The following is a 57,671-nucleotide window of genomic DNA, read 5'->3' on the forward strand; positions in this document are numbered from 1 at the left end:
GCGTTTCATATTTGATGACGTCATCCTGAAGGGGTAAATGTCAATTTTAATTTCTCGTTGCCCACGATGAAGCGCACTTTCTGCATATCGGTATATTTCATCCATATAAAGATTGGTCATGGCATAGCAGCCAATAGATTTACATGCACCATGAATCATTAAATTCTTGCCGGAATACCCCCGGTATTTATCGAATTGATTGGGAAAGCCTATATTAATGGCTCGGTAGTAGCTGCTGTTGGGTTTTAACTGTTTAAGGCTGACGTGGTAAAAACCTTCCGGGCTTTTTAAGTCCCCTTTCAGGGTCTTAGGGCCAAGCCCTCCGGAGTAATTACAGATAGGATATTGCCGGATTAATTGATAATGGCCTGTGCTGTTTTTGGTGTAGAGTTCAAGTATTTTTTCTTCTTTGAATATTTGAATGAAGACATCAGAGCCGAGCTGTTTTAATGGTGATTTTTCACTTAATTGTTTACTGCCTGATAATAAGCCCTGAGCCTGAGTAAATGCTGGTACACTAACGAGAAACCAGCTCAGCGAAAAATAAAGAATACTTTTTTTCATAATATAACCACCTAAGAAGGTAATAACTTAATGACATCCTGCGATTGAGGTTATCATGTCGTGGCAATATGCTGAGTAAATATAACAACGATATTTTGTACCCATAAAAAGACAGTCTGGTTAAAAAGCCCTCCGTAGTAGGGAAAAGTGATGATTGTGCTCGGCTTTATCGAGTAGTTAACGGTTCAGCAGAGAAATTATTCTTATTTGCTTGAGCTAAATCACTCGATTAGTCAGACAGCGTTTGGGGGAAATGTTAGAATCGTTGCCGGCGAAACTTAAGAGAATATTGTAACGATTATCGGCATGAATAACTTGAGATATATGCCGCTCAAGCTGTTTTTTATTACTGAAGTCGCTGCCTCACCCCGCGGAAATACCACTGGGTGAGCTGTAGCATATGATTTAACTGATAAACTTGTGCAAATCTTATGATTAAAATTAAAAAAGGACTCGACCTCCCGATAGCAGGAGCGCCTGCCCAAGTTATAGAAGATGGTCCGACAATTCGCCATGTCGCCTTATTAGGCGAAGAATATGTTGGAATGCGTCCTTCTATGCTGGTTAAGGAAGGTGAGCATGTTAAAAAAGGGCAAATTCTTTTTGAAGATAAAAAGAATCCAGGGGTAGTATTTACCAGTCCCGCAAGTGGGAAAGTTGTAACCATTGGACGTGGAGAGCGCCGTGTACTGCAATCTGTTGTGATTGAGGTTAATGGTGACGAACAAATAACGTTTGATCGTTATGAGCGTACAGAACTTGCAGGGCTGACCCGTGAACAGGTAGAAAAAAACCTGCTTTCATCAGGAATGTGGACGGCATTACGTACACGTCCTTTCAGTCGTTCTCCTGCTCCAGGCTCCACACCAAAGGCAATCTTTGTTACGGCAATTGATACTCAGCCACTGGCGGCTGATCCGTCCGTTGTTATTGCAACACAAGAAGAGGCTTTTGTTGATGGTCTGAATGTTCTGTCAAAACTGACAGAAGGAAAAATCCACGTTTGCCACGGCGCGGGGAAAATTCCGGCATCGGGGAACAATCCTCAAATTACTTACAGCCAGTTTGCCGGGCCGCATCCCGCTGGATTGGTTGGAACACATATTCATTTCATTGAACCGGTCAGTGCTCAGAAAGCAGTATGGCATCTTGGATATCAGGATGTTATTGCTATCGGTAAGCTATTCACAACCGGTGAATTGTATACTGATCGCGTCATTTCTCTGGCGGGGCCGCAGGTTAAAACACCGCGTCTGGTTCGTTCCCGTCTGGGTGCTGACTTGCTGGAAGTGACTCACGGGCAGCTGAAAGAGGGTGAAAACCGTATTATTTCCGGTTCAGTACTGTGTGGCGCTAAATCAGATGAAGCTCATCATTATCTGGGCCGTTTCCATACTCTGGTATCTGTTCTGTCTGAAGGCCGTGAGAAAGAATTATTTGGCTGGATAGCCCCCGGTACGAATAAATTCTCCATTACCCGCACCACCATCGGTCATTTCCTGAAAAAGAAGCGGTTTGCTTTCTCAACTTCCACAAATGGCGGAGATCGCTCCATGGTGCCAATCGGCAACTACGAGCGAGTAATGCCACTGGATATCATGGCTACTCACTTGCTTCGTGATCTGCTGGCTGGGGACACTGATGGTTCTCAGGCTCTGGGTTGTCTGGAGTTAGATGAAGAAGATTTGGCACTGTGTACTTATGTTTGCCCGGGTAAATATGAGTATGGTCCGGTACTGCGTGAAGTGCTGACTAAGATTGAGCAGGAAGGGTAATTCATGGGCCTGAAAAATTATTTTGAAAAAGTAGAACATCACTTTGAGGCCGGTGGCAAGCTGGAAAAATATTATCCTCTCTATGAGGCAGTGAGCACCGTCTTTTACACGCCGGGCACGGTGACAAAAGGGAAAACTCACGTCCGTGATGCCATCGATCTCAAGCGTATGATGATTCTGGTATGGATGTCTGTTTTTCCGGCGATGTTCTGGGGAATGTATAACGTCGGGAATCAGGCGATACCAGCCCTGACCCATCTATACAGCGGAGAGGCATTACAGCAGGTTCTGTCTTCAGACTGGCATTATATGCTGGCTCAGTATCTTGGTGCATCACTGACACCGGATGCAGGGTGGGGCAGCAAAATGCTGTTGGGCGCAACCTATTTCCTGCCAATTTATGCGGTTGTTTTTGTTGTTGGGGGTTTTTGGGAAGTTTTATTTTCCATTATCCGTAAACATGAAATCAACGAAGGCTTTTTTGTCAGCTCGATTCTGTTCGCACTGATTGTTCCGCCAACGCTGCCATTATGGCAGGCGGCACTGGGTATTACGTTTGGTATTGTTGTCGCAAAAGAAATCTTTGGTGGAACCGGGCGTAACTTCCTTAACCCAGCGCTGGCAGGCCGTGCTTTCCTGTTCTTTGCTTATCCTGCGCAAATCTCAGGTGATCTGGTCTGGACTGCGGCTGACGGCTTTTCTGGTGCGACTCCGCTGTCTCAGTGGGCGAATGCAGGCCAGCACGCTCTGATGAACACCATTTCAGGACAGCCTGTAACATGGATGGATGCTTTCCTTGGTAACATCCCGGGTTCAGTGGGTGAAGTTTCCACTCTGATGATTTTCATCGGTGGTGCCATTATTCTGTTTTCCCGTATCGCTTCATGGCGCATCGTTGCTGGTGTCATGGCCGGTATGATTGCCATGTCCTATCTGTTCAATGCAATTGGTTCAGATACTAACCCGATGTTTGCTATGCCTTGGTACTGGCACATGGTTCTGGGCGGTTTCGCATTTGGCATGATCTTTATGGCTACAGACCCGGTATCTGCTGCATTTACGGATAAAGGTAAGTGGGCATACGGTATTCTGATCGGGGTCATGTGTATTCTGATCCGGGTTGTGAACCCAGCTTACCCAGAAGGGATGATGTTGGCGATTCTGTTCGCTAACCTGTTCGCGCCACTGTTCGATTATCTGGTCGTGCAGGCCAATATTAAGCGGAGAAAAGCCCGTGGCTAATGATAAACCAAAAAATAATGACAGCATCGGCAGAACGTTTCTCGTTGTTTTTGTGCTGTGCCTTGTATGTTCGATTGTCGTTGCTGGTTCAGCCGTAGGTTTGAAAGCGCAGCAGCAGGAACAGAAACTGCTGGATAAGCAGCGCAATATTCTGGATGTTGCCGGTTTGCTCAAGCCAGACATGACAACAGCAGAAATTAAAGAAGTGTATGACAGTCGTATTCAACCTGAATTGCTTAATTTGAAAACGGCAGCACTTGAAAAAAGTGATGGTAAGTTTGACCTGAATAATGCTCTGCGCAGTGATGAAACCAGTATCGCTTTATCATCGAAACAGGATTTGGCAAAAATCCGTCGTCGCGCTGATATGGCAGAAATCTATCTGGTAAAAGATGATCACGGAAAAACAACTGAGCTGGTATTGCCAATCTACGGTTCAGGTTTGTGGTCAATGATGTATGCGTTTATTTCTATTGATGTGGATGGCGTAACATCTCGCGGCATTACTTACTATTCTCACGGCGAAACGCCGGGTCTGGGTGGTGAAGTTGATAACCCACAATGGCGTAAGCAATGGGTTGGTAAAAAACTGTATAACCCGGAAGGTGCTCCGGCGATTAAGATCGTTCGTGGTGGAGCCGGTGATAATCCTTACGGTGTTGATGGTTTATCCGGAGCGACTCTGACTTCCAACGGTGTTCAGCATATGTTTGATTTCTGGTTGGGTGATAACGGTTTTGGTCCGTTCCTGAAAAAAGTACGCGAGGGAGCCCTGAAAGATGGCTGATAGCAAAGAGATAAAACGCGTCCTGCTTGGGCCGTTGTTTGATAATAACCCGATAGCATTGCAGGTTCTGGGGGTATGTTCAGCATTGGCTGTAACAACCAAACTGGAAACTGCTCTGGTAATGACGATTGCTGTAACACTGGTCACAGCATTCTCTAACTTCTTTATTTCATTGATTCGTAACTACATTCCTGGCAGCGTGCGAATAATCGTACAGATGGCGATTATCGCATCGCTGGTTATTGTGGTAGACCAGATTTTACAGGCGTATGCCTATGAAATCTCAAAACAGTTATCCGTGTTTGTTGGCCTTATCATCACTAACTGTATCGTAATGGGCCGCGCAGAAGCCTATGCTATGAAAGCACCACCGGTGGAAAGCTTTATGGATGGTATCGGTAACGGCTTGGGCTACGGTGTTATTCTGTTGCTGGTGGGTTTTTTGCGCGAGCTGTTTGGCTCAGGAAAACTGTTGGGCATTACAGTGATGGAATCCATCAAGAATGGCGGTTGGTATCAGCCTAATGGCTTGTTCCTGCTGGCACCAAGTGCATTCTTCATCATTGGTATGCTGATTTGGGGTCTGCGGACTCTGAAGCCTGAGCAGGTTGATAAGGAGTAACAGGCAACATGGAACATTATATTAGTTTGTTTGTCCGTGCCGTCTTTATCGAGAATATGGCGTTATCCTTCTTTCTCGGTATGTGTACTTTTCTGGCGGTATCCAAAAACGTAAAAACCGCTTTTGGTTTGGGCGTTGCCGTAACGGTTGTTCTGGGAATTTCGGTTCCTGCCAACAACCTTGTTTACAATCTGGTACTCCGTGATGGTGCCCTGATTGATGGCGTTGATCTGAGCTTCCTGAACTTCATTACCTTTATCGGTGTGATTGCCGCACTGGTACAGATACTGGAAATGATCCTTGACCGCTACGTTCCCGCCCTGTACAACGCATTGGGGATTTTCCTGCCGTTGATTACGGTAAACTGTGCGATTTTTGGTGGTGTTTCTTTCATGGCCCAGCGCGACTATAACTTCAGCGAATCCATCGTATATGGTTTCGGTTCAGGTATGGGCTGGATGCTGGCAATTGTTCTGATGGCCGCAATCCGTGAAAAAATGAAATATGCGGATGTTCCGGCAGGTTTGAAAGGACTGGGGATCACCTTTATTACCACCGGGCTGATGGCATTGGGCTTTATGTCCTTCTCCGGCGTGCAGCTCTAAAGGCGGGAAGAATTCATGGATATAATCATTCTAGGCGTAGTAATGTTTACCCTGATTGTGTTGGCACTGACAGCAATGATTTTGTTCGCAAAATCGAAGCTGGTGAACACCGGGGATATTAAAGTTGAAGTCAACGGCGATGAGGATAAAAGTTTTACTGCTCCTGCCGGTGACAAGTTATTGGGTATGCTGGCTAATCAGGGGATTTTTGTTTCCTCTGCTTGTGGTGGCGGCGGTTCTTGTGGTCAGTGCCGTGTAAAAATCAAGGACGGTGGCGGTGACATCCTGCCTACCGAACTGTCTCACATTAACAAGCGCGAAGCGAAAGAAGGCTGCCGTCTGGCATGTCAGGTTAATGTTAAGCAGGACCTGAAAATTGAATTGCCGGAAGAAATATTCGGCGTTAAAAAGTGGGAATGTGAAGTTATCTCTAACGATAATAAAGCAACTTTCATTAAGGAATTAAAACTGAAAATTCCTGATGGGGAAGTTGTACCATTCCGCGCGGGTGGTTACATTCAGATTGAATGTCCGCCACATGTTGCCCGTTATTCTGATTTTGATGTACCGGATGAATACCGTGAGGACTGGGATAAATTTAACCTGTTCCGCTATGTTTCTGAAGTGACTGAACCAACTGTTCGTGCCTATTCTATGGCGAACTATCCGGAAGAACACGGCGTAATTATGCTGAACGTGCGTATTGCAACACCGCCGCCAAGAAATCCTGACGTGACACCGGGTATCATGTCTTCCTATATCTGGTCACTGAAAGCGGGTGATAAAGTTACTATTTCCGGCCCATTCGGTGAATTCTTTGCGAAAGATACTGATGCAGAGATGGTCTTTATCGGTGGTGGTGCAGGTATGGCACCAATGCGTTCGCATATCTTTGATCAGCTGAGAAGACTGAGCTCCAAGCGTAAGATTACTTTCTGGTACGGTGCTCGTTCTAAGCGCGAAATGTTCTATACCGAAGATTTTGATCAGCTGGCGGCAGAGAATGAAAACTTCACATGGCATGTGGCATTGTCTGATGCGCTGCCGGAAGATAACTGGGATGGTTACACAGGCTTTATTCACAATGTCCTGTATGAAAACTATCTGAAAGACCATCCGGCACCGGAAGATTGTGAGTTCTATATGTGTGGGCCTCCGGTGATGAACGCAGCAGTCATTAAGATGCTGAAAGATCTTGGTGTAGAAGATGAAAACATCCTGTTGGATGATTTCGGTGGCTGATGATTTGAATCAGGCCATGATATATATCCCCACAACGGTAGTAAATTGTGCGGGTATATAACACTTTGATTTAACGATAAGCGCCCACATTTTGTGGGCGCTGACGATTCAGAAAGAGTAAGTTATGTTGAATAAAAAAATTATCAACTGGGGTGTAATGCTACTGGCGGCTATGCTGTTGTCAGCATGTGGTGGCCCTGAACAGCAGAATCTGAGTGGGCAAACGATGGGGACTTATTACTCCGTCAAATATGTTGCTGATTCATCAGTTCCCACTCCGGAAAATATGCAAAAAGAGATTGATCGTTTACTGGAGGAAGTAAACGACCAGATGTCCACTTACCGACCAAATTCTGAATTGAGTCGTTTTAATCAAAGCCGTGAAGTGAATACGCCTTTTCCGGTATCCGCAGCTACTGCTAAGGTTGTTAAAGAAGCCATCCGTATTAATAAGCTGACGGATGGTGCGCTGGATGTCACTGTCGGGCCATTAGTGAATTTGTGGGGTTTCGGGCCGGAAGGGCGCGTAACGAAGACACCAACAGAGGACGAGCTGGCAACACGCCGCGCATGGATTGGCATCGATAATCTATCTGTTGAAGGTAATAGCCTGATTAAATCCATTCCTGAGTTGTATGTTGATCTTTCTTCCATTGCCAAAGGCTATGGCGTTGATGTCGTCGCAGAATATCTGGCTTCTCAGAATATCGGTAATTACATGGTTGATATTGGTGGTGAAGTCCGCACTGCAGGCAATAATGGAAAAGGGACACCTTGGCGAATTGCGATTGAAAAACCCTCCGATAGCGGAATGACGCAAAGTGCTCAGGAAATTATTGCGCCGGGTAATATGGCTGTAGCAACATCGGGTGATTATCGTAACTACTTTGAACAGAATGGTGTGCGTTATTCTCACACGATTAACCCTAAAACAGGCCGACCCATCGCACACAATCTGGTTTCAATCACGGTTATTGCTCCGAGCTGTATGAGTGCCGATGGTTTTTCTACCGGGATAGATGTTCTGGGGCCGGAAAAGGGTATGGAAATGGCTGAGAAGCTGAACATTCCGGTCTTTATGATTGTCAAAACTAAAGATGGTTTTGAAGAACGTTATAGCCCGGCCTTTAAGCACTATTTACAACAGAAAGACGATTTACAACAGAAGAAATAAGAGGGAAGGTTATGGAAGTCTTTATCGCAGCCTTTATCTTTTTCCTGCTGGCCTTTGCGGGAATGGCGTTAGGTTATATTGTTAAACGCAAAAGCATTCAGGGAAGTTGCGGCGGTTTGGGAAGCATTGGTGTTGAGAAAGTTTGTGATTGCCCTGAACCCTGTGATGCCCGTAAAAAGCGCGAAGCAAGAGAAGCTGCTCGCCTTGCTCAGTTAGAGAAAAACCGCATTCTTTGATGTATTTTCGTTTTTCAAATCAATTGAGAAATGGGATCTGAAGTCGTTAAAAATAGCCCGCTGCCAGAAAAAGCAGCGGGCTTTATATTTATGGTGTATTAAGAGAGTGACACCTTTTATGCGCCTGTTGTAAGTAACTTTTTACCGAACTCATGGAGATCCCAAGATCTTCTGCTACTTCTTTATAGCGCATCCCTTGCAGCTGAGTCAGCAGAAATGCCTGCCTGACTTTTATCGGTAGCTTATCAAGAGTGCTATCTATCTTTTCTAACTGCTCCAGCAGCACAAGCTGATGTTCTGTTGGATAGGACGTGTTTTTCGGCACTGTACTGATATAGTCCAAATAATTCTCTTCGAGCTTTTTCCGGCGGTAATAATTAGCGATGGTTCTGCGAGCGATGATAATTAAAAAAGCTTTGGGATAACGGATCTCAGCGATATCCGGATATTGCATCAATTTGATAAAAACATCATGGGTGAGATCTTCCGCATGGTTGAGACTGGCACAGTTCTGTTTGATCCAGCTCAGCAGCCATTCGTGATATTCGTTATAAAGCTGATGGGCTATTTCATTGTGTCCGAATGTGCTTTTTTGCACAGCCATGTGATATTGCCTGAATGAATAAATTTGATAATGATTATTATTTTTATTTATTAATAGAAGTCAATAGCAGATTGTATTAATAACCCTCTTAAAAATTAAGAGGGTATATTGCATGAGGGTTTAATACTAGTTAGAACTGCTGTGAAATGCTGAGTTTATAGTTGCGGCCAATACCTGCCCCCGCTTCCCCTAAGTACGAGCGGTAATCACGATTGAACAGGTTATCGACAGTAATGCGAGCTTCAAAACCTTGTATGAAATGTGGCTGCCAGCTGGCAAATAAGCCGTGTAGGGCATAACCTGCGGTTTTTTCCAGTGACCACTCTTTCGCTTTTGGATCGCCATCTGCAGGTGAACGGTCTTGTTTGCGGATGAAGTCGCCTTTCCAGCCCATCTTCATTTGTAAGAGTGGTATTTTAAACCCGAGCGTAGAGCGTAATGAAGTTGGAGGTATTTGATCCCACCAGGTTTTATGTCCTATCCATGGGTCGCGGGGTGAAGTATCGCGCTGTCCACGCATAGTGGAGTAAGATAGTTTACCAAACAGGAATTTGCTGTTGTAGAACGTTTCTATTTCCAATCCTTCAATGGTATAACCGGGTAGATTGCGATGATTAGCTAATGGCTTTCCACATGTATCACGTAAACCATTTTTGCCGTGTTCTTCACAATAAATTCCACGTCTTTTGAAAATTTCATCTTTTCCCCGATTACGGAATAGCGTAGTACGGATTTGTAAGCTGTCATTCTCAAACATCAGATTATCGTAATCAAATATGGCCCCAAGTCTTATTCCGGTCATTTTTTCAGTATCTAGGTTGCGGCTGGAGCCAGGGACGCTGGAATCATTTGATTGAACTTCATATTGTTCATCTACCAGTGGCGCTCTCCATGTGTGGCTGATATCTGCAAACAGTGAGAGATTCTGACTGGTTTTCCACATTAAGCCCAGATGAGGTGTCCAGCCAGTATAAGTGACACTGCTGTAGTCATGGTTGGCTTCGGGAGATTTATTATTAAAACGGGGAGCCTTATTTTCTTCTCCGGTATTTTTCACATGGTCATAACGCACTCCTGGTGTAACTGTAACACTACCCAGTTTCAGAGAGTCCTGCATATACAGGCTGTAGGTATGCTGAGTACCTGCTGGCATATAGTACGGCTGATAATAGCCGTAATTATATTCAGCATTTTCTTGTATATTTTTACTTTTGCTTTTATTGAACATTAGCACGTTGCGTTGATTTTTATGCCATTTGGCTCCAATCATGAGTTCATGTTCAATATTTCCGGTTGAGAATATGCTTTTATTGTTGATATCAGAGAGAATATCTGTGTAATCAACCCAGCTTTTCTGTCCCATAGAAGAGGCATAATTACCGGAGACATCTGCCGGACGGCGATCATTTTGTTTAGTCTTCGAATAGGTGTTAGTTAGCGTCAGATTCAGCCAAAGGTTTTCTTCCGGTGCAATATTCCATTTGACGCTATAATTTTGATCTGTCTGATCACGAAAGACCAGTTTTCTTTGCCATGCACCATCCCAGCCATATTTTTCTACTTCCCATTCTGACGGAACATTCATTTTATCCCGCTTCGCAGCCCACGGTTTCCAGCCATCCGACTCAGTGCGCATAGCTGATAAACTAATAGTATTTGAATCATTAGGGTAGAAATTGGTTTTCAATAAATAGGAAGTTTGATTGTTTTGAGAAAACTCAAAACGTGTCCCATCGGGGCGTTTAATATTATGACCATCACGTTTGCTGAAATACAGCAAGCCATCTGCGTAGCCATTGGGATCTCTGCCATATAAAGCAGCACTATTGATCCATTGTCTGTCATTGGTATGGAAGCTTTGCTTAATAAAACCACCCCAATCTTCATCAGGGCGCAATAAGTCATTGGCATCTTTAGTCACAACTTTAATTGAGCCACCAAATCCACCATTGCCGTTCAATATATTGTGCGGCCCTTTATCAACATCAATGCGTTTGATTAATTCCGGCTCAATGAAGATAGATCCCTGACGATATTTCTCAAACCCTTTTGGGGCATCATCCAGTGTCACTTTGACATCTTCTTGCTCCCCCATTCCCCAAATATTTAATGTTTGTCCTCCGGGGCGTACTGAACCGGACATCGAAACGCCGGGCAGCTGTCCGAGCAGCTCAGCAATATTATCCGCCTGAGTACGGTCAATATCTTCCTTTTTGAGTGCTGAGCTACCCGCACTGGTACTGTTGCGGGTACTTCCCACAACAGAAAGCGTGGATAGCTGCATCACCTCATTTTTCTTTTCTGGCTTTTGGTCAGAAGGATTTTCAGCAGCTGAAACTGAGCTGGAAAATGCTGTTCCCAGCACCAGAGTGCCAGAAAATGTTCCGTTTAAAATTTTTCGGATAAAAGTTGCGATTGGGCGTTTTCCTAAATTTTGACTATTATTTGCCATAAATTTCCCGAAATATGTCTGTATGAAATATTGCATTGCTATAAGTCACCTAAGAGAGCAAATCGGGCAGATAAAAATGAGAATTATTTTTATCAGCAAGGTTTACGACAAAGAGCTTATGGATGTTATGGCATAGAAAGCCAGGACACCCATTTGCAAGGTTATTTCCGTAAGTGCAAGGGGTTAGTCAATGAAGAAGATTCTTAGTGCTCTGTTTCTGGTTGGAATTGTGGCATTCATTGCGGGCTGTGATGATGCAGCCAAAAAAGCGGAAGATTCAACCAAACCAGTTGAAGATAGTGCAACGCAAATGAAGACGGATTCAGAGCAGAACAGCTTGGATACAAAGGAAAAGCCACAGGGAATGCAAGACAATGCTAATCATGAAGACCAGAAAGCGGTAGATAATTCGAAGGAAGTCCAGAGTAGTACGGGGAGTTCGACTGAGAAAACCATAAGCCAACTGCCATCCAAAACGGAAGATTTAAAGAATGACATCACTAAATCTGTCAATGACGCAGCGGATCAGCTGAAAAATAAAACAGGGGAAATACAGCAGCAGGCTACGGATAAAATTAATCAGCTTACAGATGATGCAAAATCGAAATCGAAAGAAATAAAATCCGAGGCCGATAAAAAAACGGATGATTTAATTAATAAACTTAAAGGTGATGATGGTAAGAAAGAAGAAGGCTAATACCTTTCCTCTTTTGAGGTTCTTCTAGAAATCAGTTGAATATACGTTGAATATAGTTTGTTAGTTGAGATCAGAAGGGCGCTCTGGTAAAGAGTGCCCTTGTTTTTTTACATTCTTGTCACTATTTTTACTATTCCATTCTTCTGTACGTCATTATTTTTAGGATATAACAATGAAAATAAAACACAGTTTAGGAAGACAAGACCCTGAATTAATTCAGCATGCTTTCAATGTCCGCAAGTATGTTTTTACGGATGAGCAAGGATTTGCTGATGAAATTGATATTGATGAATATGATGATATTGCCCTGCATGTCGTGGTATTTGATGCTGAAAACCCTATTGCCGTCTTAAGAGCTGTTCCACAGCACAACGATATGCTCAAAGTGGGGCGTGTTGCTGTTTTGAAAGCCTATCGGGGTCAAGGAATCGGTCGTCTGGTGATGGAATTTGTTGAGAATTATGCCCGCCAAAATGGGGTGGCGACGATTGGTTTATCCTCACAATGTCATGCTCAGCCATTTTATGAAAGCCTGGGTTATCAAACCAAAGGTGAAATTTATATGGAAGACGGAGCAGAGCATATTTTTATGGAATTAGATTTGTTGTAACCAGCATATGTAATACGGGAAAAGTAGCTAATAAATAACTACGTTATTTCCCGTATTAATAATCGACTTTTCAATATACCCGTCGTCTTTCAAGCTGCCTCTTTGTTGGCTACGCTCACACCCCCCAGTCACATAGTTTTCTATGCTCCCGGGGATGTGTTCCCTCGCCGCCGCGATGCAACTCGAAATCCATAGAGTATAAGTATTAATTTGTAGACGAACTGCTTAGCCCTGATTTTCGGACGGGAGCGCCATTGGCGACATAGTATTTTGCCTGACTGCGGGGCAGAGGTGCATTTCCCCGAATGTTATCCGCAATTTTCTCTGCCATCATAATCGTTGTAGCGTTCAGATTACCGGTAATGATTTCCGGCATAATAGAAGCGTCAATGACCCGTAAATTCTCAACGCCATGTACACGACCCTGACCATCAACCACCGCCATCTCATCAAGCCCCATTTTGCAGCTACAGGATGGGTGAAAAGCGGTTTCAGCACGTTCACGAATAAAAGCATCCAGTTGATCATCTGTCTGGATATCCGCTCCGGGGCTTATCTCCCGGCCACAATAGGGCGCGAGAGCAGGTTGTGCCATAATTTCTCTCGTGATACGGATAGCATCGCGGAATTCTTGCCAGTCCTGTTCGGTAGACATGTAGTTAAACAGAATACTCGGGTGCTGGCGTGGGTCACGTGATTTTATTTTCACGTGACCGCGGCTCGGGGAACGCATCGAACCAACATGAGCCTGAAAACCATGCTCGTTGACTGCGTTGCTGCCATTGTAATTGATGGCGACCGGCAGGAAATGAAACTGAATATTGGGCCAGTCAAATTTTTCACTGGTACGGATAAAACCACCGGCTTCAAACTGATTGCTGGCACCCACTCCCGTCCCCTTAAATAACCACTCTGCACCAATCATGGGCTGGTTGTACCATTTGAGGGAAGGATAGAGCGAAACAGGTTTGAGGCATTCGTATTGCAGATACATCTCAAGGTGATCCTGAAGATTTTGCCCGACTCCCGGCAGGATATGCACCGCAGGAATCGACAATTCTTGCAGAACTTCCTCAGGGCCAACCCCTGAACGCTGTAAAATCTGGGGGGAAGCTATTGCTCCGGCACAAAGTAACACTTCTTTTTGTGCTGTGGCCTGCGTTAGTGTGGAATTATTACCCTGATAAAAAGTAACGCCAACCGCGGTTTTACCTTCAAATGTGATTGTATCCGTTAAGGCATGGGTAATGATGGTCAGGTTAGCCCTCTGTCTGGCCTGATCCAGATAACCACGGGCAGTGCTGGAACGACGGCCTTTGGGCGTAACAGTCCGATCCATTGGACCGAAGCCTTCCTGCTGGTAACCATTCAGATCATCCGTAGCCGGATAACCCGCCTGAATACCCGCTTCCACCATTGCATGGAAAAGTTCATTATTACCGGCTTTTGGCGTTGTCACGCTGACGGGGCCATCTCCGCCATGATAATCGTTCTGACCGATATCCCGTGATTCAGCCTTGCGGAAATAAGGCAGGCAATCAAGGTATGACCAGTCTTCCAGACCCGGCTGTTTTGCCCAGTGATCAAAATCCAGCGCATTACCACGGATATAACACATGCCGTTGATCAGTGATGAGCCTCCTAACCCTTTGCCTCGTCCACATTCCATACGACGGTTATTCATATAGGGTTCAGGATCGGTTTCATACGCCCAGTTATAACGGGTTCCCTGCAAGGGATATGCCAGCGCCGCTGGCATTTGAGTGCGAAAATCAAATCGATAATCAGGCCCGCCAGCTTCCAGCAGCAGGACAGTGATATTCGGATCTTCCGTTAAACGAGTTGCAAGCACATTACCCGCTGAACCAGCACCGATAATAATGTAGTCAAATACCATTGTTATCTCCTCTGTTTCAGTCATTGTTTAAAATAGTGATTCAAAATTACCCAGCTCAACCTGTACAGATTTAGTCTGTGTGTAATGTTGCAGTGTGACCAATCCGTTTTCACGACCGACACCGGAATGTTTATAGCCGCCGACAGGCATCAAAGCCGGTGATTCCCCCCAAGTGTTGATCCAGCAGATCCCTGCTTCGAGCTGGTGGATTACGCGATGGGCGCGGGAGAGATCGTTTGTCACCACTCCGGCGGCAAGGCCGTAATCCGTATTGTTCGCACGGGCAATGACTTCATCTTCCGTTTTATAGGTCAGAATAGACATCACCGGGCCGAAAATTTCTTCCTGTGCAATAAGCATGTCATCTGTGCAGTCTGTGAAGACGGTTGGTGCAACAAATGCCCCTTTCGCCAGCTCACCGTCCATAAGGCGTTTACCGCCATACAGCAATCGTGCACCCGCATTTTTACCGCTTTCTATATAGCGCAGAACTGATTCCATATGGGGGAAACTCACCAGAGGGCCGAAATTGGTATTCAGATCGAGAGGTGAACCAATGCGGATCCGTTTAACGCGCTCCATTATTTTATTTTCAAAATCAGGAAGCAGTGTTTTCGGGACAAAAACGCGTGTGCCGTTGGTACAGACCTGACCAGAGCTGAAATAGTTTGCCATCATGGCAATATCGGCAGCCCGATCCAGATTAGCATCATCAAAAATAATCAGCGGAGATTTTCCACCCAGTTCCATCGTGACTTCTTTCAGTGTTGAACCGGATGCATTAGCCATCACTTTTTTACCGGTGGTGATTCCGCCGGTAAAAGACATTTTGGCAATTTTCGGATGGACAGCCAGATAATGGCCTGCTTCATGTCCCATGCCTGTCAGTACGTTAAATACACCATCAGGCAGACCCGCTTCGGTATAAATTTCAGCAAGTTTCAGGGCGGTGAGGGATGTCACTTCACTGGGTTTGAAAATCATGGCATTACCCGCTGCCAGTGCGGGAGCTGATTTCCACAGAGCAATCTGGATTGGGTAGTTCCACGCCCCAATGCCTGCGACGATACCCAGCGGTTCTCGCCGTGTATAGACAAAAGAGGATTCACGCAATGGCATTTGCTGGCCTTCGAGTGCCGGGATCAGACCTGCATAATATTCCAGAACATCGGCACCGGTAACGATGTCAACCTGCTGGGTTTCGGAGAGGGGTTTACCGGTATCCAGAGTTTCCAGTTCAGCCAGTTCATTATTGCGTTCACGCAGAATATCAACGGCTTTAAGCAGGATGCGGGAACGTTCTGTCGCCGTCATAGCTGCCCAGATTTTCTGCCCTTTTTGTGCACTTTCCACTGCCAGTTGAACATCTTGTTCAGTTGCAGATTGTAACTGTGCAATGATTTCACCATTAGCCGGATTGACAGCATCAAAAATATTTTTATCAGGATGGGTACTGTCAACATAAGCACCGTGAATATAAAGTTTCTGTAAACCAAAACGGGTCATGGGTTCTCCTTAGGTCAGAATTCAGGAAGAGTGGTCATCTGAGTTTCTGTTCGATGTAATCGAAAGTAATAGTGAATGCACTTTCTACGTCAAAAGGTTTGCTACTTAAGGCACTTCTCAGCCAGATGCCGTCAATCAGAGCTGCCAGCCCCTGTGCTGCAAGCTGTGCTTCTCTTCTGGGCAAAGCCCTGCTGAATTCGACACAGATATTGGAATATAGCCGACGTTCGTTGACTTGCTGTAAGCGGTATAAGCTGGGTTGATGCATACTGCTTGCCCAAAAAGCCAGCCAGGTTTTCATGGCTGCACTATTAATCTGACTGGTGTCAAAATTTCCTTCAATGATGGCTTTTAGCCTGTGAAGAGGGGTTGCGTTGTCGAGCAGCCTTAATCGTCGAGCCACCGCCATCTGGAGTTGATGCAATAAGTGCCGCATGGCCGCTTCAAGCAACTTATTCTTATCTTTGAAGTAATGGCTGATGATACCGTTAGAAACGCCCGCTTTTTTGGCTATTTGCGCAATACTTGCTTCCTGCATTCCAACTTCATTGATGACAGCTAATGTAGCATCAATAAGTTGCTGTTTTCTTATTGACTGTATTCCAACTTTGGGCATGACTTTACGCTCAGCAATCAATGATTCGATGGCTATTAAACTTTTTTTTGATTGAATGTTCAATCAAAATTAAATATGTTTTATTACAATATTTTTACAAAAATTAGTTGAGGTTATAGAAGATGTTTTAATTTTTATTATTTTATTCAACATGTTATGGATATTACTCTTTTTTGTTTTTTCTTTTTCACTTACTTCAGGAACTGCCTATGAATACCGGAGACAGTCCAAAAAATACTCAGAAGGATTCACTAAACTCTGTCGTTTTTTTTACCTCAGCCGCATTAATTATTCTCTTTTCGCTTTTCACGCTCTTCTTTACGGATGCAACAAGCATCTGGATAAAAAACACCCTTAACTGGGTTTCGAAAACATTTGGTTGGTACTACTTGCTGGCAGCCACGCTTTACATTGTCTTTGTCATTTTTGTGGCAGCTTCCCGCTTTGGCGCTATTAAGCTGGGTCCGGAACAATCCAAACCTGAGTTCAGTTTGCTCAGTTGGGCGGCAATGTTGTTTGCGGCTGGCATAGGCATTGATTTGATGTTTTTCTCCGTGGCTGAGCCGATTACTCAATATATGCGTCCGCCAACGGGTGAAGGGGAAACAATTGAAGCAGCTCGTCAGGCGATGGTGTGGACACTGTTTCACTATGGCCTGACGGGCTGGTCTATGTATGCTTTGATGGGGATTGCACTGGGCTATTTCAGCTATCGTTACAATCTGCCATTAACTATCCGCTCGGCGCTTTACCCTATTTTCGGGAACCGTATTAAAGGGCCGATTGGTCATACTGTGGATATTGCCGCAGTGATAGGGACGATTTTCGGCATCGCGACAACACTTGGGATCGGGGTTGTACAGTTAAACTACGGACTAAAAGTGTTGTTTGGACTGCCGCAGGGGTTGGGTGTTCAGGGCGGGCTGATATTGCTGTCGGTTATCGTGGCAACAGTGTCTGTAACCTCTGGTGTCAACAAAGGTATTCGGTTTCTGTCTGAGCTGAATGTACTGCTGGCGTTAGGATTAGTGCTGTTTATTCTGTTTGTAGGAGATACAGAGTTTTTGCTTAATGGGCTGGTACAGAATGTGGGTGATTACATCAGCCGGTTTATGGGCATGACTCTCAATAGCTTCGCGTTTGAGCGCCCGACGGAGTGGATGAATAGCTGGACGTTGTTCTTCTGGGCGTGGTGGGTTGCCTGGTCACCGTTTGTCGGATTATTTCTTGCCCGTATTTCCCGAGGCCGAACGATCCGCCAGTTTGTGATGGGCACACTGATCATTCCATTTGTGTTTACCCTGATTTGGCTGTCTGTTTTTGGCAATAGCGCGTTATACGAAATTCTTCACGGCAACCACGAATTAGCGGAAACGGTGTTAGTCCATCCTGAGCGGGGGTTTTATAACCTGCTGGCACTTTATCCGGCTTTCACGTTCAGTGCTTCAGTTGCCACAATTACAGGGCTGTTGTTTTATGTTACTTCGGCAGATTCTGGCTCACTGGTTCTAGGCAATTTCACTTCTAATCTCAGTGACATTAATAACGATGCACCGAACTGGCTGAGGATATTCTGGTCTGTGGCGATTGGTGTACTGACGCTGGGTATTTTGATGACTGACGGCATCTCAGCGTTACAGAATATGACGGTAATTATGGGACTGCCTTTTAGTTTTGTGATCTTTTTTATCATGGCGGGGGTGTATAAGTCGTTACGGGTTGAGGATTTTCGCAAAGCCAGCGCATTGCAGAATACATCTCCGACATTGGTGCATGATAATGGATCGCTGAACTGGAAACAGCGCCTGAGCCGTATGATGCATTTTCCGGGTACGAAAAGTACTCAGCGTATGCTGGATATGGTGTGTCGTCCTGCGATGCAGGAAGTTGCAAAAGAGCTGGAGTTACGTGGTGCAAGTGTGCAGTTTAATATGCTGCCGTCAGAAGAAGATAAACGCCTTACTCCAATTGAGTTGATTGTCGATCTGGGAGATGAACAGAATTTTATCTATCAGATTTGGCCTCAGCGTTATTCTGTTCCAGGGTTTACTTACCGTGCAAGATTAGGCAAATCTTATTATTTCCGGCTGGAAACTTTCTTAATAGAAGGAACGCAGGGTAATGATTTGATGGGGTATACAAAAGAACAGATTATTAGTGATATTCTCGACCATTATGAGAAGCATCTGAATTTTATTCATCTAAATCGTGAATCTCCGGGGCAGACGTTAATTTTTCCTAACGGGGTGTAAATCAGAGGTGGCCTGCAATAATATTGCAGGCCAATTTAATAATTTATTTTTTAGTATAAAATGCCTCAGGATAGATTTTTTCATAGTATCCATTTAATTGGCTTTCTGACATTTTTGATATCTCAATATATTTCGGTGAAGAGAGAATCAATAATGAGATTAATGCCATGAAGAAAGAAAATCCGAGTAATAATATTTTAATATCATAACTCTCAATAATATAAGTGGCTGTCAGCATACCCAGAGGAATGGATGCCATACAAATAGCAGTAAATTTAGACTCCATTGAATTACGATAGTTTTCTGGTGTTGCAAGGCAACGAATGGAGGTGGTATTTATATTGTAAATTACTAATCCTATTCCACAGATCAACATGTAACAACATAATTCAGTAAAAGAGTCGGCATGAGATATACCAGCAATACAGAGCGCCATAGTCAATGCAGCAATAAAAGCAGTATGAGCCTTACAGAAAATCTTATTTATCTGATTGATAATAACAAGGCTGCCTAGCATCATGCCAATCCCAAAGGTTGCCTCAGCAATACCAACATGCAAGGCACTTAGTTTAAACTGATTCAAAATGATAATAGGCAGGATGTACATGATTAATGGTGTAATCGCAAAATTAAAAAAAGCCGCAACAAATGAGAGCCTTATCTCTGTTGAATTTTTGGTAATGATTCTAATACTTTTTTGCCCGCGATGCCCGGCTTTCTCTGGCGTTTTTTCTGAATTTGTTTTGATAAAATAAAACCCAATCAGTGGCAGTAATGACATTACGGCGATAAAAATCAATGAACCATCAATATTAAAGTAATGAATAATTAATCCGGAAATTGCCGGGCCAAGCATGGTATTAATGGAGTTTACCAGACCTCGATATTTAAATGCCTTGTCTAGTTTTTTGTTATCCATTATTTCAGGGATAATACTTATTCCTATAGGCTGAATGATAGCCGTGGCAACTGATGTTGCAATATATATCAGGCCTAATGATAAATAAAAATTGTTGTCTAATAGGTTAGAGATGACAAAAAGAATAAAAGAAGGGATAGTACAGTACAGCACAACACTTCTCTTATTTATTTTGTCACCTATTTCTCCAAATTTAATTAAGAATAAAATCTGAAATAGCCAACAAAAAAAGATAAACCAGCCGAGTTTTAATTCTAGCTTTAGTATTTCAATCATCCACCAGGAAAATAGCATACCAAATGCTCTTGTTGACGAAGTAAACAGAATATCAGATATCTGATATAAATAAAAAGAACGATTATTGCTCATCAGAGTCCTTACTTTGGAGTCAAATTTAACAGGGTTTGAGAATGTTAGGGTGATATTTGTGCAAGAGGTTTCTCATTTTGTGTGATTTGTAATAGTTTATTGTTTGCTGTTAGTTTTAGTTAAATCTGTCTGCCATGAATTGCACAAAACTGCAGTTTATTTTTTATGTTAATAAAAATAAATAATAAATTTTGATAGTTTTATTATTTTAAATGTTACTAGACTAGTTAATAAATTATCGTGAGGTGATAATTTTTATCTTAACAAAGGTTAAATATTGTTCAGATAGTGAGAGACGATAGTAAAATGAAAGTTGTGCAGTAACAGATTAAAAAAAGTAGCATATCATGAATTTATTCTGTATATTTATACAGTATTTTTGTCGTGGAGAGTTCAGATGCGCAAAATTATTCATATCGATATGGACTGCTTTTTTGCTGCCATTGAAATGCGGGATAATCCGTCACTCCGCGATATCCCGATAGCTGTTGGTGGTAGCGCTGACAGGCGGGGAGTCATCAGTACTGCAAATTATTCTGCCCGCCGTTACGGTGTACACAGTGCTATGTCTACTTCAATGGCAATGAAGTTATGCCCCCAACTGAAAGTCCTTTCAGGGCGTATGGCCTACTATAAAGAAGTGTCTCAACATATCCGCCAGATTTTTGCCCGCTATACCGATCTGATCGAACCCTTGTCGCTGGATGAAGCCTATCTGGATGTTACCGATTGCCAGTATTGCCAAGGATCAGCAACATTAATTGCCAAAGAAATTCGACAGGTGATTTTTGATGAATTGCAGCTAACGGCTTCAGCAGGAATTGCCCCTGTTAAATTTCTGGCAAAAATAGCTTCTGATATCAATAAACCCAACGGTCAGTATTTGATTTCACCCACACAGGTTGACGATTTTGTGCAATCTCTGCCATTACGTAAAATTCCCGGAGTGGGGAAAGTCACCGCCGGGCGCTTGTCTGATATGGGGTTAGTACTTTGTTCCGATGTACAAAACTATGACAAGTTAGAATTAATAAAAAAACTGGGTAAATTTGGACTTGTGCTCTGGCAGCGTTGTCATGGTATTGATGAGCGCCTGATAAAACCTGATCGTTTACGTAAGTCTGTTGGGGTAGAAAAAACGCTGGCGAAGGATATTCATGACTGGCGTGATTGTGTTGAGTTGATTGAACAGCTTTATCCCGAGCTGGAAAAAAGGCTGGGAAAGGTCAAACCAAATCTTCGCATTGCTCGTCAGGGTATTAAATTAAAATTTGATGATTTTCAGCTAACCACACAGGAGCATACGCATCCGTTACTGGATAAACAGGATCTGCTGAAGGTTGCCCAACAGGCTTGGGAGACACGTCGGGAAGGTAGAGGAGTCCGGCTAGTTGGCCTGCATGTGACATTACAAAGCCCACAACTGGAACGACAACTATTGCTTGAGTTGTAATGCGGTTTGTTAGTGATCTTTTGTTTTACGAAAAAGATACTGTTAAGTAGTGTGTGGAATATGAAGAAGGAATATTCCCCTGTCCGTAGACAGGGGAGACTGTATTATTCTTTCACTGGGATAGCTTTCAGGATAGCTGTCAATAATTGCCAGTACTGGCCAACACTCTTAATGTGAACCCTTTCATCAGGTGAGTGGGCACCACGGATAGTTGGGCCAATGGAAACCATATCCATATCAGGGTAGGGTTTTTTAAATAATCCACATTCCAGACCTGCATGGATTACCATAATGTTTGGTGTGCTGTCGAACAGCTGGTGATAAGTTTCACGTACTAAGTGCATTACCGGGGAATCGGCATCCGGTTGCCAGCCAGGGTAGTCACCACTTGCTGTTGCTTCTGCGCTGGAAAGTTTGGCCAGAGAGTTGAGCATCCCGACAACATAAGCCTTACCACTTTCAATCAGTGAACGGATAAGGCAGATAACCTCGACGTGGTCTTCTTCCATATTGACAACACCCACATTCAGGGATGTTTCTACAACACCTTTTGCAACATCACTCATGCGAATAACACCATTAGGCATTGTATTCAGCATAGCGATAAAGCGGGACTGACAATCTGCCGTTAATGCCTGTGATGAGGTTTTGACGTCATCCAACAAAAGAGTCAGGTTAGTTTCAGCGACCGCATATTCGTTCTTCAGTATTTCCAGATAATTATCTTTTACCTGATGTAGTTTTGGCAGCTGAGCTGTTGGGACGGCAATGATAGTAGAACCTTCACGAGGGATTGCATTACGCAGAGTACCTCCCTGTAAATGGATCAGTTTCAGCTCCAGCTCATCACTGTATTCAGCAAGGAAACGGGCCAGTAATTTATTGGCATTACCTAATCCCAGATGGATATCACCACCGGAATGACCACCTTTTAATCCTTTAATGGTCAGTTGTAGTGTTTGATAGTTTGCAGGCAGAGGTTCGCGGGAAAGTGGCAGTGTTGAAACATAATCTACCCCACCGGCACAACCCATATAGATTTCGCCTTCTTCTTCTGAATCGGTGTTGATCAGAATATCAGCCTGTAACCAGCCCGGTTGAAGACCAAATGCGCCATCCATACCCGCTTCTTCAGTCATTGTCAGTAATACTTCCAGAGGGCCGTGCTTGACAGATTCATCGGCCAGTACTGCTAGCGCGGAAGCCATACCAATACCATTATCTGCGCCCAGTGTTGTACCTTCAGCGGTTATCCAGTCACCATCAATGTAAGGACGAATAGGATCTTTCGCGAAATCGTGCTGTGTATCATTGTTCTTTTGCGGAACCATATCAAGATGAGCCTGAAGTACGACCGTTTTACGGTCTTCCATGCCCTTTGTGGCCGGTTTTCTTATCAGGATATTACCGACTTCATCACGTTCAACATGGAGGTTTTTATCCTCAGCCCATTCAATGATGTGAGAAGCAAGTTCTTCCTCATGATAGGATGGATGTGGAATGGAGCAAATTTTAGCAAAAATATCCCATAATGGTTGGGGGGATAATGTTGATAATTCGGACACGGCGAATCTCCTGTAACTTCATCTTGATGAAATATAAGTGTAATGTTTGACATCTCGGGGGGCTTTATCATCTTGAGCTGCCCAGTGTCTATGTTATGCCTGAGAATACCATTTTCTGATTAGTAATGCGCTTTCAGGATCAGGATGTTCCTTGTTTTTGCTGGTTTTTGCGGGCTCAAATCACTATAATCCCGCGCAACCTTTATTCCGCAACAAACTCTTTTCTGAGAATATTCTTAGTTTCCAGGATCAAATTTTATGAGCGAAAAATATGTCGTAACGTGGGATATGTTGCAAATACATGCCCGTAAACTGGCGCAGCGTTTACTTCCTGTAGAGCAGTGGAAAGGCATTATTGCTGTAAGTCGTGGAGGCCTTGTGCCGGGTGCCTTGCTGGCCCGTGAGCTGGGTATCCGCCATGTTGATACAGTCTGTATTTCCAGCTATGACCACAATAATCAGCGTGAATTAACGGTACTCAAGAAAGCCGAAGGAGATGGAGAAGGCTTTATCGTTGTTGATGATTTGGTTGATACCGGCGGAACTGCTCAGGCAATTCGTGATATGTATCCAAAAGCGCATTTTGTGACGATCTTTGCCAAGCCAGCAGGTCGTCCGTTAGTAGATGATTATGTGATTGATATCCCCCAGAATACATGGATTGAACAGCCGTGGGATATGGGCGTAGTGTTCGTGCCACCTATTTGCGATCAGTAATTATTCCCTTCATTTTTCCAGTTATTTCTTTGCTGATTGCTTTGCTTTACATAATTACGCCCCAGTCACATAGTTATCTATGCCACTGGGGATTTTAATGAGAGAGGCCCTTGTTTCTCACCGGAGGCCAGTCTTTGGCTGAGTAAATACGTTCCGACGAATCTGGTATTCTTTTGTTATCGCAATGCAGCTCAGAACTTATTGGATATCTTGTAATAAGCAGTAATAAATTTCTTTGTCATGACTAAACAGAACCTTTCAGAATCACTGTTTAAACCGCAGGTTAAACAGCAGGAAACGTCTACATTGGTAAAATACGTTTTGCCATCATCAGCTCATGCTGATAATAAAATGCTCGGTGGCGAACATCAGGAACGCTGGTATCGCATGATTAACTGGCTCGCCTGGATCTGGAGGGGCATCGATCCGCTGGAGATTCAGGAGATCCTCAGCAGGATTGCTGTAACAGATGCTGAACGCAGTTATGATCATCTATTGGATACTGTAATTGGTTACCGCAAAGGGAACTGGGTATATGAATGGTCACAGCAGGCGATGCTCTGGCAACAGAAAGCACAACATGTTGAGCAGTCGTCTGAAGCCAGTCAGTGTTGGTTAAGAGCTTCAATGTTATACAGCATTGCTGCTTACCCTCATCTGCACGGTGATGAGCTGGCTGATCAGGCGGTTGTTCTGGCTAATAAAGCCTATGAAAATGCAGCACATTTCTCTGACTATCAACTGAAAAAACTGAAATTTCAGCTGGAAGATGGCAAAACTGTTACCGGTTTACTGCATATTCCTCCCGGAGTTCAGGAACCATGCCCAACAATACTGGTTTGCTCTGGTATTGATAGCCTGCAAAGTGATTGCTGGCGACTGTTTCGGGATCATTTCTCACCACAGGGCTTTGCGATGCTAACGGTGGATATGCCTTCCGTAGGTTATTCAGCGAGATTTACGCTGACACAGGATACCTGCGCTCTTCATCAGCAGGTATTGCAGCAATTGGATAGCATCCCGTGGATCGATCACACAAGAATAGGTATTTTTGGTTTCCGTTTCGGCGCCAATATTGCCGTTCGTCTTGCCTATCTGGAATCCAGTCTTATTAAGGGTGTGGCAGTGGTCAGCCCGGTTGTTCATGAATTGCTGCATAATGAGAGATTGCAGCAGAAAATTCCGTCAATGTATATCGATATACTCGCCAGTCGTTTGGGTATCTATCATGTGGATGAAGCAGTTTTGCGTTCAGAACTGAATTGTTATTCATTAAAAAATCAGGGATTACTGGGTCGTCGTTGTTCTGTGCCAATGTTCTCAGTGTATTGGAAAGATGACATTTTTAGCCCGGCGGAAGATTCAAAACTGATTGCCAGATCTTCGCTGGATGGCTCTTTATTAGCTATTCCTGCTATGCCTGCTTATAGTGGTTTCAGTAAGGCATTACACGCAGCAAGTGTATGGTTGAAAGATAAAGTTAACTAAACTGAAATTTAATCATTGATATTTTTTAATCATTTGATACAACTGTTCTTCTGTTTATAAAGGAGACCTTTGTATGACTGTACCCGTAAATTATTCCAGAAATAAGTTGTTGAAGAGTTTTTCTGCATTAGGGCCTTATTTACGCGAGTTAAAATGCCAAAATGACTATTTCTTCTTTGATTGTCTGGCGGTCTGCGTTAGTGCGAAAGCAGCGCCAGAAAAACGGGAGTTCTGGGGCTGGTGGTTAGAATTGGAACGACAGGAAAAAGGGTTCATTTATAATTATCAGATAGGTCTGTTTGATAAACATGGCGAGTGGCTGCCTATGAATATCAAAAAAGAAGCAGATCTCAGGCAGCTTGAATTGACATTACAGGCATTTCATCAACGCCTGTCTGATTCTTTGGGTAACCTTAAACTCACGCTTAGCCCATCTGAAAATACCTTCACCCCACAAAATTAAGTCTATTAACCGGGTTTATTTTATCCCTGCCAGATTTTAAGTTGCAGCCTTACTGGCTGCGCTGTTTTTTTGGATAGCTACACCCCCGGCTAGAGAGTTGTCTGTGTTGCCGGGGTGTGCTGATACTTTCCTGCCTATCACCAGAGGCCGGATTTTGGCTGTATCTTGAAACTGGCAGGGTATAAATCAACTTTTTTTGAATTTTGTGTTATGCCAGTTGGCATAATGCTTCTCTCCTGCTAAAACTGAGCACTGTTTTTTGAATGTGTTTTGAATTTATTGTTTTTTCAAATTAGCTTTTTCAAATTAATAATGGCAGAAATATGATGAATGGCCGACAAACATTGGTTGTGAAACTGGGAACGAGTGTACTGACAGGGGGTTCCCGCCGTTTGAATCGTGCTCACATAGTAGAGTTGGTTCGGCAATGTGCGCAGTTACATGAGAAAGGTCACCGTATTATTATTGTGACTTCCGGTGCAATTGCAGCAGGTCGGGAACACTTGGGTTATCCGGATCTTCCGGCAACCATTGCTTCAAAGCAATTGCTTGCAGCCGTAGGGCAAAGCCGCCTGATTCAGTTATGGGAGCAACTTTTCTCCATCTATGGCATCCATGTCGGGCAGATGTTACTGACTCGTGCCGATCTGGAAGATCGCGAACGTTTTCTGAATGCAAGGGATACGTTGCATGCACTGCTTGATAATCACATTATCCCGATTATCAATGAAAATGATGCGGTAGCAACGGCGGAAATTAAAGTCGGTGATAACGATAATCTTTCTGCACTGGCGGCAATTCTGGGCACTGCTGATAAGTTATTGCTCCTGACCGATATTGAAGGTCTGTATACTGCTGATCCCCGTAATAATCCTGATGCTAAACTTATCCGTGAAGTACACGATATTAGTGATGAACTCAAAATGATGGCCGGAGACAGCGTATCAGGTCTCGGAACCGGGGGAATGGCAACAAAACTTCAGGCGGCAGGAATTGCTGGTCGTGCCGGCATTGATGTCATCATCGCTGCTGGTAACAGAGAGAATGTGATTGCTGATGTGATTGAAGAAAAATCAGTGGGAACACGTTTTCATGGTTTGACCAGCCCGATGGAAAATCGCAAACGCTGGATTTTCGGGGCTCCTTCTGCGGGCGAAATTATTGTCGATGATGGCGCAGAAGCGGCTATTCTCGCAAAAGGCAGCTCTTTACTGCCGAAAGGCATTAAAAGTATTACAGGCGACTTTTCCCGTGGTGAAGTGGTTCGTATCTGTAGTTTATCCGGTAAGAAACTGGCTCACGGTGTATGCCGTTACAATAGTGATGCTTTACGCCTGATTGCAGGCCGTCACTCACAGGAAATCAGTCAGATATTAGGTTATGAATATGGTGCAGTTGCTGTGCATCGTGATGATATGATCGTAAGTTAAGGATTCCACCATGCTAGAGCAGATGGGAAAAGCAGCCAAGGCAGCATCATGGCAACTGGCTCAATTAAGTACTAGTCAGAAAAATCAGGCCCTAAGTCACATTGCTGATTTACTTGAAAAAGAAGCAGAAGTGATCCTCACCGCCAATCAGCAGGATATGGAACAAGCCCGTAAACAGGGTATAAATGAAGCATTACTTGATCGCTTATTACTGACTCCTGAGCGTTTGAGTGCGATTGCTAATGACGTCCGTCAGGTTTGTCGTCTGGCTGATCCTGTCGGTCAAGTGATGGACGGACAATTGTTGGATAGCGGACTGCAACTGAGTCGCCGCCGTGTTCCCCTTGGGGTAATTGGGGTAATTTATGAAGCCCGCCCTAACGTTACGATTGATGTCGCATCACTGTGCCTGAAAACAGGGAATGCAGTGATATTACGTGGTGGTAAGGAAACTCATCATACCAATCAGGCAATGGTTAAAGTCATTCAGCAGGCGCTGGAACAAAGTGGCTTGCCAGCCTCAGCAGTACAGGCAATTAATAAACCAGATCGTGAGCTGGTTGCTAAAATGCTGAAAATGGATCGCTATATCGATATGTTGATCCCGCGTGGTGGTGCCGGTTTGCATAAACTTTGCCGTGAGCAGTCCACTATCCCGGTAATCACCGGAGGAATTGGCGTTTGTCACACATTTGTGGATGAGCATGTGAATTTTGAAAAAGCACTGGAAGTTATCACTAATGCTAAAATACAGCGCCCAAGCGCATGTAATGCATTGGAAACTTTGCTAGTACATGAAAAAATAGCCGCTGATTTCCTGCCGGAACTGAGTGCCAGAATGAAAGAGCAGGGCGTAACACTGCATGCGGGTGCGTCAGCAATGGCATTGCTACAGAATGGCCCGGCAAAAGTGGTTGCCGTGACAGAAGAAGACTATTGTGATGAATGGCTTTCTTTGGATATGAATGTGGAAATTGTCAGCAATATTGATAAAGCGATTGAGCATATACGTCATTATGGCACAGCCCATTCGGATGCTATTCTGACGGAGTGTTTACAACATGCTGATTACTTTGTGCATCGTGTTGACTCTTCGGCGGTATATGTAAATGCAAGCACACGCTTTACTGATGGTGGTCAGTTTGGTTTAGGAGCTGAAGTTGCTGTCAGTACTCAGAAACTACACTCCAGAGGCCCAATGGGTCTGGATGCTCTGACGACTTACAAATGGATTGGTTACGGAGATTACCTTTCCCGTCGATAATGACAATATTCATTTTAAATAATATTTAATCAGAGTAAGTCACACTTAATGTAAAGTGTGGCTTTTTATATACAAGAACATATATTTTTTACATAGGTGTAAATGTTTAGTTACTATACTTTGTATTTAGGTTTAACAACACAAAACTTCAGGAAAGCAACGAAATGAAACAGACTCTATTTATCGTGGGTGCACGAGGTGCAGGGAAGACGACAATAGGTAATGTGTTGGCTGAAGTATTATCGTATCAATTTGTTGACACTGATGAAGATGTCCAGATTGCTTGTGGAATGACAATTGCGGAGCTTGTTGAGCAGCGTGGCTGGGATTATTTCAGAAAGCTGGAAAGCGACACACTGAAAGCGGTTAGTCAGCGAAACAGAGTTGTGTCTACCGGTGGTGGAATGGTGCTGGCAGCAGAAAATCGGCAGTATATGCGGCAAAACGGTATTGTAGTTTATTTGCAGGCACCCGCTTCTGTTTTGGTTGAGCGGCTCTCTCTTAATCCGGAGAATTCACAGCGTCCCAGCCTGACCGGAAAATCCATAACAGAAGAAATAACCGGAGTGTTGGCAGAGAGGGAACCACTCTATTGTGAATGTGCGCACCTCATTGTGGATGCTACCTTATCGATAGAAAATATCGTTCTTGAAATTCAAAGCTATATATTAAGTCAATATAAACAGATAATTTGATATATTTTTTTATTTTTACGCTTATTTATTATAAGACTAATAAATCCTGTATCTCAGATCATTTATACCTCTTATAGTATCATTCTACTCACTCACTTTAATTTTATTTAATTATTTATATTGAGATATATGGATTGAGATATGGATATACTCTTAAAGGTTCTGAGGTTACTTGTACGTGTACTCTTCAGAGTGACAGTCGAAGGTGACGATAAGCATTTAAAACACCCTAAATGTATTATTACACCCAATCATATTTCCTTTCTTGATGGGCTCCTGATAGGGCTTTTCCTGCCGGGAAAACCAGTATTTGCCATTTATTCCAATATTGCGACAAAGGGCTTTCTCAAATTTATTAAACCTTTTGCTGATGTTGTGCCGTTGGATCCAAACAATCCGATGGCAATCAGGACGCTGGTTAAGGAAATTGACAAAGGTCGCCCGATAGTGATTTTTCCTGAAGGTCGGATCACGGTAACGGGCTCCCTGATGAAAATCTACGATGGCGCAGCATTTATTGCGGCGAAGTCAGAGGCAAAAATTGTGCCTATCCGTATTGATGGAGCGGAACAAAGCGTGTTCGGGCGGTTAAGAGGCGTCATGAAGCAGCATTGGTTCCCTAAAGTCACCATCCGGATTTTACCTGCAATGGATTTCCCAATGCCAGATGCGCCGGATTCTAACAGTCGCCGCCGTCTGGCAGGAGAGAAACTGCATGCTGTTATGATGGATGTGAGGATGCAGACTCGTCCGAAAGAAACGTTATTCAGTGCGTATCTCGCAGCCCAAAAGCGTTTCGGGCGTTTTAAACCCTGTATTGAAGATATTGCACTGAAAGAAGATAGCTACCATACATTTCTGAAAAAGATATTGGGCTTTAGCCGGATTTTAGAGCGCTTTACTCAAGAAGGTGAAAGAGTCGGGCTTTTATTACCTAATGCCACAGCTATGGCGACCACAATATACGGTACGTCACTGAGAGGGCGAGTACCTGCTTTGCTGAACTACACGGCAGGCAGCAATGGCATTAAAAATGCGATACAAGCAGCAACTATCAAAACAATCATCACTTCCCGCCAGTTTCTTGAGAAAAGTCAGCTGACGCATCTACCAGATCAGGTAACAGAAGCAAATTGGGTATATCTTGAAGATTTGAAAGAAACTATTACGTGGGAAGATAAATTGTGGGTGCTTTGGCATTTGATTTTTCCCGCAAAAGCGGCTTTACCTTCACAGAAACCAGAGGATGATGCACTCATCCTGTTCACTTCTGGGTCTGAAGGGGCACCGAAAGGCGTTGTTCACAGCCATGCCAGCTTACTGGCAAATGTTGAGCAAATTAAAACGATAGCTGATTTTACTCCACAGGATCGTTTTATGTCGTCTTTACCTTTGTTCCATGCATTTGGGCTGACCGTTGGGTTATTCACTCCCCTGATGTCAGGAAGCCGTGTATTCCTGTACCCGAACCCGCTGCATTACCGTGTTGTTCCTGAAGTTGTTTATGATCAGAACTGTACTGTTCTGTTCGGAACCTCAACTTTTCTGGGTAATTATGCCCGCTACGCTCATCCTTATGACTTCTCCCGCTTGCGCTATGTCGTTGCTGGTGCAGAAAAACTGTCGGAAGAAACTAAGCGTGTCTGGCAGGATAAATTTGGTATCAGGATCCTGGAAGGCTATGGCGTAACTGAATGCGCTCCTGTTGTCGCCATCAATGTCCCAATGGCAGCCAAAGTAGGCACAGTCGGAAGAATTTTGCCGGGTATGGAAACACGTTTATTACCTGTGCCGGGTATTGAAGTGGGCGGACGTCTGCAAGTACGTGGGCCAAATCTGATGAAAGGCTATTTGCGGGTTGAAGCTCCGGAGCGTCTAGAACCGCCGACGGCAGAAGATGCGGAAGGCAATATCCAGACAGGCTGGTATGACACAGGTGATATTGTATCCATTGATGAAGAAGGTTTCTGTACGATCAAAGGACGGGTAAAGCGTTTTGCCAAACTGGCAGGTGAAATGGTTTCTCTTGAGGCCGTAGAGCAAATCGCTTCACGTGTTTCGCCTGAAGCTCTGCATGCAGTAACAGCAAAAGGTGACCGTAGCAAGGGAGAGGCACTGGTGTTGTTTACAACAGATACCGTTTTGAACAGAAGTGTGATGTTGCTTACCGCCCGTCAAATTGGGTTACCTGAACTGGCAGTTCCACGTGATATTCGTTATGTGAAGCAATTACCTTTACTGGGCAGTGGCAAACCTGATTTTGTCACATTAAGAAAAATGGCAGAACAGGAGTAAAAAATGAATGGTACTGTGGAAACACAACCATTGCTCAACCGGGGAATGAAGGCTGTTTTACTATCCCAGTTTCTCTCCGCTTTTGCCGACAACGCCTTATTCTTTGCGATATTGGCTCAATTGAAAGCTGAATCTTATCCGGGATGGAGCCTGCCGGCTCTGCAAATGGTTTTTGTGCTGACCTATATCGTATGTGCCCCTTTTGTGGGGCAAATTGCTGATCGGTTCCCGAAAGGCAGGGTTATGCTCTTTTCCAATGGCATCAAATTGCTGGGAGCCATCAGCATCTGCATTGATATGAATCCTTTCCTGGGATATACCCTTGTAGGGATCGGGGCGGCAGCTTATTCTCCGGCCAAGTATGGTATTTTAGGGGAATTGACAGACGGCAGCCACTTGGTCAAAGCCAATGGATTGATGGAAGCTTCGACGATTGCAGCCATTCTGATTGGTTCTGTGGTGGGTGGTTTTCTTTCTGATATAAACCTATTTCTTGCATTAGGAATATGTGCCCTGATGTATAGCGCGGCAGTAATAGCCAATTTGTATATACCCCGTTTAGCGGCAGCCCGGCTGGGAAAAGGCTGGGATCTTAAAGCAATGCTACAGGATTTTATTTCGGTAATTTCTTCCCTTTGGAATAACTCAGAAACCCGCTTTTCTTTGGTCGGAACCAGCCTGTTTTGGGGAGCGGGTGTTACTCTGCGCTTTTTGCTGGTTGCGTGGGTTCCTGTTGTTCTGGGCGTTGAGGGTAATACAACGCCAACCTTGATGAACGCCGTAGTCGCTATCGGCATTATTGCGGGGGCGGGATTAGCAGCACGGTTTATTACACTGAGTACGGTGCGCCGCTGTATGCCAGCCGGAATACTTATTGGTGTGATTGTTATCATGTTTGTCTTGCAACACTCAATATGGCATTCGTACCTATTCCTGATTACGATTGGTTTGTGTGGTGGTCTTTTTGTTGTGCCATTAAATGCGCTGTTACAGGAACATGGGAAGCATGAAATGGGCGCTGGTAAAGCTGTAGCAGTACAGAATTTTGGTGAAAACAGCGCAATGTTGATCATGCTGGGGTTATACTTAATTTCCACCATGCTACAAATATCCGTTATTACTATAGGTATTGGCTTTGGGATACTATTCTCTTTAGCAATCGGTGGATTATGGATTTGGGATCTGCTTCGGAAAAATTAATTTCTTATAGAGTTAAAGGCGTACTATGGATGAAAAAATCCTGAATCAGCTTAGTATTGAACTAGGGAAAAGGTTACGCCAGAAAAATCTGTCTATTACCTGTGCAGAATCCTGCACAGGAGGATGGATTGCCAAGGTAATCACAGATGTTGCGGGAAGCTCTGCCTATTTTGATCGTGGCTTCGTGACTTACAGTAATGATTCAAAATGTGAAATGCTGGGTGTTTCACCGATATCATTAGTCGAGTCAGGAGCCGTCAGCGAGCAGGTTGTGAAAGAAATGGCTTTGGGAGCATTAGATGCCGCTAAGGCTGATTTTGCGGTTTCAGTCAGTGGTATCGCCGGGCCGGATGGTGGCAGCAAAGAGAAACCCGTTGGCACTGTTTGCTTTGGATTTGCTGTCCGTGATGGCACAAAGAGATATACAAAATCATATCGCCGACTTTTCACTGGTGACCGTAATGCTGTTCGTCTCCAGTCTGTTATTTTTTCTTTAAAAACATTGCTGGAAGAAATCATAAAAAATTAACTTGATGCTGTATGATTATACAGTATAATTAGTTCCAGTATTTTGGTCGTATAAACCATATTGATCTTATAAAGCACATCGGCTTTATAAAGTGATTTACGAAACGTGGACTTATAAACATTGTTTTTTAAATAAATTTTTATTAAACAACGAGTCTTATTAGGCATAGCATCAGAAACGGTTTATCAGCAGTGGGGCAGCCCCCTTCACTTCATTGCTTACGAGGGAGTAAACATGGCTAACGATGAAAACAAACAAAAGGCACTAGCAGCGGCACTGGGCCAGATTGAAAAACAATTTGGTAAAGGTTCAATTATGCGTTTGGGCGAAAACCGCTCAATGGATGTTGAAACCATTTCCACTGGCTCACTGTCTCTCGATATTGCTTTGGGGGCAGGTGGTTTGCCAATGGGGCGTATTGTTGAGATATACGGACCTGAGTCTTCCGGTAAGACAACGCTGACTCTTCAGGTTATTGCTGCTGCTCAGCGCGAAGGCAGAACATGTGCTTTTATCGATGCTGAACACGCCCTCGATCCGGTTTATGCTAAAAAACTGGGTGTAGATATTGATAACTTACTGTGTTCTCAGCCTGATACCGGTGAACAGGCACTGGAAATCTGTGATGCCTTGTCACGTTCTGGTGCGGTTGATGTTATTGTTGTTGACTCCGTTGCTGCATTGACACCAAAAGCAGAAATCGAAGGTGAAATCGGTGATTCACATATGGGGCTGGCGGCTCGTATGATGAGTCAGGCAATGCGTAAACTGGCAGGAAACCTGAAAAACTCGAATACTCTGCTTATCTTTATCAACCAGATCCGTATGAAAATTGGGGTTATGTTTGGTAACCCAGAAACGACGACTGGTGGTAATGCACTGAAATTCTATGCATCTGTTCGTTTGGACATCCGCCGTACCGGTTCAGTGAAAAACAGTGATGAAGTTGTTGGCAGCGAAACCCGCGTGAAGGTAGTCAAAAACAAAGTTGCAGCACCATTTAAACAAGCTGAATTCCAGATTTTGTATGGAGAAGGCATCAATACTTATGGTGAGCTTATCGACCTGGGTGTTAAACACAAAATGGTGGAAAAAGCAGGTGCATGGTACAGCTATAACGGCGATAAAATCGGTCAGGGTAAAGCCAATGCGACAAATTATCTGAAAGAGCACCCGGAAATCGCATCTGAGCTGGATAAAAAACTGCGCGAGTTATTGCTGAATAATGCTGGTGGGTTCAGTAGCGCGGCTGAAGATTATGTCACTGATTATGAAGACAATGCAGAAGAAGTAAATAACGAAGAGTTTTGATTGTTATTTCTTCTGTGCCGCAGTCTTGTGGTCAGAAAGAGTTCTGAAAAAACCACATCCTTTAAGGGTGTGGTTTTTTCTTTTATGGAGAGAATAAATACCTGTGTAATAGGTGCGTCGGAACTGGTCTGACAAACAGACTTTCAGAAAATGCTCAGACGAATTACAATGCTGAAAAGCGAATAGATTTATATGGAATTTTACTTCTTATGGAAGAGACTCTATCTTAACCCTGTTCGTGAGTTGAAATAGTGATAAAACTTGTCACTTCAACCATCCATGATTCTGTTTTTCAGCTTGATTTCGGGACAATTATGAGCAAAAGCACCGCTGAGATCCGTCAAGCGTTTCTTGACTTTTTTCAAACTAAAGGGCACCAGATAGTACCAAGCAGTTCATTGGTGCCGACTAATGATCCAACATTGTTGTTCACCAACGCAGGAATGAACCAGTTCAAAGATGTTTTCCTTGGATTGGATAAAAGGCCTTATACCCGAGCAACAACGGCTCAGCGCTGTGTTCGTGCTGGTGGTAAGCATAACGATTTAGAAAATGTTGGTTACACAGCCCGCCATCATACTTTCTTTGAAATGTTGGGTAATTTCAGTTTTGGCGATTACTTTAAACAGGATGCAATTAATTATGCATGGGAATTGCTGACTGGGGCTGAGTGGTTCAACCTGCCAAAAGAAAAACTGTGGGTAACTGTCTATGAGACAGATGATGAAGCCTACGAGCTCTGGAGCAAAGAGGTCGGCGTTCCTACAGAAAGAATTATTCGCATTGGTGATAATAAAGGTGCCCCTTACGCGTCAGATAATTTCTGGCAAATGGGAGACACAGGTCCTTGCGGTCCTTGTACCGAAATCTTCTATGACCACGGTGAACATATTTGGGGTGGTCCTCCGGGTAGCCCGGAAGAAGACGGTGACAGGTATATTGAAATCTGGAATATCGTTTTCATGCAGTTTAACCGCCATGCTGATGGCACAATGGAGCCACTGCCAAAACCTTCCGTTGATACAGGAATGGGATTGGAACGTCTCGCTGCGGTACTGCAACATGTAAATTCCAACTATGAAATTGATGCATTCCGTGATCTGATTGCCTCAGTAGCAGAAGTCACAGGTGCTACTGACCTCACTAACAAATCTCTGCGTGTTATTGCCGACCATATTCGTTCATGCTCATTTTTGATTTGCGATGGTGTTATTCCGTCGAATGAGAACCGGGGTTATGTGCTCCGTCGTATTATTCGTCGTGCTATCCGTCATGGGAATATGCTGGGCGCTAAAGAAACATTCTTCTATAAGCTGGTTGCTCCGTTGATCAAAATTATGGGAGCCGCAGGCGAGGAACTTCAGCGCCAGCAAGCATTGGTTGAGCAGGTACTGAAAACAGAGGAAGAGCAGTTTGCTCGTACTTTGGAGCGAGGTCTGCAATTACTGGATGAAGAGCTGGCCAAACTGTCCGGTAATACTTTAGATGGCGAAACCGCTTTCCGTCTTTATGATACCTATGGATTCCCTCTTGATCTGACTGCTGACGTCTGTCGTGAGCGTGATATCAAAGTTGATGAAAAAGGTTTTGAATCTGCGATGGAGAATCAACGCCGTCGTGCTCGCGAATCCAGTGGATTTTGTACTGACTATAATGACGTCATTAAAGTTGATGGGCAAAGCGAATTTTCTGGTTATGACCATGATTCTCAGCAAGCCTCTGTAACTGCCATTTTCCGCAATGGAGAGGAAGTCGATCATCTGAATGCAGGTGATGAAGCGATCATTATTCTTGATAAAACTGCTTTTTACGCTGAATCCGGTGGACAAGTCGGTGATACAGGCAAATTGTCAGGTACTGAAGGTGTATTTGAAGTTACTGATACACAAAAATACGGTCAGGCAATTGGTCATGTTGGTAAATTGATAAGTGGCAGCCTGACTGTAAATACAGCAGTTAACGCTGAAGTTGATGTGGCACGCAGAAATAACATTCGTCTGAATCACTCAGCAACTCACCTGCTACATTCAGCACTGCGCCAAATTCTTGGAGAACATGTCTCTCAGAAAGGCTCTCTGGTCAATGACAAATATTTGCGCTTTGACTTCTCCCATTTTGAAGCAATGAAGCCAGAGCAAATTCGTCTGGTAGAAAATTTGGTGAATGAAGAAGTCCGTAAAAACTCATCAATTATTACAGATGTAATGGATTTGGAAGAGGCGAAGACCAAGGGTGCTATGGCACTATTTGGCGAAAAGTACGATGAGAAAGTGCGTGTATTGAGCATGGGAGAGTTCTCCACTGAGTTATGTGGTGGTACTCATGCGAGCCATACCGGCGATATCGGATTATTCCGTATAACCAGTGAATCAGGTACAGCTGCAGGTATCCGCCGTATTGAAGCTGTAACAGGGCAAACCGCACTTAATTCTATTTATCAGCAGACTGATTTATTGCAAGATATAGCTTATTTGGTGAAGGGCGATATCAATAGCCTGAACGAGAAAGTTAAAGCCACGCTGGATAGAACGAAGCAGCTGGAAAAAGAATTGCAACAGCTGAAATCTCAGCAGGCAGCTCAGGAAAGCTCTTCTTTGGCTAATAAGGCAAAAGATATTCAGGGTGTGCGCCTGCTGGTAACTCAGTTGGGTGATGTGGAACCAAAAATGCTCAGAACAATGGTTGATGATCTGAAAAATCAACTAGGATCAGCAATTATTGTGCTTTCTACTGTGACTGGTGATAAAGTCACCCTAATTGTTGGTATAACGAAGGATTTGACTGCTAGAATAAAAGCGGGCGATTTAATCTCTTTCGTTGCCCAACAAGTTGGAGGTAAAGGAGGAGGTCGTCCTGATCTTGCTCAGGCTGGCGGGACAGATGTAGCAGCTCTTCCTTCCGCATTGGACAGTGTAGAAGAGTGGGTCACATTGCGGTTGTAGTTGGTATTGCAGTGATAGTAGTGGCACCATGGAAGCAATCTTTTTATGGTGCCAAATGTTTTTCGTTGTGAAATTGTTGAAATGTTGTGCACATACTTATATTTTAGCTATCCTATAGATATAGGAAATGTGTTCAAAACTGCTTATACTTTAAGTAGATATCATAGCTTTACGTTTTCACGGTGTTTGATGGATAATAGCGGGGAAACCTAGAGACCCGACTCTTTTAAATTTTCAAGGAGCAAAGAATGCTTATTCTGACTCGTCGAGTTGGTGAAACGCTCATGATAGGCGATGAGGTAACAGTTACAGTACTGGGAGTTAAAGGCAACCAAGTTCGTATTGGTGTAAATGCGCCCAAGGAAGTTTCTGTTCACCGTGAAGAAATTTATCAACGGATTCAGGCAGAGAAGTCTCAGCCTACAACTTTTTAATTCAAGAATGGCGTCCATGCTTTTTTAAAACTTGGGCGCTACTCTACTTCCCTTCTTTATAAACCACGTCGATTTATCTCTCTTTGTTACCTTAATTCTATTCTCTCACGTCTTTTCATTTTCTATCTGTCGAAAAGGCCTCATTCATGATGTCATAGCGATGAATAATTTTTTCGATAAATCTTCACAGGGATTCGGTGATTTTGCTGTTGATAAAACAGCCTTTTAGACGTTAAATCAAACGTTTTGTGCGCAAAGTATTCAAACGGAAAAAAGTTGTGAGAAATTGTTTGACTTATCAGGCTGGGAAAGTAATATGTGCGCCATCGCAACGACGAACGGCTTTAAGAAAAGCTTCTGAGTGAGTCTCAGGGGTGAAGCTTAAAAGAGTTATTAAGTGAAAGCTTAAAAACGAAAACCTGAGTCAAGAGTTTTAAAGCGTATGGTGAGGTGGCCGAGAGGCTGAAGGCGCTCCCCTGCTAAGGGAGTATGTGGTTAAGAGCTGCATCGAGGGTTCGAATCCCTCCCTCACCGCCATTTTAAAAGCCGCGATTTACTAGGTATCTCAATTCTGAACAGTTAGGCAATCAACAGCGCCTGAACAGAACACTGAAAACCGACAATGCATCCGTAGCTCAGCTGGATAGAGTACTCGGCTACGAACCGAGCGGTCGGAGGTTCGAATCCTCCCGGATGCACCATATTAAATATATCTGATTTATCGGGTATTCAATTCTGGAAAATCGGGTAAGCGACAGCACCTGAACAGAACATAGAAAATTGAAGATGCATCCGTAGCTCAGCTGGATAGAGTACTCGGCTACGAACCGAGCGGTCGGAGGTTCGAATCCTCCCGGATGCACCATATTAAAAATATCTGATTTATCGGGTATTTAATTCTGAAAAATCGGGTAAGCGACAGCACCTGAACAGAACATAAAAAATTGACGATGCATCCGTAGCTCAGCTGGATAGAGTACTCGGCTACGAACCGAGCGGTCGGAGGTTCGAATCCTCCCGGATGCACCATATTAAATATATCTGATTTATCGGGTATTTAATTCTGAAAAATCGGGTAAGCGACAGCACCTGAACAGAACATAAAAAATTGAAGATGCATCCGTAGCTCAGCTGGATAGAGTACTCGGCTACGAACCGAGCGGTCGGAGGTTCGAATCCTCCCGGATGCACCATATTAGATAAACCCCTGCCTTAATAGGCGGGGGTTTTTCGTTTTGTTTTTTATACATTATATTTATTTTACCATTTAGTATTTGTGTTTTGTTCAATAACATATTTTCATCGCTATGTAGTCAGCGACAATTTGGCTTGTTTGATATAAAGTAAGTGCTCAATAATCATCTTATTAAAACTCCACGGGAGGTCAAATTGATCCCGGATGTATCAAAAGCATTGTCATGGTTAGAGGCAAATCCGGCCGTGTTAGATGGCATTTGTCGCGGTATTGAACGTGAAACATTGCGTGTTACTCCAGACGGTCATTTAGCTATGACAAAGCATCCAGAATCGCTAGGTGCTTCTTTAACACATAAATGGATTACAACTGATTTTGCTGAATCTTTGTTGGAGTTTATCACCCCTGTTGATAGTGATATAAAAAGAACTATAGATTTTCTTAAAGACTTACACCGATACACTGCTAAGAATCTGGTTAATGAAAAAAACTGGCCTTTAAGTATGCCATGCTTCATTGGTAAGGAAGATGACATTACGCTGGCACAGTATGGTCAATCCAATATCGGACGTTTTAAGACCCTGTATAGGGAGGGGTTGAAAAATCGTTATGGCGCATTGATGCAGACTATCTCTGGCGTGCACTATAATTTTTCACTACCAATCAGCTTCTGGCAGGCATGGTTAGGTGTAAAAGATGCAGAAAGTGGTAAAGAGCAAATTTCAGCAGGATATTTTAAACTGATCCGCAATTACTATCGGTTCGGTTGGGTAATCCCATACCTGTTTGGTGCATCACCGGCAATTTGTTCCTCGTTTTTACGCGGGAGAGATACTGCGTTATCCTTTGAGCAGACTGAAAAAGGAACTTGTTATTTACCTTATGCGACTTCTTTGAGAATGAGTGACTTAGGGTATACCAACAAATCGCAGAGTGACTTGAATATTACTTTTAATAGCCTTCATACATATGTAGAAGGTCTTAAAAAAGCAATTCACAAGCCGTCGGATGAGTTCGCAGCACTGGGAATTAAAAAAGACGGTAAGTATCTACAGCTGAATACGAATGTTCTTCAGATAGAGAATGAACTATATGCACCTATACGTCCTAAACGAGTTGTTGAAGAAGGAGAAACGCCTTCTGATGCTTTACTTCGTGGAGGGGTGGAATATATTGAAGTTCGTTCTCTAGATATCAATCCATTCACATCGATCGGCGTCGATGAAACTCAGATCCGTTTTCTGGATTTATTTCTGATATGGTGTGCAGTGGCTGATTCGCCTGAAATGAGCAGTGAAGAATTGGATTGTTGCCGTAAAAACTGGAATAAAGTGATCCTTGAAGGGCGTAGACCGGATCTTCATGTTGGTATCGGTCATGGAATTGAACTGCAACCGCTCAAGGTAGTCGGTCTGGAATTATTTGCAGATCTGGAACGTGTTGCTGAGGTCTTGGATAGTTGCTCCGGGTCACAATATCAGTCGGTCTGTAAGGAACTGGTTGGTATGTTTGAAGATCCATCGCTGACATTTTCTGCACGTGTATTAGAACGGATGAAAACTCAGGGGATTGATGGTTTTGGGCTGGAACTGGCTAATAAATATTATCTGGAACTAGTCAATGAGCCGTATAGTATACTCAATGATGACCATTTTTCTACGGAACGTGAAGCTTCAGTAGAACGACAACGTAATTTGGAACAGCAAGACAACATGAGTTTTGATGATTATCTAAAATTACATGCAGGGTCTTAAAAAATAAAAATGGCCACCGAGTGGTGGCCGAATTAAAAAAAGTCTCTTAGAAAAATAAGGATGATAACAATTTTGCGCGTCTTCATTAATTAAGACCTGCTGTAATTAAAAAGGTTTCATTTATCTGAAAAAATTTTTTTCGTAAAAAAATCTGATGTCTGAGGAGATTAAGATCATGCCTTTATTGGACAGTTTTACCGTTGACCATACGCGTATGTCTGCACCAGCCGTTAGAGTTGCCAAGATGATGAAAACACCTCACGGTGATACTATCACAGTATTTGACCTACGTTTTTGTATTCCTAACAAAGAAGTCATGCCAGAAAAAGGCATTCACACACTTGAACACTTGTTTGCCGGTTTTATGCGCAACCACCTGAATGGCGCTGGAGTTGAAATTATCGATATTTCTCCAATGGGGTGTCGTACCGGTTTTTACATGAGCTTAATTGGTGCTCCAGATGAATCGAGAGTCGCTGAAGCATGGAAAGGTGCGATGGCCGATGTACTGAAAGTCCAGGATCAGAAACAAATTCCTGAATTGAATGTTTACCAGTGTGGTACTTATGAAATGCATTCTTTGCAGGAAGCACAGGATATTGCCCGCCACATTCTGAATGCAGATGTTCGTGTTAATAAAAATGATGAACTGGCTTTACCGGAAGAAAAACTGGTTGAACTGCAAGTGTAGTATGAGTTGAATTAAGCTGAATATAGTAAGATTTGTTATTCTGGCCGTAAAGACACTGTTCTACGGCCAGATTTGATATGTTATCAATCAGCTACTGGCTTTAGTATTTTTAGCAGCTCCCTGCTTCATCGGTGTTACACGTACTTTTTTGATAACATTGTCATTGACAGAAAGAATTTCAAAATTGTAATCGTTGATCTGCACTTGAACATTCAACTCCGGAATTTCGCCTAACTCTTCCAGAATCATACCGTTCATTGTGCGTGGTCCGTCAGCCGGCAGTGTCCAGTCAAATGCTTTATTTAATTCACGGATATTGGCTGTACCGTCAACCAGAACCGTGCCATCACTTTGAGGTAAGACTTCTTCTGCCAGAGAAGGAGACATCGAAGTGGTAAAATCGCCAACGATTTCTTCCAGAATGTCTTCTACAGTCACTAGCCCTTGAATGTCCCCATACTCATCAACAGCCAGACTCGCTTTTTGCTTATTACGCTGGAAGTTAACCAACTGAGCATTTAATGGTGTACTGACAGGAATGAAATAAATTTTATCCGCAGCTCTGATCAGATTTTTTTTCGTAAATTCTTTTTTCTCCATCATGAGACGGTAGGCTTCACGTACACGCAGCATGCCAATGGCATCATCCAGCGAATTCCGGTACAACACAATTCTGCCATGTGGCGAATGCGTCAACTGACGTATAACGGATTTCCAGTCATCATTAATATCAATACCGACAATTTCATTACGGGGAACCATTATGTCACCAACAGTGACTTTCTCAAGATCCAGTATCGAGATCAGCATATCCTGATTACGGCGTGAGAGGTTGGTGTTTGATTCATTAACAATCGTTCTCAGTTCATCTTTACTGACTGAATCATTGCGGATGCCAGAAACTTTGATCCCCAGACAGCGCATAAACAGTAAAGTAATCTTATTAAATGCCCACACAATCGGCAGCATGATTTTCTGTAGTGGGCGCAGTAATAAACTGCTTGGAAAGGCAACTTTTTCCGGGTATAGCGCTGCGATAGTTTTAGGCATAACTTCCGCGAAAACCAGAATCACAAAAGTCAGTATCCCGGTTGCGATCGCAACTCCGGCATCACCATAAAGACGCATACCCACAATGGTAGCCAGTGAGGATGCCAGAATATTGACAAGGTTATTACCGATCAGGATCAGGCTGATGAGCCTGTCAGGGTGGCGGAGCAGCGATTCCACTCTCCGTGCAGGATTGCTACCTTGTTTAGCTAAATGACGTAAGCGATAACGGTTTATTGTCATCATGCCGGTTTCTGAGGCAGAAAAGTAGGCAGAAATGATAACCATGATGACAAGAACAATAATTAATGTGCCTGTTGAGACATGCTCCAAAGCAGAGTTCCTTCCTAATGTTTATATAAGCTGGCAGCGGGTTTAATAAGTCATGAATTGTTGCAATAACCTGCTACCAAAAAAAGCAAGTGTCAGGATAAATGCACCAATCAAATTAAACCAAATAACACGTTTACCGCGCCATCCTTCACGATAATGTCCCCAAAGCAACATGATATAGATAAACCATGCGAGGAGGGACAAAACCGATTTATGGATATTTTCTTTATTGAAAACATTATCCATATACATGATGCCTGTACATAACGTCAATGTTAGTAAAACTACGCCAACCTGGATAATGTGAAACATTTTGCGTTCAATAGTCATTAATGGGGGCATTCCCGGCGAGAAAGTGAGCTTTTTCTTTTTCAGACGATTATCCAGCCAGCTAATCTGTAGCGCATAAAGTGCTGCAATCAGTAACGTGGCATACCCCAGTAATGCCAGTCCAATATGTATAAATAGGCCAATGCTTCCTTCAAGATGAGTAATGAATTCACCGGGTACCATGCTTGCCAGTATCAAATTTATCACGGCAAAGCTGTAAACAATCGGCAGTAAAAACCAGGCACGACCACGAAAGGCAACAATCGTCATGATGATACAGACCAGTAAGCTGACCATAGAACCTAAATTCAGCAAGGTCAGATTTTGGCCACTACTGACATGGAACACCTGATATTTTAGGGATATCCCATGATTGAAGAGAGCGACAATTGCGAAAAGCAGAGCCAGTTTTTGATAACTGTTTTGTTGCCGCAATAAGCCCGGCACAACGAGTGTCAGGCTAATGAGATAAGCAAGTGAGGCAATGATTGAAAATACTGGCATAAAGTTTTTCGTTTTCGCAATAGTATTAGAGTTAACTTAAAATTTAAGTATACCGTCAGCGAGGATAGCCTCCAACCGTTGTTAATCATACTTGGGAATCTCTTTGCAGAGATTACATAATCATCGTGTTATAATTCACTAAATTTGCCTTACAGGTAGACCCACTTGTAGATATCTGAGCTGAGACAATGTTTGATAATTTAACTGACAGACTATCGCGCACATTGCGCAATATCAGCGGTCGTGGACGGCTGACTGAAGACAATATTAAAGATACGCTGCGCGAAGTTCGCATGGCTTTACTTGAAGCAGATGTTGCGTTACCTGTAGTGCGTGATTTCATTTCAAGAGTCAAAGAAAGCGCGGTAGGGCATGAAGTTAACAAAAGTCTAACCCCCGGGCAGGAATTCGTCAAAATTGTTCAAAATGAACTGGTAAAGGCGATGGGAGAGGTGAACAGCGAATTGAATCTTGCTGTTCAGCCCCCGGCAGTCATTCTGATGGCGGGTTTGCAGGGTGCCGGTAAGACAACCAGCGTTGCAAAACTGGGTAAACTGCTGAAAGAAAAAAGTAAGAAAAAAGTACTGGTTGTTTCTGCTGACGTATATCGCCCGGCAGCGATCAAGCAGCTGGAAACGTTGTCAGAAACTGTTGGAATTGATTTTTTCCCGTCAGACCCACAAGAAAAACCGGTTGATATTGTTAATAAAGCCACCCAGCATGCCAAACTGAAATTCTATGATGTGCTTTTGGTCGATACAGCAGGGCGTCTGCATGTCGATGAAGCCATGATGGATGAAATTAAAGACGTTCATGCGGCAATCAAACCTATTGAAACCCTGTTCGTTGTCGATGCAATGACGGGGCAGGATGCTGCAAACACGGCCAAAGCATTTAATGAAGCGTTACCACTGACAGGGGTTGTACTGACTAAAGTCGATGGTGATGCTCGTGGCGGTGCTGCACTTTCTATCCGGCATATTACGGGTAAGCCAATTAAATTCCTTGGTGTTGGTGAAAAGACGGATGCTCTGGAACCTTTCCATCCTGACCGCATTGCATCGCGGATCTTAGGTATGGGGGATATGCTTTCTTTAATCGAAGAGATTGAAAGCAAAGTTGACCGGAGTCAGGCAGAAAAACTGGCATCAAAACTGAAAAAAGGTGATGGGTTTGATCTAACTGATTTTCTTGATCAGCTTAAGCAAATGCGCAACATGGGCGGTATGGCAAGTATGTTGAGCAAGATGCCGGGCATGTCTCAGGTTCCTGATGCTGTCAAATCTCAAATGGATGACAAAGTTCTGGTTAAGATGGAAGCCATCATCAATTCAATGACCCGCAAGGAACGTGAAAAACCAGAAATTATCAAAGGATCGCGCAAACGCCGTATTGCAATGGGTTCCGGTACCCAGGTGCAGGATGTTAACCGTTTACTGAAACAGTTTGATGAAATGCAGCGCATGATGAAAAAAATGAAGAAGGGTGGAATGGCAAAAATGATGCGGAGCATGAAAGGCATGCTGCCACCTGGTTTCATGGGGCGATAATCAACAAATTTCGAAAGAAAATGCTCTTTGGATTGCTTTTTGCGCCAAAGTGAGTAAAATTTTCGGGCTTTTTCATGGACAGCCGGACTCCGTTCCTCGATGGAGTCTGGTTGTTTTGATAACTAATGAGGATGTTATGGTAACAATTCGTTTAGCTCGTGGTGGCGCTAAAAAGCGTCCGTTTTATCAAGTAGTAGTGACCGACAGCCGCAATGCGCGTGATGGTCGCTTCATTGAGCGCGTTGGTTTCTTCAACCCTATCGCATCAGGGAATGCTGAAGCTCTGCGTTTAGATCTGGACCGTATCGAACATTGGGTTGGTCTGGGTGCATCTGTGTCTGATCGTGTTGCGGCACTGATCAAAGACGCTAAAAAAGCAGCTTAATCTGTCGCGGTGGTAACAATGAGCAAACAATCTGGCCTGGAGCACCCTGTTGATCCAATCGTGTTGGGGAAATTAGGGTCAGCGTACGGCATACGTGGTTGGCTCAGAGTTTTTTCCTCCACCGAACAAGCCGAAGACATCTTTGAATATCAACCGTGGTTTATTCAGCGTTCCGGTCAGTGGCAACACGTTGAGCTGGAAACATGGAAATATCACAATCAGGATTTGATCATCAAAATTAAAGGTGTTGATGATCGGGATGCCGCTAATCTGTTCACCAACAGTGAAATAGTGGTGGATTCATCCCAATTACCAGAACTGGAAGACGGTGATTATTACTGGAAAGACCTCACAGGTTGCCAGGTAATCAATACGGCGGGTTATAACCTTGGCATTGTCCAGGATATGATGGAAACCGGGTCTAACGATGTGATGGTAATCAAGGCAAACCTGAAAGATGCATTCGGTATCAAGGAGCGGTTGATTCCGTTTCTTGATGGGCAGGTTATCAAGAAAGTTGATCTCGCTACCAAAACTATTGAAGTAGATTGGGATCCTAGTTTTTAATCTCCGGTAAACCGGTTGAGAAGTGGGACGCTATATGTGGATTGGGGTAATTAGCCTGTTTCCTGAAATGTTCCGCGCAATAACCGATTACGGGGTAACTGGTCGGGCAGTGAAAAATGGCCTGCTCAGTATCGATTGCTGGAGTCCGCGGGATTTTACCTACGACAGGCATCGTACTGTGGATGATCGCCCTTATGGTGGTGGTCCTGGCATGCTGATGATGGTGCAACCATTACGGGAAGCCATTCAGGCAGCTAAAGCAGCGGCTGGTGTTGGTGCAAAGGTGATATATCTTTCACCTCAGGGACGTAAACTCGACCAACAGGGAGTTTGCGAACTGGCAGCAAATGAGAAATTAATTCTGGTTTGCGGTCGTTATGAAGGTATTGATGAGCGCGTTATCCAAACCGAAATTGACGAAGAATGGTCTATCGGGGATTACGTTCTCAGCGGGGGAGAACTTCCTGCTATGACAATGATTGATTCCATATCCCGGTTTATCCCAGGGGTGTTGGGGCGTCAGGCATCGGCAGAAGAGGACTCGTTTGCTGACGGGCTGTTGGATTGCCCGCATTATACCCGCCCTGAAGTGTTGGATGGGATGGAAGTCCCGGCAGTTTTACTGTCAGGAAATCATGCCCAAATTGATCGCTGGCGCTTGAAACAATCACTGGGTCGTACTTGGCTAAGAAGGCCCGAACTTCTAGAAAGCCTAGCTCTGACTGACGAGCAAAGGATGTTGCTGGCTGAATTCCAACAGGAATATCAGGATCAGGCAACGAATTAATCTAGACATGTCCAATAAAGGAATGTCTCTGATATATCAGTTTACCTAGGGTAAGAGAGTTATTATGAGCAACATTATTAAACAACTTGAACAAGAGCAGATGAAGCAAGACGTACCTTCATTCCGTCCGGGTGACACCGTGGAAGTTAAGGTATGGGTCGTTGAAGGTTCTAAAAAGCGTCTGCAGACATTCGAGGGCGTGGTTATCGCGATTCGTAACCGCGGTCTGCACTCTGCATTCACTGTTCGTAAGATTTCTAACGGCGAAGGCGTTGAGCGTGTATTCCAGACTCACTCCCCAGTCGTAGACAGCATCCATGTTAAACGTCGTGGTGCTGTTCGCAGAGCTAAACTGTACTACCTGCGTGAGCGTTCTGGTAAGGCAGCTCGTATTAAAGAGCGTCTGGGCGCTAAATAATACGCTTTTGCTACATCCGAAAGTTATAGGCCAGCAATTTGCTGGCCTTTTTAATAATATACTTATTACATAACGTTAATCGCCATCCAGCCCACAAATCACCATATTATAACCATTCTTCATACTCTTCCTTCTCCAGCTTAATTCACCGAATACTGTTACGAACAATTGTGTGTTTTTTAATTCATTAAAAATTATTAATGAATATCATTGATACATTTATTGTTAATGGAGAAAAGAAAATGGAGTCAGGAGTACCCAGCGAAAATATTCAAAATAATAATGAGCCCGTGAGACCTGTAAGTAACTGGCCTGTATGGGGTATTGTGGCTTTGCCTATCGTGGGTTCGATAGTAGAAGTGTTGGCTGATACAGAATTTGATTGGTGGATATATGCAGGGCTTAATATTTCTCTTTGGCTTGCAGATGATATTTTACTGAAGAGTCAAAATCGGAAAATACCAAAAGGTTTTTTATATTTTATTCTTTTAACGCCATTATATTTATGGAAAAGAGCAACATTTCTAAAGACCGATAAAGGTTATTTTATTGGATGGTTACTCACATTTGTATTATCAATCATTATTTCTTTCAAACATGTTTCTAGCCAAATGGTGGCTGAAACAGCATGTTCTGTTGTTACTGATATTTATAGCCAAGAGTATAATAATAATGCGATGCAGTTACATTTGTATAATATGCTTCGTGAACCGAATAACTTTCATTACATGAATAACGTCAATAACATTAAATGTCAAAATGTTAATATTGATGAGAAACTATCTGATGGAGTTTATAATGCGCACGCAATGCTCAATAATGGAGATTCAGTAAATATACATATCGAAGTAAAATCTGATGAAGTTCATGTAAAGATTTTGGATAAGTAGAAAAGGTTAAGAACTTTATCAAAAATAACACCGTCTACTGCTAAATATTTTTAGTAAACGGTGTTACTTGTTGTGAAATCACATAAAAGTGCTGACTAAAACATACCCTACCGTACAGGCACTACTAACACCAATCAGGCCCGGCACAAGAAAGCTATGGTTGATGATAAATTTCCCGATTTTTGTTGTACCTGAGCGGTCAAAACCGATGCAGGCCAAATCACTTGGATAGGTAGGCAAAACAAAATAACCATAAGCCGCCGGGAAGAAGGCAATCAAAAGTTTAGGGTCAACACCAAGCTGTAATCCCATTGGAGCAATTGCGGTCAAAGCTGCGGCCTGGCTGTTAACTAATTTTGACACCAGAAACAGCACTAATGCATAAGTCCAGGGTTTTGCCTGAACAATATCTTCCAATACCAGTTTCAAATCACCTAAATGTGCATGAAAGAAGGTATCACTCATCCATGCAACACCAAAAACAGAAAAGATAGCAACCATTCCGGCTTTGAATACGGCACTATTAGCTATTTCGCTGGTTTTGACTTTACAGGTCATCAAAATGATTGAACCCGCGATCAGCATCATCATCTGGATAACCAGATTCATAGAGAGTGGCTTTAATTCCCCTTTTACTTCAAAAACAGGACGTAATTCAGTACATGCACCGAACATCACCACGACTGCAATGGCAGCGAAAAAGATCCAGGTGGCTCTGTATGCCTGTTTAGGAAAGACCTGATCTAACAGAGTTTCTGAATTACCGTAGATAAATTCTCGTTGTTTAGGATCTTTAATTTTTTCCTGAAATTCTTCGTCTTTATCTAAGTCCTTGCCTCGACGTAAACTCCATAATGCAGCAAGTACAACCCCGGTCAGTGATGCAGGAATTGAAATGGTCAGGATTTCTAAGATCCCGTAGGCATGGCCGATACCATGACTGGCCGCGATAATTGATACTAAAGAAACGACGGCAACAGAAACAGGAGAGGCTGTAATTGCCATTTGTGAGGCAACAGATGCGACTGCCATCGGACGTTCAGGGCGAATGCCTTTTTTTAAGGCGATATCACCGATGATAGGGAACATGGTATAAACCACATGGCCTGTGCCACAAAGGAAAGTTAACATCCATGTAGTGAGTGGCGCTAAAATAGTAATGTGTTGTGGATGGCGGCGTAGAAGGCGTTCAGCACACTGCATCATCACATTCAGGCCACCTGCAGTTTGTAAAACAGATGCGCAGCCGATCACTGCAAGAATAGTTAGCATTACATCAACTGGTGGCTTACCTGGCTCTAATCCAAAAATAAATGTCAGTATAAAAAGCCCGATGCCACTGATCAGCCCCAATCCCATGCCCGCATAACGCGTACCTATCAATAAGCATATAATTATTATGGCAAATTGCAGCGTTATCATATCTATCCTTAATGAATGAGTAAAAAATGAACGTTGATAACCCACTTCTTTTAGACAGAGTTATTCAACCATTCTTCATAAATGTTTTTTTATAGTTTCTAATTAACATTAAAAACACATGTTAATATTATTAAAATAAAAATATAAAAACGGGATTAAGATCTTGTTTTTATCAACTGATTTTTAAAGGTAATTAACTTTTTTATAAATAATTAATCAATGGTTAATAAAATATTGCTATTGGAGGTTTAATTGTTAAATATATTATTCAGTCATTAACGTTCAGTCTGTTTAATATATTTCTATTGATAATTAGAATATATGTGAATTATTTATGCATTGATTAATATCAATTACCAGGAAGGTTTGATGTAAAGTAAAATTTACACTTTCGTAAAAAAATATAAACAATCGGATTGTATTCTTTACGGAGCATGGTATGTTATTCGGCAGATGCTAAAAACTTAAACAGACAAATAAAGCAGGTATGAAAAATGATCATGCAAAAAGATGCGCTTAATAACATTCACATTCTCGATGAACAAGTTCTGATTACACCGGAAGAGCTGAAACTAAAATATCCATTGAGTAGCAGTGACTTGAATGCGATTACAAACGCGCGTAATACTATTGCAGATATCATCCATCATGATGATCCCCGTTTGTTGGTAGTATGTGGTCCATGTTCTATTCATGATGTGGATGCCGCTCTTGATTATGCCCAACGCCTGAAATCACTTTCTGCCGAACTGAGCGATTGTCTGTATATTGTTATGCGTGTCTATTTCGAAAAACCTCGTACTACTGTTGGCTGGAAAGGCTTGATCAGTGATCCTTATATGGATGGGTCGTTTGATATGGATGGCGGATTACATATTGCCCGTCGTTTATTACTGAATCTGGTAGAAATGGGTTTGCCACTGGCAAATGAAGCACTTGACCCTAACAACCCTCAATATTTGGGCGATCTTTTTAGTTGGTCAGCGATTGGAGCAAGAACGACTGAGTCTCAGACTCACCGTGAGATGGCTTCAGGCTTATCAGTATCAGTTGGTTTTAAAAATGGTACGGATGGTAATCTAAATACAGCGATTAATGCGATGAAAGCTGCCTCAATGCCACATCGCTTTATGGGAATAAATCAGTCTGGTCAGGTGTGCCTGCTGCAAACCCGGGGTAATCCAAACGGCCATATAATATTACGTGGTGGAGCGGAGCCTAATTATAGTGCTGAGCATGTGCGTGACTGTGAAAATCAGATGGTTAAGGCAGGTTTAGTCCCATCACTGATGATTGATTGTAGTCACGGTAACTCTAATAAAGATTTTCGCCGTCAAAGTGTTGTTGTGGATTCTGTCGCTGAGCAAATTATGCAAGGGAATCAATCCATCATTGGTATCATGTTAGAAAGTCATATTAATGAAGGAAACCAGTCTTCCGAGCTAACCCGTTCTGAAATGCAATATGGTGTTTCTGTCACTGATGCTTGTATTAGCTGGGAAACGACGGAGCAGGTATTAAGAAAATTACATCAGCAAATCAAGCCGCACTTATCAAAACGAAACATAACGATGAAACAGGCAGGGTAATTGACATGGCAGCAGAATTATCGCAATTGCGGGAAAAAATTGATGAGGTAGACAAAGCTCTGCTCAATTTACTTTCCAGACGAATGGATTTGGTTGCTGAAGTCGGTGAGGTGAAGAGTCAGCTTGGTTTACCGATTTATGCACCCGAAAGGGAGGCCAGTATGCTGGCTTCTCGCCGCCAGGAGGCAGAAATACTGGGGATTTCTCCGGATTTAATTGAAGATATTCTGCGCCGTATTATGCGTGAGTCTTATGCCAGTGAAAATGATAAAGGCTTCAAAAAGCTCAATGCTGATATAGGACCTATTGTCATTGTTGGTGGTTCTGGAAAAATGGGCCGGTTATTTAGCAGATTGTTGACTTTATCAGATTACGAAGTCAGGGTCCTTGAGGCGAATGACTGGGAACAGGCTGAAACTATTTTAGCTGGTGCTGGTATGGTCATTATCAGCGTACCTATCCATTTAACTGAAGATATTATCCACCGTTTACCCCCTTTGCCTGAAGAGTGCATTCTGGTGGATTTGGCTTCTATCAAACAAAAGCCACTTCAGGCTATGCTTGATGTACACAAAGGGCCTGTTCTGGGATTACACCCGATGTTTGGGCCGGACGTGGGGAGTTTTGCTAAGCAAGTAGTTGTTTTTTGTGATGGCCGACAGCCCGAATCATACCAGTGGTTTCTGGAACAAATATCAGTCTGGGGCGCTCGACTACATAAAATCGATGCAGAGCAACATGATAAAAATATGAGTTTTATTCAGGCACTACGTCATTTCACCACTTTTTCTTATGGACGGCATCTGTTAAAAGAAGATATCGACCTACAGCAACTATTAGCGCTGTCTTCACCCATTTATCGTCTGGAACTGGCTATGGTTGGCCGATTATTTGCTCAGGACCCACAATTGTATGCAGATATTATTATGTCCAGTCCTGAAAATCTCGAACTGATTCGTCGTTATCATCAGAGCTTCGGTCAGGCTTTGGCGCTTTTGGAAAATCAGGATAAAAAAGCATTTATTGCAAGCTTTAATCAAGTGAGCGAATGGTTTGGTGATGAGGCAAACCGGTTTATGAAAGAGAGCCGGGCACTCTTACAGCAGGCTAATGATAATCGAGTATAAGTGAATCGGTTGCTATGAAGGAAAAGCCGGATGTTGCCATCCGGTTTACTATTCAGAATGGATCGGCCGAGGGGACATTTTCTGAGGGATAACATCCTAATATTTTCAAAAAGTGGGTGATTCCAGACAATTCCTTAAGAGCCTGTTGCATTTTCATGGAACGAATATTGGCCTGAACATCAATATAAAACATCTCTTCCCATGGCTTACCGTTTATCGGGCGTGATTCCAGTTTGCTCATAATAATATTGTGCTTTTTTAAGATAATGAGTGCGTCAACCAGAGCGCCGGCCTGCTGTCCCGTGGACATAATAAAAGTCGTTTTTGCCGGAACCTGATCTGATACTTCAATCGGTTTCTGGGCGACAACAATAAAACGGGTGCTATTATTTTGTTGGTTTGCCAGATTATTTTCTAAAACCTTCAGTCCATAAAGTGCGCCTCCGGCTTCACTTCCTAATACCGCCACATCCGGTGAATCTATTTCAGTTACCTTTTGCATGGCAACGGCAGTACTTTCACAATAGATGATATTCCAGTGCGGGAACTGATTAAGATATTGGCTGCATTGCTGGAATGGCTGAGGGTGACTGTAGACTGTTTTTATCTTAGAAATATCACTCTCTTTGCTAACCAATAAGCAGTGATTGATCGGCAGAGTAATTTCTCCTACCAAAGATAATGGAGTGTGCTGCAACAGGTCATAAACATCATTTATTGCTCCGGAACTGGTATTTTCCAGTGGCAGGATACCGTAATCAGCCTGACCAATTTCCACTAATGAAAAGATATCAGGAAATTTATGACAGCTACATTCAATTAACTGATTGAAATGTCGTGCCGAAAACTGGCGGGCTGCAAGATGAGAATAAGAACCTTTTGGGCCAAGAAAGGCAATTCGTGCCGTATCATAAGGTGTCTGGTTCAGATGTTGCTGTAGCAGGGCTTGCTGTGTCAGTACTGAATCTTCAATGATCATTTGGAACAGGCGGGTAATGTAAAACCCATCCAACCCACGAGATTTACCTTTATCAATTAACACATCCAGTAATTCTCGTTCCCGATTTTTATCCCGTATCGGGCGATTATCATGAAGTTTTGTCTGTGCAACATCACAGGCTAATTGCCGGCGTTGTGCTAGAAGATCCAGTAAATCAGCATCAATGCTGCTGATTTTTTTACGAATGTTAATTAAATCTCGTTCCATAGTACATTCCTGACATTTTTATTATAAAAGTAATTTGTATCTTTCAAATTGCAACCCGTAATCTAGCGGGGCTATACACTTCGTCTTTCAAGTTGCCTCTTTGTTGGCTGCGCTCGCTCACCCCAGTCACCGTTTTTATAAACATAAGGTTATCTATGCTCCTGAGGATGAACTCTCTTGCCGCCGTGACGCATCTTGAAATCCATTGTGTATATAAATTATGGTCTGTAAAAAAAAACCTCCCGTTGGTAGGGAGGTTTTCTGGTTCGTCTTCTTTTTATCTTTTAAAAACGAGAAACCTCCTCATAGGAAGGTAAAAAAGAAAAAGAAGAAAAACAGTTTAATATTCATGTCATTTATATCTTAATTTTTGCAGAATCAAATAGTGTACTTTAATTAACCTATTTACTCAGGTATGTCAATAGATGGGGAAAAGGGATACAGGAATAAAAGAACAATAAAACGCGCCCATTGAGCGCGTTGAGAAAACAAAACAGGTTATATTTCCAGATTAAGATTGGATTCTTTCACACTATGCTCTGCTCTGCGGGCTTCTCCTTTATGCTGAACTTTATTAAGTTGGCGTTCTAATTTCATCAGCAATTCATTGATAGCAGCATACATATCTTCATGTTTGGCACTTGCAACCAGCGTAGCATTTGGCGTGCCAATCGTGGCATCGACCAAAAATCCTTGTGGCTCTTTTGAAAGTACAATATGTGGATTGATTAGATTGACTTGCCATTTGTTCAACTTATTTAGACGGTCTTCCACATGACTACGAATCGCGGGGGTAATTTCCATTTGTTTGCTGGTTATGTTTACTAACATATAGTTACCTCTTTCTTCTGTTGCTCCGTCTTTGATGGCTCCAGCATAACTCGCTTTTGGAGAAAAAGAATGATCTAAATCACTTTTATTCGGGGATGCTGACGTGGATAAGCGAAATTGTGATTAATGATGAAGATATGGACAATATTTGTTGCTAAGAGAGAAGTAATGCGTCATTATCGATCAGTTATGGTATTATCAACTTAAGAAATAATTCTGGAATTTAAATAGATTTCTGTCCGGTTATAATGTTCTCCCCTAAAAAAATAGCAGCCACATAGCTGCTATTTTTATGACGTTCTTTTGAAACGATGTGCTTTCGAAATTCTAGACTGGATTGGCAGCAATTAATGCCGCAACTTTATGTGATTCGGTTTCAAGCCCCAGAGCTTTGTATGCCTTTTCCATATAAGGCAGCGCTTCTCTGGTTGATTGGGTATCCGGATAATTCTGTAGCATTTGCTCTGTACGGTTGACGACTGCGACGTAAGCGCCACGTTTAGTGTAATATTGAACAACGGCAAGCTCATGTTTAGCTAAACGATCTTTCAGAAAGACTAAACGTTTGTAGGCATCGGCTACATACTGGCTGTTAGGGTAATACCGTACCAATTGACTGAAATCGCGGAATGCGGCACGGGCATTTTCAGGATCACGGTCTGAGCGGTCAAGGCCCAAAAAGTCCTGCAGAAGGTTATCATCCATCGCCTGTAATACCAGACCACGCATATACATTACATAGTCAATATGCGGGTGGGTTGGGTTCAGGCGCATGAAACGTTCAATGGATGCAAGAGCGAGAGGAAATTCTGCTGACTTATAATAAGCATAAATTAAATCCAGCTGAACCTGCTGAGAATAGGGGCCGAAAGGATAACGGTTATCCAGGGATTCCAATTGCTTGATAGCCGCTTTATAGTTACCGTCTTGCAGTTTTTCCTGCCCGTTTGAATAAATTTGAGATGGCGGGATATCAGGAACAGCCTCTTTATTGCTGGAGCACCCAGATAAAACCAGGCTCAATGTGGTCGCTGCCACCAGATATTTCATGCGAATCATCACGTGTTGATTACCCTCTGATTGTTTTCTGGGAGACTATCCGCGAAGCTCCCGGCGAAAGATAGAGTACAATAGCACACTATTTTAAATGAAACGGCCTCGCCGTCAAAACTCAACGTAAAATATAGAAGTTATATATGGCACAACAAATACGACTTAATACGACAGTCGCTGAATCTCAGCTCGGTCAGCGTTTAGATCAAGCTTTGGCTGAATTGTTACCTGATTATTCCCGCTCACGTATAAAAGAGTGGATCTTGAATGATAAAGTTCAGGTTAATGGCAAAATAATTAATAAGCCAAAGGAAAAAGTACTGGGCGGAGAAGAAATTTCTATTGATGCTATCATTGAAGAAGATGCCCGTTGGGAACCGCAGGATATAGAACTGAACGTTGTCTATGAAGATGACGATATTCTGGTTATTAATAAACCCCGTGATTTAGTTGTACATCCGGGAGCCGGAAACCCTGATGGCACGATACTGAATGCTCTGCTATATCGTTATCCGGAGATTGCAGATGTTCCCCGGGCAGGCATTGTTCATCGTCTTGATAAGGATACGACAGGCCTGATGGTAGTTGCAAAAACAGTTCCGGCACAGACTCGTCTGGTCGAATCCCTGCAATTACGTGAAATTACCCGTGAATATGAAGCCATTGCGCTGGGGCATATGACAGCAGGTGGGATCGTAGAAGAACCGATATCTCGCCATCCGACAAAGCGGACACATATGGCTGTTCATCCGATGGGTAAACCTGCAGTGACTCACTATCGGGTTATGGAACATTTCCGGGCACATACCCGTCTTCGTTTACGTCTGGAGACGGGCAGAACACACCAAATTCGTGTGCATATGTCACATATTAAACATCCATTGGTTGGAGATCAGCTTTACGGTGGTCGTCCTCGTCCTCTGAAAGGAGCTTCTGAGGAATTTCGCGAAGTGATGCGCAACTTTGACCGTCAGGCGTTGCACGCGACTATGCTGCGTCTTTATCATCCGATCACAGGTATTGAGATGGAATGGCACGCGCCATTACCTGACGATATGGTGAAGCTGATTGATGTGATGAAAGCGGATGCTGAAATTTTTAAAGATGAAATGGATTGGTAGTTAAATGACACCACTGATTTTTCCTGACTGGCCACAGCCTAAGGGTGTTGGCGCGTGTAGTACGACCCGGGCGGGGGGGATGAGTCTCCCTCCCTATGAGAGCCTGAATTTAGGCCTTCACGTTGGCGATGATCCTCTATACGTGGAGCGAAACCGTGAACGGTTGATGGAATATGCACGATTGCCACATCAGCCTGTCTGGTTGGAACAAGTACATGGAACACGGGTTATCAGGCTAGAAGGGCAGTCAGTGGAAAATAATCAGGCTGATGCAGTTTATACCAATCAAGTTGGGCAGGTATGTGCTGTAATGACAGCAGATTGCCTGCCTGTACTTTTTTGTTCCGTCGAAGGTGATGAAGTCGCAGCAGCTCATGCGGGATGGCGTGGATTATGTGCCGGTGTGTTGGAAAATACGGTGGCTCAATTTACGACAAAACCCGATATGATTCAGGCATGGCTGGGGCCGGCTATTGGCCCTGAAAAGTTTGAGGTTGGGCGTGAGGTTATGGAAGCCTTTCTGGCAACAGATCCTAATCTGGAGCAGGCTTTTACACCTTATGGGATGAAATTTCTGGCAAATATCTATTTACTGGCTAGATTAAAGTTGAAGTCTATTGGGATAAAAAACGTTTTTGGAGGCGCGGCTTGCACGGTCTCAGAAGAAAAGACTTTTTTTTCTTATCGTCGTGATGGTGTTACCGGACGTATGGCAACTTTAATCTGGTTGAAATGATCTATCGCGCAGGGCGGTCTTTGGTGCATATCGCAGTTTCCAATTTACTTTTCAGAGAACCTTGAATATTTAAGGAATGACCTTATTTAATCTCCAGTAGCAAATTCTGACCAGTATTGGAGGTGTTATGCGTCTGGATCGTCTTACTAATAAATTCCAGCTTGCTCTCGCTGACG

51 protein-coding genes, 5 tRNA genes and 1 other annotated feature (2 of these 57 cut by a window edge) are annotated in these 57,671 nt (G+C 43.3%); of the genes, 42 read left to right on the forward strand and 14 right to left on the reverse strand.

Features of this window, described 5'->3' with window-relative positions:
- Positions 1-564: the 5' portion of a L,D-transpeptidase family protein gene (locus AACS90_RS23015; RefSeq protein ID WP_099119884.1), read on the reverse strand. Its footprint begins 177 nt before the window's first position; the window shows 564 of its 741 coding nt (coding positions 1-564); the start codon lies at positions 562-564; the stop codon falls past the left edge of the window.
- A gap of 431 nt (positions 565-995) precedes the next feature.
- On the opposite strand from AACS90_RS23015, the gene AACS90_RS23020 reads away from it, so the two are divergent.
- The 8 genes from AACS90_RS23020 to nqrM all read left to right on the forward strand — a co-directional run bounded on the left by AACS90_RS23020 (position 996) and on the right by nqrM (position 8,247).
- A complete protein-coding gene (locus AACS90_RS23020; protein ID WP_099119885.1) occupies positions 996-2,339 on the forward strand; it encodes a Na(+)-translocating NADH-quinone reductase subunit A in 1,344 nt (447 codons plus the stop codon).
- A gap of 3 nt (positions 2,340-2,342) precedes the next feature.
- Positions 2,343-3,581, forward strand: a complete 1,239-nt coding sequence (locus AACS90_RS23025; protein WP_099119886.1) for an NADH:ubiquinone reductase (Na(+)-transporting) subunit B — start codon at positions 2,343-2,345, stop codon at positions 3,579-3,581.
- Entirely contained in the window at positions 3,574-4,368 is a 795-nt protein-coding gene (locus AACS90_RS23030) for a Na(+)-translocating NADH-quinone reductase subunit C (protein WP_099119887.1), read from the forward strand. Before AACS90_RS23025 ends, AACS90_RS23030 begins: the two co-directional genes overlap by 8 nt.
- Complete coding sequence (locus AACS90_RS23035; RefSeq protein ID WP_099110775.1) at positions 4,361-4,990, forward strand: NADH:ubiquinone reductase (Na(+)-transporting) subunit D; 630 nt, start codon at positions 4,361-4,363, stop codon at positions 4,988-4,990. Before AACS90_RS23030 ends, AACS90_RS23035 begins: the two co-directional genes overlap by 8 nt.
- An 8-nt stretch (positions 4,991-4,998) precedes the next feature.
- Positions 4,999-5,595 carry an NADH:ubiquinone reductase (Na(+)-transporting) subunit E gene (gene nqrE / locus AACS90_RS23040; RefSeq protein WP_099110774.1) on the forward strand — a complete coding sequence of 199 codons (597 nt, stop codon included), beginning with the start codon at positions 4,999-5,001 and terminating at the stop codon, positions 5,593-5,595.
- 15 nt (positions 5,596-5,610) lie between these two features.
- Entirely contained in the window at positions 5,611-6,837 is a 1,227-nt protein-coding gene (gene nqrF / locus AACS90_RS23045; RefSeq protein WP_099119888.1) for an NADH:ubiquinone reductase (Na(+)-transporting) subunit F, read from the forward strand.
- 124 nt (positions 6,838-6,961) lie between these two features.
- Positions 6,962-8,011, forward strand: a complete 1,050-nt coding sequence (locus AACS90_RS23050) for an FAD:protein FMN transferase (protein ID WP_099119889.1) — start codon at positions 6,962-6,964, stop codon at positions 8,009-8,011.
- 11 nt (positions 8,012-8,022) lie between these two features.
- Positions 8,023-8,247 carry a (Na+)-NQR maturation NqrM gene (gene nqrM / locus AACS90_RS23055; protein ID WP_092511537.1) on the forward strand — a complete coding sequence of 75 codons (225 nt, stop codon included), beginning with the start codon at positions 8,023-8,025 and terminating at the stop codon, positions 8,245-8,247.
- An 88-nt stretch (positions 8,248-8,335) separates the two neighbouring features.
- On the opposite strand, the gene AACS90_RS23060 is transcribed toward nqrM, so the two are convergent.
- Entirely contained in the window at positions 8,336-8,851 is a 516-nt protein-coding gene (locus AACS90_RS23060; RefSeq protein WP_099119890.1) for a sigma-70 family RNA polymerase sigma factor, read from the reverse strand.
- A 130-nt stretch (positions 8,852-8,981) separates the two neighbouring features.
- Positions 8,982-11,303 (reverse strand): TonB-dependent hemoglobin/transferrin/lactoferrin family receptor, encoded by a 2,322-nt coding sequence (locus tag AACS90_RS23065; protein WP_241538152.1) that lies wholly within the window; start codon positions 11,301-11,303, stop codon positions 8,982-8,984.
- 190 nt (positions 11,304-11,493) lie between these two features.
- Here AACS90_RS23065 and AACS90_RS23070 point away from each other — a divergent pair, with 190 nt between their 5' ends.
- Positions 11,494-12,000, forward strand: coding sequence for a hypothetical protein (locus AACS90_RS23070; protein ID WP_099119892.1), 507 nt, complete (start codon positions 11,494-11,496; stop codon positions 11,998-12,000).
- Positions 12,001-12,172: 172 nt separating this feature from the next.
- Positions 12,173-12,610 (forward strand): GNAT family N-acetyltransferase, encoded by a 438-nt coding sequence (locus tag AACS90_RS23075; RefSeq protein ID WP_099119893.1) that lies wholly within the window; start codon positions 12,173-12,175, stop codon positions 12,608-12,610.
- 205 nt (positions 12,611-12,815) lie between these two features.
- Here the strand turns inward: AACS90_RS23075 and betA are convergent, their stop codons facing one another.
- The 3 genes from betA to betI are packed head-to-tail and all read right to left on the reverse strand — an operon-like array spanning position 12,816 to position 16,629.
- Positions 12,816-14,507, reverse strand: coding sequence for a choline dehydrogenase (gene betA / locus AACS90_RS23080; RefSeq protein ID WP_099119894.1), 1,692 nt, complete (start codon positions 14,505-14,507; stop codon positions 12,816-12,818).
- A 27-nt stretch (positions 14,508-14,534) separates the two neighbouring features.
- Positions 14,535-16,013: a betaine-aldehyde dehydrogenase gene (gene betB / locus AACS90_RS23085; protein WP_099119895.1), complete on the reverse strand. Its 1,479-nt coding sequence runs from the start codon at positions 16,011-16,013 to the stop codon at positions 14,535-14,537.
- Positions 16,014-16,047: 34 nt separating this feature from the next.
- Positions 16,048-16,629, reverse strand: coding sequence for a transcriptional regulator BetI (gene betI, locus AACS90_RS23090; protein WP_099110763.1), 582 nt, complete (start codon positions 16,627-16,629; stop codon positions 16,048-16,050).
- 209 nt (positions 16,630-16,838) lie between these two features.
- On the opposite strand from betI, the gene AACS90_RS23095 reads away from it, so the two are divergent.
- Positions 16,839-18,881 (forward strand): choline transporter, encoded by a 2,043-nt coding sequence (locus AACS90_RS23095; protein ID WP_099119896.1) that lies wholly within the window; start codon positions 16,839-16,841, stop codon positions 18,879-18,881.
- Between the two features lie 43 nt (positions 18,882-18,924).
- On the opposite strand, the gene AACS90_RS23100 is transcribed toward AACS90_RS23095, so the two are convergent.
- Positions 18,925-20,169, reverse strand: a complete 1,245-nt coding sequence (locus AACS90_RS23100) for an MFS transporter (protein ID WP_099119897.1) — start codon at positions 20,167-20,169, stop codon at positions 18,925-18,927.
- 397 nt (positions 20,170-20,566) lie between these two features.
- Here AACS90_RS23100 and dinB point away from each other — a divergent pair, with 397 nt between their 5' ends.
- Complete coding sequence (gene dinB / locus AACS90_RS23105) at positions 20,567-21,622, forward strand: DNA polymerase IV (protein ID WP_099119898.1); 1,056 nt, start codon at positions 20,567-20,569, stop codon at positions 21,620-21,622.
- A 104-nt stretch (positions 21,623-21,726) separates the two neighbouring features.
- Here dinB and pepD read toward each other — a convergent pair whose 3' ends face one another.
- Positions 21,727-23,187: a beta-Ala-His dipeptidase gene (pepD, locus tag AACS90_RS23110; protein ID WP_099119899.1), complete on the reverse strand. Its 1,461-nt coding sequence runs from the start codon at positions 23,185-23,187 to the stop codon at positions 21,727-21,729.
- Between the two features lie 258 nt (positions 23,188-23,445).
- Between pepD and gpt the strand changes: the two genes are divergently transcribed.
- From gpt to luxS, 19 genes are all read left to right on the forward strand, one after another.
- Complete coding sequence (gpt, locus tag AACS90_RS23115) at positions 23,446-23,904, forward strand: xanthine phosphoribosyltransferase (protein ID WP_099119900.1); 459 nt, start codon at positions 23,446-23,448, stop codon at positions 23,902-23,904.
- 240 nt (positions 23,905-24,144) lie between these two features.
- Entirely contained in the window at positions 24,145-25,392 is a 1,248-nt protein-coding gene (frsA, locus tag AACS90_RS23120) for an esterase FrsA (protein WP_099119901.1), read from the forward strand.
- 73 nt (positions 25,393-25,465) lie between these two features.
- Entirely contained in the window at positions 25,466-25,855 is a 390-nt protein-coding gene (gene crl, locus AACS90_RS23125) for a sigma factor-binding protein Crl (RefSeq protein WP_099119902.1), read from the forward strand.
- Positions 25,856-26,181: 326 nt separating this feature from the next.
- Entirely contained in the window at positions 26,182-27,285 is a 1,104-nt protein-coding gene (gene proB, locus AACS90_RS23130) for a glutamate 5-kinase (RefSeq protein WP_099120189.1), read from the forward strand.
- A gap of 10 nt (positions 27,286-27,295) precedes the next feature.
- Positions 27,296-28,549, forward strand: coding sequence for a glutamate-5-semialdehyde dehydrogenase (gene proA, locus AACS90_RS23135; RefSeq protein ID WP_099119903.1), 1,254 nt, complete (start codon positions 27,296-27,298; stop codon positions 28,547-28,549).
- A 164-nt stretch (positions 28,550-28,713) separates the two neighbouring features.
- Positions 28,714-29,244, forward strand: a complete 531-nt coding sequence (gene aroL / locus AACS90_RS23140) for a shikimate kinase AroL (RefSeq protein WP_099119904.1) — start codon at positions 28,714-28,716, stop codon at positions 29,242-29,244.
- Between the two features lie 147 nt (positions 29,245-29,391).
- On the forward strand, positions 29,392-31,539 hold the full coding sequence (gene aas / locus AACS90_RS23145) for a bifunctional acyl-ACP--phospholipid O-acyltransferase/long-chain-fatty-acid--ACP ligase (protein ID WP_099120190.1): 2,148 nt from the start codon (positions 29,392-29,394) through the stop codon (positions 31,537-31,539).
- A 3-nt stretch (positions 31,540-31,542) separates the two neighbouring features.
- On the forward strand, positions 31,543-32,739 hold the full coding sequence (gene lplT / locus AACS90_RS23150; RefSeq protein ID WP_099119905.1) for a lysophospholipid transporter LplT: 1,197 nt from the start codon (positions 31,543-31,545) through the stop codon (positions 32,737-32,739).
- 25 nt (positions 32,740-32,764) lie between these two features.
- Positions 32,765-33,268: a nicotinamide-nucleotide amidase gene (gene pncC, locus AACS90_RS23155; protein WP_099119906.1), complete on the forward strand. Its 504-nt coding sequence runs from the start codon at positions 32,765-32,767 to the stop codon at positions 33,266-33,268.
- Between the two features lie 234 nt (positions 33,269-33,502).
- On the forward strand, positions 33,503-34,579 hold the full coding sequence (recA, locus tag AACS90_RS23160; RefSeq protein ID WP_099110751.1) for a recombinase RecA: 1,077 nt from the start codon (positions 33,503-33,505) through the stop codon (positions 34,577-34,579).
- Between the two features lie 314 nt (positions 34,580-34,893).
- On the forward strand, positions 34,894-37,521 hold the full coding sequence (gene alaS / locus AACS90_RS23165; protein WP_099119907.1) for an alanine--tRNA ligase: 2,628 nt from the start codon (positions 34,894-34,896) through the stop codon (positions 37,519-37,521).
- A gap of 248 nt (positions 37,522-37,769) precedes the next feature.
- Complete coding sequence (csrA, locus tag AACS90_RS23170; protein ID WP_010845367.1) at positions 37,770-37,955, forward strand: carbon storage regulator CsrA; 186 nt, start codon at positions 37,770-37,772, stop codon at positions 37,953-37,955.
- Between the two features lie 444 nt (positions 37,956-38,399).
- A tRNA-Ser gene (locus AACS90_RS23175) sits at positions 38,400-38,492 on the forward strand.
- An 87-nt stretch (positions 38,493-38,579) separates the two neighbouring features.
- Positions 38,580-38,656 (forward strand) — tRNA-Arg (locus tag AACS90_RS23180).
- Between the two features lie 87 nt (positions 38,657-38,743).
- Positions 38,744-38,820, forward strand: a tRNA-Arg gene (locus AACS90_RS23185).
- 87 nt (positions 38,821-38,907) lie between these two features.
- A tRNA-Arg gene (locus AACS90_RS23190) sits at positions 38,908-38,984 on the forward strand.
- An 87-nt stretch (positions 38,985-39,071) separates the two neighbouring features.
- Positions 39,072-39,148, forward strand: a tRNA-Arg gene (locus tag AACS90_RS23195).
- A 196-nt stretch (positions 39,149-39,344) separates the two neighbouring features.
- Positions 39,345-40,904, forward strand: coding sequence for a glutamate--cysteine ligase (gene gshA / locus AACS90_RS23200; protein ID WP_099119908.1), 1,560 nt, complete (start codon positions 39,345-39,347; stop codon positions 40,902-40,904).
- Between the two features lie 175 nt (positions 40,905-41,079).
- Complete coding sequence (luxS, locus tag AACS90_RS23205; RefSeq protein WP_099119909.1) at positions 41,080-41,595, forward strand: S-ribosylhomocysteine lyase; 516 nt, start codon at positions 41,080-41,082, stop codon at positions 41,593-41,595.
- An 87-nt stretch (positions 41,596-41,682) separates the two neighbouring features.
- On the opposite strand, the gene AACS90_RS23210 is transcribed toward luxS, so the two are convergent.
- Positions 41,683-42,978, reverse strand: coding sequence for an HlyC/CorC family transporter (locus AACS90_RS23210; protein ID WP_153043624.1), 1,296 nt, complete (start codon positions 42,976-42,978; stop codon positions 41,683-41,685).
- A gap of 42 nt (positions 42,979-43,020) precedes the next feature.
- Positions 43,021-43,812 carry a cytochrome C assembly family protein gene (locus tag AACS90_RS23215; protein ID WP_099119910.1) on the reverse strand — a complete coding sequence of 264 codons (792 nt, stop codon included), beginning with the start codon at positions 43,810-43,812 and terminating at the stop codon, positions 43,021-43,023.
- Between the two features lie 188 nt (positions 43,813-44,000).
- Between AACS90_RS23215 and ffh the strand changes: the two genes are divergently transcribed.
- From ffh to AACS90_RS23245, 6 genes are all read left to right on the forward strand, one after another.
- Positions 44,001-45,362, forward strand: coding sequence for a signal recognition particle protein (gene ffh, locus AACS90_RS23220; RefSeq protein WP_099119911.1), 1,362 nt, complete (start codon positions 44,001-44,003; stop codon positions 45,360-45,362).
- A gap of 136 nt (positions 45,363-45,498) precedes the next feature.
- Positions 45,499-45,747, forward strand: coding sequence for a 30S ribosomal protein S16 (gene rpsP / locus AACS90_RS23225; RefSeq protein ID WP_010845359.1), 249 nt, complete (start codon positions 45,499-45,501; stop codon positions 45,745-45,747).
- Positions 45,748-45,765: 18 nt separating this feature from the next.
- Complete coding sequence (gene rimM, locus AACS90_RS23230; protein WP_099119912.1) at positions 45,766-46,314, forward strand: ribosome maturation factor RimM; 549 nt, start codon at positions 45,766-45,768, stop codon at positions 46,312-46,314.
- Between the two features lie 34 nt (positions 46,315-46,348).
- Positions 46,349-47,101, forward strand: coding sequence for a tRNA (guanosine(37)-N1)-methyltransferase TrmD (gene trmD, locus AACS90_RS23235; protein WP_099110744.1), 753 nt, complete (start codon positions 46,349-46,351; stop codon positions 47,099-47,101).
- Between the two features lie 64 nt (positions 47,102-47,165).
- A complete protein-coding gene (rplS, locus tag AACS90_RS23240; RefSeq protein WP_099110743.1) occupies positions 47,166-47,519 on the forward strand; it encodes a 50S ribosomal protein L19 in 354 nt (117 codons plus the stop codon).
- A gap of 200 nt (positions 47,520-47,719) precedes the next feature.
- Positions 47,720-48,409, forward strand: coding sequence for a hypothetical protein (locus AACS90_RS23245; protein ID WP_153043625.1), 690 nt, complete (start codon positions 47,720-47,722; stop codon positions 48,407-48,409).
- Between the two features lie 78 nt (positions 48,410-48,487).
- On the opposite strand, the gene AACS90_RS23250 is transcribed toward AACS90_RS23245, so the two are convergent.
- The gene (locus tag AACS90_RS23250) at positions 48,488-49,831 is read right to left on the reverse strand and encodes an anaerobic C4-dicarboxylate transporter (protein ID WP_099119914.1); all 1,344 of its coding nucleotides are present in this window, start codon (positions 49,829-49,831) and stop codon (positions 48,488-48,490) included.
- Positions 49,832-50,325: 494 nt separating this feature from the next.
- On the opposite strand from AACS90_RS23250, the gene AACS90_RS23255 reads away from it, so the two are divergent.
- Together AACS90_RS23255 and tyrA are read left to right on the forward strand one after the other, a co-directional pair.
- The gene (locus AACS90_RS23255; RefSeq protein ID WP_099119915.1) at positions 50,326-51,420 is read left to right on the forward strand and encodes a 3-deoxy-7-phosphoheptulonate synthase; all 1,095 of its coding nucleotides are present in this window, start codon (positions 50,326-50,328) and stop codon (positions 51,418-51,420) included.
- 5 nt (positions 51,421-51,425) lie between these two features.
- Positions 51,426-52,547, forward strand: coding sequence for a bifunctional chorismate mutase/prephenate dehydrogenase (tyrA, locus tag AACS90_RS23260; RefSeq protein WP_099119916.1), 1,122 nt, complete (start codon positions 51,426-51,428; stop codon positions 52,545-52,547).
- A gap of 52 nt (positions 52,548-52,599) precedes the next feature.
- Here the strand turns inward: tyrA and pheA are convergent, their stop codons facing one another.
- The 3 genes from pheA to bamD all read right to left on the reverse strand — a co-directional run bounded on the left by pheA (position 52,600) and on the right by bamD (position 55,635).
- Positions 52,600-53,754 carry a bifunctional chorismate mutase/prephenate dehydratase gene (gene pheA, locus AACS90_RS23265; RefSeq protein ID WP_099119917.1) on the reverse strand — a complete coding sequence of 385 codons (1,155 nt, stop codon included), beginning with the start codon at positions 53,752-53,754 and terminating at the stop codon, positions 52,600-52,602.
- Between the two features lie 228 nt (positions 53,755-53,982).
- Positions 53,983-54,106: a sequence feature (Phe leader region), on the reverse strand.
- Between the two features lie 146 nt (positions 54,107-54,252).
- Positions 54,253-54,585 (reverse strand): ribosome-associated translation inhibitor RaiA, encoded by a 333-nt coding sequence (raiA, locus tag AACS90_RS23270; protein WP_099110738.1) that lies wholly within the window; start codon positions 54,583-54,585, stop codon positions 54,253-54,255.
- Between the two features lie 327 nt (positions 54,586-54,912).
- On the reverse strand, positions 54,913-55,635 hold the full coding sequence (gene bamD, locus AACS90_RS23275) for an outer membrane protein assembly factor BamD (protein WP_193757107.1): 723 nt from the start codon (positions 55,633-55,635) through the stop codon (positions 54,913-54,915).
- A 146-nt stretch (positions 55,636-55,781) separates the two neighbouring features.
- On the opposite strand from bamD, the gene rluD reads away from it, so the two are divergent.
- The 3 genes from rluD to clpB form a co-directional block, all read left to right on the forward strand.
- Positions 55,782-56,759 carry a 23S rRNA pseudouridine(1911/1915/1917) synthase RluD gene (gene rluD / locus AACS90_RS23280; RefSeq protein WP_099119919.1) on the forward strand — a complete coding sequence of 326 codons (978 nt, stop codon included), beginning with the start codon at positions 55,782-55,784 and terminating at the stop codon, positions 56,757-56,759.
- Between the two features lie 4 nt (positions 56,760-56,763).
- On the forward strand, positions 56,764-57,495 hold the full coding sequence (gene yfiH, locus AACS90_RS23285) for a purine nucleoside phosphorylase YfiH (RefSeq protein ID WP_099119920.1): 732 nt from the start codon (positions 56,764-56,766) through the stop codon (positions 57,493-57,495).
- Positions 57,496-57,622: 127 nt separating this feature from the next.
- Positions 57,623-57,671 carry the 5' portion of an ATP-dependent chaperone ClpB gene (gene clpB, locus AACS90_RS23290; protein ID WP_099119921.1) on the forward strand. It continues 2,525 nt past the right edge of the window, so the window shows 49 of its 2,574 coding nt (coding positions 1-49); its start codon is at positions 57,623-57,625; its stop codon lies off the right edge, out of view.

The organism is Xenorhabdus sp. KK7.4 (assembly GCF_963876465.1).
Taxonomy (GTDB): Bacteria; Pseudomonadota; Gammaproteobacteria; order Enterobacterales; family Enterobacteriaceae; genus Xenorhabdus; species Xenorhabdus stockiae.

Coding starts and splice junctions, on each gene's coding strand:
- AACS90_RS23020 (WP_099119885.1), top strand. CDS start 996: ATGATTAAAATTAAAAAAGGACTCGACCTCCCGATAGCAGGAGCGCCT.
- AACS90_RS23025 (WP_099119886.1), top strand. CDS start 2,343: ATGGGCCTGAAAAATTATTTTGAAAAAGTAGAACATCACTTTGAGGCC.
- AACS90_RS23035 (WP_099110775.1), top strand. CDS start 4,361: ATGGCTGATAGCAAAGAGATAAAACGCGTCCTGCTTGGGCCGTTGTTT.
- nqrE (WP_099110774.1), top strand. CDS start 4,999: ATGGAACATTATATTAGTTTGTTTGTCCGTGCCGTCTTTATCGAGAAT.
- nqrF (WP_099119888.1), top strand. CDS start 5,611: ATGGATATAATCATTCTAGGCGTAGTAATGTTTACCCTGATTGTGTTG.
- AACS90_RS23050 (WP_099119889.1), top strand. CDS start 6,962: ATGTTGAATAAAAAAATTATCAACTGGGGTGTAATGCTACTGGCGGCT.
- nqrM (WP_092511537.1), top strand. CDS start 8,023: ATGGAAGTCTTTATCGCAGCCTTTATCTTTTTCCTGCTGGCCTTTGCG.
- AACS90_RS23060 (WP_099119890.1), bottom strand. CDS start 8,851: ATGGCTGTGCAAAAAAGCACATTCGGACACAATGAAATAGCCCATCAG.
- AACS90_RS23065 (WP_241538152.1), bottom strand. CDS start 11,303: ATGGCAAATAATAGTCAAAATTTAGGAAAACGCCCAATCGCAACTTTT.
- AACS90_RS23070 (WP_099119892.1), top strand. CDS start 11,494: ATGAAGAAGATTCTTAGTGCTCTGTTTCTGGTTGGAATTGTGGCATTC.
- AACS90_RS23075 (WP_099119893.1), top strand. CDS start 12,173: ATGAAAATAAAACACAGTTTAGGAAGACAAGACCCTGAATTAATTCAG.
- betA (WP_099119894.1), bottom strand. CDS start 14,507: ATGGTATTTGACTACATTATTATCGGTGCTGGTTCAGCGGGTAATGTG.
- betB (WP_099119895.1), bottom strand. CDS start 16,013: ATGACCCGTTTTGGTTTACAGAAACTTTATATTCACGGTGCTTATGTT.
- betI (WP_099110763.1), bottom strand. CDS start 16,629: ATGCCCAAAGTTGGAATACAGTCAATAAGAAAACAGCAACTTATTGAT.
- AACS90_RS23095 (WP_099119896.1), top strand. CDS start 16,839: ATGAATACCGGAGACAGTCCAAAAAATACTCAGAAGGATTCACTAAAC.
- AACS90_RS23100 (WP_099119897.1), bottom strand. CDS start 20,169: ATGAGCAATAATCGTTCTTTTTATTTATATCAGATATCTGATATTCTG.
- dinB (WP_099119898.1), top strand. CDS start 20,567: ATGCGCAAAATTATTCATATCGATATGGACTGCTTTTTTGCTGCCATT.
- gpt (WP_099119900.1), top strand. CDS start 23,446: ATGAGCGAAAAATATGTCGTAACGTGGGATATGTTGCAAATACATGCC.
- frsA (WP_099119901.1), top strand. CDS start 24,145: ATGACTAAACAGAACCTTTCAGAATCACTGTTTAAACCGCAGGTTAAA.
- crl (WP_099119902.1), top strand. CDS start 25,466: ATGACTGTACCCGTAAATTATTCCAGAAATAAGTTGTTGAAGAGTTTT.
- proB (WP_099120189.1), top strand. CDS start 26,182: ATGAATGGCCGACAAACATTGGTTGTGAAACTGGGAACGAGTGTACTG.
- proA (WP_099119903.1), top strand. CDS start 27,296: ATGCTAGAGCAGATGGGAAAAGCAGCCAAGGCAGCATCATGGCAACTG.
- aroL (WP_099119904.1), top strand. CDS start 28,714: ATGAAACAGACTCTATTTATCGTGGGTGCACGAGGTGCAGGGAAGACG.
- lplT (WP_099119905.1), top strand. CDS start 31,543: ATGAATGGTACTGTGGAAACACAACCATTGCTCAACCGGGGAATGAAG.
- pncC (WP_099119906.1), top strand. CDS start 32,765: ATGGATGAAAAAATCCTGAATCAGCTTAGTATTGAACTAGGGAAAAGG.
- recA (WP_099110751.1), top strand. CDS start 33,503: ATGGCTAACGATGAAAACAAACAAAAGGCACTAGCAGCGGCACTGGGC.
- alaS (WP_099119907.1), top strand. CDS start 34,894: ATGAGCAAAAGCACCGCTGAGATCCGTCAAGCGTTTCTTGACTTTTTT.
- csrA (WP_010845367.1), top strand. CDS start 37,770: ATGCTTATTCTGACTCGTCGAGTTGGTGAAACGCTCATGATAGGCGAT.
- luxS (WP_099119909.1), top strand. CDS start 41,080: ATGCCTTTATTGGACAGTTTTACCGTTGACCATACGCGTATGTCTGCA.
- AACS90_RS23215 (WP_099119910.1), bottom strand. CDS start 43,812: ATGCCAGTATTTTCAATCATTGCCTCACTTGCTTATCTCATTAGCCTG.
- ffh (WP_099119911.1), top strand. CDS start 44,001: ATGTTTGATAATTTAACTGACAGACTATCGCGCACATTGCGCAATATC.
- rpsP (WP_010845359.1), top strand. CDS start 45,499: ATGGTAACAATTCGTTTAGCTCGTGGTGGCGCTAAAAAGCGTCCGTTT.
- rimM (WP_099119912.1), top strand. CDS start 45,766: ATGAGCAAACAATCTGGCCTGGAGCACCCTGTTGATCCAATCGTGTTG.
- trmD (WP_099110744.1), top strand. CDS start 46,349: ATGTGGATTGGGGTAATTAGCCTGTTTCCTGAAATGTTCCGCGCAATA.
- rplS (WP_099110743.1), top strand. CDS start 47,166: ATGAGCAACATTATTAAACAACTTGAACAAGAGCAGATGAAGCAAGAC.
- AACS90_RS23245 (WP_153043625.1), top strand. CDS start 47,720: ATGAATATCATTGATACATTTATTGTTAATGGAGAAAAGAAAATGGAG.
- AACS90_RS23250 (WP_099119914.1), bottom strand. CDS start 49,831: ATGATAACGCTGCAATTTGCCATAATAATTATATGCTTATTGATAGGT.
- AACS90_RS23255 (WP_099119915.1), top strand. CDS start 50,326: ATGATCATGCAAAAAGATGCGCTTAATAACATTCACATTCTCGATGAA.
- tyrA (WP_099119916.1), top strand. CDS start 51,426: ATGGCAGCAGAATTATCGCAATTGCGGGAAAAAATTGATGAGGTAGAC.
- pheA (WP_099119917.1), bottom strand. CDS start 53,754: ATGGAACGAGATTTAATTAACATTCGTAAAAAAATCAGCAGCATTGAT.
- raiA (WP_099110738.1), bottom strand. CDS start 54,585: ATGTTAGTAAACATAACCAGCAAACAAATGGAAATTACCCCCGCGATT.
- bamD (WP_193757107.1), bottom strand. CDS start 55,635: ATGAAATATCTGGTGGCAGCGACCACATTGAGCCTGGTTTTATCTGGG.
- rluD (WP_099119919.1), top strand. CDS start 55,782: ATGGCACAACAAATACGACTTAATACGACAGTCGCTGAATCTCAGCTC.
- yfiH (WP_099119920.1), top strand. CDS start 56,764: ATGACACCACTGATTTTTCCTGACTGGCCACAGCCTAAGGGTGTTGGC.